Genomic DNA, 55709 nt, shown 5'->3' on the forward strand with positions numbered 1-55709 from the left:
ACCTGTCCCATGCCGCCTTTTCTCTCGACGTCAGCTAGGAGCTGATCATCGTCATGCCGTTTGTTGGATCTCTGTGGCTGGAGCGCTTGCGCGAGCCCGGCCCGATGGCACGTGGGAGCGCGGGATGAGCCCGATGCGGCGCCTGGTGGCGCTCGACCTGGGCACCGCGCGTACTCGATCGTTGAGCGGGCACGCCATCGCCGACCGGCCGTCGGCGATCATGAGGCGAGCTTCCGGCGTGGCGGATGTGGTGCGGCCCATCCGGCACGGCATGGTGGCCGACCCCGGCGCCTGCGTCCGGCTGGTGCGCCTGGTGTTGCAGGACACCCGGCTCTACGACGGCCGGCCGCCGGCGCGAGTCCTGGCCGGGGTGCCGATCGCGGCGTCGCCGGGCGATCGCCGGGCCGTCCACGCCGCGGTATCCGAGATCGCCGGGTGCGAGGTGACGCTGGTGGAGGAGCCGCTGGCCGCCGCCGTCGGGGTCGGCCTGGACGTCCTCGATCCCCAGCCCTGCCTGGTGCTGGACGTCGGGGCGGGCATCGTCGAGGTCGCGGCCATCGGTGCCGGGGCCGCCGTCGACGCGGCCTCCCTCCAGCTCGGCGCCACCACCGCCGAGGGGCTGCCGCCGTACGCGCTGGAAAGCGTCGTCGAGATGACGGCGGGCCTGCTACGCCGCCTGCCGGCCGCGTCGCGCTCCCGGGGCCTGGTGGTCACCGGCGGCGGCGCTCATCAGGAGCTGCTGCTGAGCCGCCTGCGCACCGCGCTGCGGCTGCGGATCAGCGTGGCACCCCAGCCGCAGCACGCCACCATCCGCGGCCTGATGCGCCTGTGCCTGCAGCCGGCCCTGGCCGAAGGCCTCGGCCTGCGCGCCCGCTGACGTATTCCGTTCGCAGAAAGGACCTTCCATCATGACCGACAACCACGAGACCTCACACCTCAGCAGCGTGCAGCTCCAGTCGCTGCGCCAGGACCTGCAGCAGCAGCTGGAGCAGCGCAGGCGGCACCTGGACGGGCTGCGGGTGCAGGAGCAGGAAGGCAGCGGCGCCGACGGCACGTGGCAGGAGCTGGTCATCTCGATCACCGCCGCCGAGCGCGCCGTCGCCGAGCTGTCCCAGGCCTACGACAGGCTGGTGGCCGGCACCTACGGCCGCTGCGCGCGCTGCCAGGCGGCCATCCCGTTCGAACGGCTCAAGGTCCGGCCGCTGGCCCGCAACTGCATCGACTGCCAGCGGCGGCACGAGGCCGCCTGACACCGCGGAAGGGAGCGGGGCAGCCCGCTCCCTTCCGCCGACCCGGAGTTGAACATGATCACATTGGACCGCCTGGTGAACGTGCTCGGCGGGTACGGCGTGCGGCTGTGCGGCAACCCCGAGGCGCGCTCGGCCTGGCTGCGCAGCGTCGCGATGCCCGATGCCACCGACCGCCACGCCGCCGGCGACCTGCTCCTGGCCGTCGGCACCACCTCGATCGCCGAGGCCGTGCAGTGGGCCGCCGCGTCCCGAGCCACAGCGGTCCTGGTCCGCCCCGCCGAAAGCGGCGCGGACGTCGAGCGGGACGCCGCCGCGCTCGGCGACCGGCACGGGGTGGCCGTCCTGCTGGCCGACCCCGCCGTCTCGTGGAGCCAGCTCGCCGGCGTGGTGTACGGGCTGGTGCTGGAGAGCCGTGAGACCGCCTCCGGACGCGGCCCGACCGACCTGTTCGCCCTGGCCGACAGCCTGGCCGACGTCATCGGCGGGGCGGTGACCATCGAGGACCGGCACTCGCGGGTGCTGGCCTACTCCCGTTCCCAGCAGGCAGGCGACCCGGCCCGGTTGGAGACCATCCTCGCCCGGCGCGTTCCCGACCGGCTGCGCGAGCTGTTCCAGGAGCAGGGGGTGTTCGCCCGGCTGGCTGCGACGGACGAGCCGGTGTTCGTCCCCGCCGATGCCGGGCACGGCCTGACCGGGCGGATGGCCGTGGCGGCGCGGGCCGGCCGCGAACTGCTCGGTTGGGTGTGGGTGACCTGCGAGCGCCCGCTGACCGGCGCCCATCTCCGCGCGCTGGCGGACGGCGCCCGCACCGTCGCGCTGCACCTGCTGCGTTCCCGGGCCAGCGCCGACCTGGAGCGGCAGGTGGAGTCGGACCTGGTCATCCGGCTGCTGGAGGGCAGCTCCGACGCCGAGACGGTGATCAGCCGGCTGGGCCTGGCGCCGCAGCCGATGCGGGTCATCGCCGTCCGCGCGCACACCGCCGATCGGCACGCCGCGCTGCTGCTGGCCTTCGAGCAGGCGACCACCGGATTCGGCTGGTCCAGGCCCGGCCGCAGCGCGCTGCTCGGCGACACGCTCTACACCATCATGCCGGCCGAGCAGGCCGACGCGGCCCGGCAGTGGATCATCGCCCTCCACCGCGAACTGCCCGCTCAGATGCACGTCGCGGCCGGGATCAGCGCACCCGCCGAGGTCGCGGAGCTGCCCGCCGCCCGCCAGGAAGCCGACGAGTGCCTGGCGCTGCACGAGAGCGCCAGGCCCGGCGCCGTCCCGCCCGCCTACGACGAGTCCTGGGACGACATTCTGCTGCGGCGGCTGCGCGCGGCGGCGCGTACCGGCCGGACTCCGGCCCGCGGGCCGGTGAGCACGCTGCTGCGGCACGACACCCGTCACGGTACGGGCTTCGTGGCCACGCTGCGGGCCTGGCTGATGAGCCAGGGCGACCTGGGCCTGGCCGCCGAGCAGCTTGGAGTCCATCCCAACACCGTGCGCAACCGGCTGCGCAAGATGGACGAGCTCGTTCCCCTGGACCTGAACGACGGTCGCAAGCGCCTCGCCATGATCATCATGTTGGCCGCCGTCGAGGACGAGCCCCGTCACTGACACGTTGTACCGGATCGACAACGGCGGCGCCGCGATTGTCGCCCGCCCACAATGCCGCAGGTCGCCGCCAGGGCCATGCTGACTGGGACACCCCGTCATTCGTCCCGTTGGAGGTTGGGCATGGTCGGCAACTGGCCGAGATCGGTGATCGTGGTGGGCGCGGGCATCGTGGGCCTGTCGACCGCCTGGTTCCTGCAGGAACGCGGCGTCCAGGTCGACGTGGTGGACCGCGGGGGAGTGGCGGCCGGCGCCTCCTGGGGCAACGCCGGATGGATCGCCCCCGGCCTGGCCATCCCGCTGAACGAGCCCGCCGTCCTGCGCTACGGCCTGCGCTCGCTGCTGAACCCGGCCGCGCCGCTGCACGTGCCCGCGAGCCTCGACCCGGGCCTGTGGCGGTTCCTGGCCGGGTTCGCCGCCAACAGCCACTGGCGGTCCTGGACCCGCGCCGCGCGGGCCAACGTGCCGCTCAACGACGAATGCATCGAGGCCTACGAGGTGCTCGCCGCCGACGGCGTGTCCGCCCCGGTCGTCGCGGCGCCGATCACGGCCGCGTTCCGTACGCCACGCCAGGCCCAGGGGCTGCTGCGCGAGCTGCGCAGGCTCCAGGCGGTCGGGCAGCGGGTCGATCACACCGTGCTGGACGGCGACCGGCTCAGCGAGCACGTCCCGCTCGCCGGCGACGCGCTCAGGGCAGGGGTACGGATCGACGGCCAGCGCTACGTCGACCCGGGCGCCTTCGTGCACGCTCTGGGCAAGGCCGTCATGCGACGTGGCGCGACCGTGTACGCGGTCGAGGTCGACGAGGTGCGTACCGATGACAGGAAGGTGGTCGTCCGCACGGCCAAGGGCACCGTCCTGTCCGCCGACGCGGTGGTGCTCGCCACCGGCGCGTGGCTGCCCCGGCTGGCCCGGGAGTGGGGCGTGCGCGTCCCGGTGCGGGCGGGCCGCGGTTACTCCTTCACCGTGCCGGTCGACCATCCCGTCCCCGGTCCCGTCTACCTGCCCGACGTACGTGTGGCGTGCACGCCGTACCAGGGCCGGCTGCGGGTGGCGGGCACCATGGAGTTCCGGGACCCGGACGCCCCGCAGGTGCCCGCCCGGCTGGAGGCCATCATCGCCTCCGCCCGTCCGCTGCTGCGGGGTGTGCGCTGGGAGGAGCGGACCGACCTCTGGGTGGGGCCCCGCCCCGTCACTTCGGACGGACGGCCGCTCATCGGCGCGACGGTGGCTCCCACCGTCTACGTGGCGGGCGGGCACGGCATGTGGGGCATGGCCCACGGCCCGATCACGGGACGGCTGCTGGCCGAACAGATCACCACCGGCAAGCAGCCCGCCGCCCTGGCCGAATTCGACCCCCTCCGCTGACCCACGGCAGCGCCGCCGAGCCTGACGGAGACGTTCCCCAGGAGCCGCGTGAGACAGCTATTGCATAGGAAGCTTTCCTATTTAATACTGCGATCAACGCAGCGTATCGCGGCGCGCGATGCTCCATCGCGCTCCTGCTGCACGTGACGCCCTGTCTCACCGGCTCGGCGACTTACTGCCCGGAGGTCCTCGTGGTTCGTCGTGTCCCTGCCCTCCTCACCGTCATGCTCGCCGCGCTCGGCGCGCTGTCCATCTCCGCCGCGCCGGCGCAGGCGGCAGACGTGGAGGTGACCTACAGCCCGATCTCGCTCGGCGACTACTGCTCCGCCAGGGTCAATTCCTCCTCCACCATCGGCTTCTACAACGGCGGCCTGAGCTGCTACCGCTGGAGCAGCGGCGGCTCCGGCATGACCTACACCGGCAGCGGAAGCGCCTCCGCCGCGTGCGCATACTTCAACCCCACCTACACCTACCTCGGCTCTGCCCAGGGCGCCAGCCAGGCGCTGATCTGCAGGTACTCGGTCTGACCTAAGCCGATGCCGCCGCGCGGGCGAGGTCCGTCCGCGCGGTCGTCGCCGCAGCGAGGGCTTTCGTCGTGCACGGCCAGGACGTCCATCGTCGTCCCCGTCGCCGCTGAAGGTCGCGCCGCTGAAAGGGTGAGTCGTCAGGAGGTGCGAGCGTCGTAGTTCTCGCGGTTTGCGAGGACCTCGGCCATGTGCGTCTGCGCCCAGTTTCTGAGCCCGCGCGTCATGTGGTGGAGCGAGAGGCCGAGGTCGGTCAGCTCGTAGGAGACGGTGACAGGGACGGTTGGCGTCACGGTACGGGTGAGCAGACCATCGTGTTCCAGCGACCGTAGCGTCTGGGTCAGCATCTTCTGGCTGACCCCGGCCAGAAGCCGAGAGATCTCGGAGTAACGCATCGCCTTCGGAGCGTCCGCGTGTGCCGCACCGGGCCGGCGAGGGCTGTTGTCGCCGCCCAGCGCGCACAGGATCAGGACGACCCACTTGTCCGAGATCCGGTCGAGCAGCTGCCGGCTGGGGCACTCTGCCAGGAACGCGTTGTACTCCACCTTGGCCTGAGTCCTCTTCTGGGCCGCCTTCATCGTCGTCACTGATCGCACCTCTCACCGATGGGTGGGTTACGCACTCCAAAGTGCCTACTTCCTGACAGGAGGTTTCTCTCCAATGCTGATGCAGGGAGGCAGAAGGCGCCACCCCCAAGTGCACGACGAAAGGCAACAAGATGAGCACGCTCTCCCTCTCTCTTCCCGGCGGCACTTGGACTCTGAGTGACCTGAGTGTCACCCGGTTCGGCTACGGCGCCCTGCAACTGGCCGGCCCGTGGGTCATGGGGCCGCCCGCCGATCGCGACGGTGCCCTGGCCGTTCTGCGCGAAGCGGTCGACCTCGGTATCACTCACATCGACACCAGCGACGCCTACGGGCCGCGCGTCACCAACGAGTTGATCCGCGAGGCACTGCACCCCTATCCCGAGTCGCTGCACATCGTGACCAAGGTGGGCGCGACCCGCGACGAACAGGGTGGCTGGCCTCCGGCCCGGCGACCCGAAGATCTGCGCCGCCAGGTCCACGACAACCTCAAGTCCCTCGGGCTCGACGTGCTCGACCTGGTCAACCTCCGGCTCGGCAACGCCGCAGGTCCCCAGTCCGGCTCGCTCGCCGAGGCGTTCGAGACGCTCGTCGAACTCCAGCGGCAGGGCCTGATCCGCCACCTCGGGGTCAGCAACGCCACCGGGGAGCAGGTCACCGAGGCACAGAGCATCGCGCCGATCGTGTGCGTGCAGAACATGTACAACCTCGCCCACCGCCACGACGACAAGCTCATCGACCGGCTCGCCACCGACGGCGTCGCGTACGTGCCCTTCTTCCCCCTCGGGGGCTTCACCCCGCTTCAGTCCTCGGCGCTCTCGGCGGTCGCCGCTCGACTGGAGGCGACACCGATGTCCGTCGCACTGGCCTGGCTGCTGCAGCGATCACCGAACATCCTGCTCATCCCCGGCACGTCATCCACGGCACACCTGCGCGAGAACATCGCCGGCGCGGGACTCTCCCTCTCTCATGAGGACTTGACCGAGCTGGACGACATCAGCCGCTGAATGCCCCAGAGCTGAACGGCCCACAAGCCACGACCGAAGCCACGATTCAAGTTCCGGCCCCGGTCGCCTTCGCGCGACCGGGGCCGAAGCAGGACGATTCGCCCTCGCCTGGATGACTTCAGATCATCAACCGTCGGGGAGCGGCGGTGGCAGGCGTCCTGAGCGCGTTGAGCCGGATCATCACGCTCGGCCGGACACTGAACAAGTGAGCCAAACCGGCGGCTTGGATTGCGAAGAGCCGTTTTGCCCTAACCGCCACTGCGCGATATGTGATCAAGCCGGAAGCGCGCATTTCAGTAATGCACACCTGTCTTGTCTGCCACATTTGGGCGGGGGGACGGCGCGCCCTTCTGGCCCGCTGGGGACGTATTCCGGCTGCTCATCCCCTCAGCGCTAAGCGTTACGGGATAACCCGAATTTATTTGGGTTACATTATGCATCCTTGACAGCACTCAATGTCAAAGATCATGGTGGAGGCATTCGCCCGGCGGCCTTCAAGTCGTGATTGAGGTCTGGGCACGGTCTGTTTTCGTCGGATACGACAGGGGGAATTTCTGCATGTCAGAATTCATCAACGTCCTCATCGCCATCGACGCGGAAACCATTCTCGGAAGGTTCGGCAAGAACACCGATCCGAACGGCCCGACATCGATCCCCGACAGCAGCAACCTGATCTACATGACCACCCGGCAGAACCAACTCGGCGGCGCTCCGGGCAGCGAGTTGACAATCAACGCCTCGCCTATGGACATCATCAGGTGGCGCGAGACGACACTATCCCTGAACTCCGAGTACACCGGCATCCTCTACAGGTTCAACACCCTGGCCGGACAGGACCTGATCAGCACCCCCGTACCAAGGTCGGTGATGCTCAGCGAGCCGCAGCCGAACAGCCAGGACCCGCTGAATCCCACCACCCAGAGAATCAACAGCTATTACTGGGAGTGCGAGGTCCTGGACACGGGGACGGTCACCTACAACTTCAGCTTCATGATTCTCAACCACAAGGGTGAGAAGCAGGGTTACTACTGCTGGGACCCCTTCATCAATATTCAGCCCTAGGGGCCGGCGCACACCGGCTCGTACGCTCTGCCCGGCACGTACAGGCCCCATTCCTGCCGGGTGAGCGCCCGCTGGGCCAAGGCGCAGGCGTTCTCCACGCTCACGGCGGGCAAAGCCACGTTCCAGAGCCGGATCGTCTTGTCGTAGCCGGTGCTCACCAGCGTGCGACCGTCGGGGGTGAAGGCCACTGCGGAGACGTCCTCGCGATGGCCGGTCAGCGGGCGGCCGAGCTGCCGCCCGGTGGCGACGTCCCAGAGCCGGATCGTCCGGTCGCGGCCGGCGCTGGCGAGCAGCCGGGCATCGGGGGAGAAGGCCACCATCCAGACCGTGTCGGTGTGTCCGACCAGTGGCTGCCCGAGTTGTCGTCCGGTGGTCACGTCCCACAGCCGGATCGTCCGGTCGGCGCTCGCGCTGACGAGGAGGCGGCCGTCCGGGCTGAAGGCGACGTGCTCGACGGCGCCGGTGTGGCCGCGCAGCGGGGTGGCCTTGTCGCTGCGTGTGCGCGGATCGAAGAGCCTGATGGTCCCGTCGTCCATGCCGATGGCGAGTGTGGCGTCCTTGGCGGCGAAGGCCAGGGACGAGGCTTGGACGCCGGTCACCGGCGTGCCCGTCTGCCGGTGCGCGCGCACGTCCCAGAACCGTAAGGTGTCGTCGAATCCGGTGCTGGCGAGCGTCGCGCCGTCGGGGCTGAACGCCAGCGCCAGCACCCAGTTGTCGAGGTGCGCGGCATGGCCGAGCAGCGGTTCCCCGATCTTGCGCCGCGTGGCGACGTCCCACAGCAGGATCGCCCCGTTGCTCTGTCCGGTGGCGAGCACTTTGCCATCGGGGCTGAAGGCGACCGGGCCGTGCTCGCCCATCTCACCGGCCGACAGGGGCCCGCCAAGCCGGTCGCGCGCGGCCAGGTTCCACAGGAAGGCGCCGGGCACGCTCGACGTGGCCAGCGTGCTCCCGTCGGGGCTGAGCGCCATGCCGTAGACGGTGCCCGTGCCCCGCTTGGTGACAGGTCTGCCGGCCTGCCGGCCGCGCAGGAGGTCCCACACGCGGACGGTGCCGTCCACACCGGCGCTCGCCAGCCGCGTCCCGTCCGGGGAGAACGTCACGTCCTGGGGCGTGCCGGTGTGGCCCACGAGGGGCGTCCCCACCTGCTCGCGGGTGAGGGTGTCGTACAGGACGACAGTGCCGCCGCCACCGTCGGCGGCCAGGAGCGTGCCGTCCGGGCTGACGGCCAGAGCGGCGCCGGGCCCCTTGAGCGGGGCGCCGATCCGCGCGTGGGTGGCGGTGTCCCACCAGCGCACGGTGTCGTCGCTGTCGACGCTCAGCAGTCTGGTTCCGTCGGGGGTGAAGGCCACCTTCCACGCCTCGATGTTCCCCGTACGGGTCACCGGGCTGGGCCTGATCTCGCGGTGCCGGGCCACGTCCCAGAACAGCACCTGCCCGCGCGTGCCGGCAGTGGCGAGCGTCCTGCCGTCCGGGCTGAAGGTGACGTCCTCGGCCTGGTCGGCCCCGAAGCCCCCGATCCGCCGGCGGGTGGCGACGTCCCACAGGTACAGCGTGCCGTCCCCTCCTGCGGCGGCGAGCGTGGCGCCGTCCCGGCTGATGGCCAGAGCCTCGAAGGGCGTGGTGGTGCCATCGGTGAACCCGGGGACGGCGATCGGATCGCCGGAGGGGCGCCGGGTGACGACATCCCAGATCCGGATCGCGCCCCCGTCGGCCTGCTCCGTGCGGCTCGCGCCGAACAGCAGCCGGCCGTCCCGGCTGAAGGCCAGCCCCGTCGCCCATTCCCCAGGCCCGGTGGTGAAGCGCGCGGCCTGGCGGCCCGTCGCGGTGTCCCACAGCCGGACGGTGCCGTCGCGCCCCGCCGACGCCAGGAGCCTGCCGTCGGGCGCGAACGCCACCTCGTCCACCACCCCCGTGTGGCCGGTGAACACGGAGCGGGCCGGGTTGAGCAGGGCCGCGGTCATGGCCGCGCGGGCCTCCGGCGTGTCCCTCATCCTCCGGGCCGCCACCGCCAGCAGCCGCGACAGCGCCGGGTCGGTCTCGCCGAGCTCCAGGCTGCGGCCCGCCAGCTCGCGCGAGCGCGCGGCGTCTTCCTGCGCGCCGGCCTCGGCGGCGCGGTTCGCGGCGACGCCCGCCCCGACCACCGACGTCAGGAACAGGATCACCAGCGCGGCCAGACCCGCGCGGCGGAAGCGGGTGGCCCGCCTCTCCAGCCGGTCGCTCTCGCGCAGGAACACACGCTGTGCCCCGGTCAGCGCGGGACCGCGCACGGGGTCCGCCTCCCAGCGCGGGAACACCTCTCGCAGCGCCGCCAGCCGGGTACCGCGGTAGAGGAATTCCGGGTCGCGCTTCCTCGCCTCCCAGTCGGCGACTCCGTCCAGGAACTGGCGGAACAGCACGTGGTCGCCGCGGCCCTCGTCGAGCCACTTCTTGAGCTTGGGCCACTCCTCCAGCAGCGCGTCGTGGGCGATCTCCACCGCGCCGTGCGCGTCGCCGCTCCGGCCGTCACCCGGGTCGCCGCTCCGGATCAGGAGCCGGCGCTCGGTGAACGCCTCCAGCACCGCTTCGACGTCGTCCGTGCCGCCCGCCGGACGCCTGCCGACCAGCTCGTCGCGCGCAACGCGGCGGCGCACGGGCCGCCCGTCGGGTCCGATGACGGCCAGCCTCAGGAAGATCTCCCGCGCGACCTGACGCCGTTCGGCGGAAAGGCTTTCGTACACCTCGTCGGCGGCCGACTCCACGGCGTGGGCGATCCCGCCGACCTCGCCGTACGCCTGGCTCGTCAGCGTGCCGCCCGCGCACTTCTCCCAGGTGAGCAGCATCGCGTGCGACAGCAGGGGCAGCGCGCCCGTGCCGTAGGCGGCCTCGCCGGTCCGCGAGCGCAGGTCATGCAGCACGTCGTCGACCAGCGCCGGCTCGACCTGGACCCCGGCCGCCGTGGCCGGTCCCGTGATGGCGCGGCGCAGGTCGGACTCCGTCATGGGGCCCAGCGTGTACTGCCCGCCGTCCAGCGCCTCGGCCAGCACGGGATGGGCGTTGCACTCGGTGGCGAAGTCGCCGCGCACGCCCAGGACCACGAGCGCGGCCGAGCGGGCCGCCGCCACCAGGGCGGTGGCGAACGCCTCCCGTTCCTCCCGCCCGGCCAGGAGGAACACCTCCTCGAACTGGTCCACGACGAGGACGAGCCGGCCCGGGTCGCGGCGCTTCAGCCGCTCGGCCTCGGCCAGTACGGCGTGCCGCACGGTCAGGTGCGCGTCCTGAGGGTTGGCTCCCAGCGAGCGGCGCACCGCCCCGGCCTCCAGTTGACCGAGATGGCTCAGCCGGACCGCCAGTTCGTCGAGCGGGTGCTCTCCCGGCGTCATCAGTTCCTGCGGCCAGTGCTCGCTGCCGGGCGCGCCGGGCAGCAGGCCGCGGGAGATCGCGGGCCGCAGCCCGGCCCGCAGCAGCGAGGACTTGCCCGCTCCTGACGCTCCGGCCACCATGACCAGGCCCGACCCGGTCAGGCGCTCCGCCAGCCGGCCGAGCAGCCGGGCGGTGTCCCGCTCACGGCCGTGGAAGATCGGCGCGTGCTCCCGTTCGAACGGCCACAGGCCCCGGTACGGCGCCAGCCCGGCACGCCAGCGGGGACCGGGTGCCCCCTCCGGCCGCGGGGCGTCCAGGCGCCCGTTGAGCAGCGACAGCTCTTCGAGGATCCGGATCGAATGCTCGTACTGCCTGAGCATGAGATCGCGGTCGCTCCGGGCCCGCGCCTCCTCGTGGTGCCGTACCCGCAGAAGCTCCGACACCTTGCGCGACATGTCCTCCAGAAGCAGGCGGAACTCGGCGAAGTCGCCGCTCAGCTCGCCGAACGCCTCGGTGAGGCGCTCCTGGATCCGGCGGTCGCCGCTGACGAGGGCCGCCTCGATGGCGGTGCCCGCCGCGTCCACCCGGTGCAGCACCGCCGCCATCGCGCGCCGCAGCTCGGCGGCGCCCTCCCCGCCTTCCTCCAGGCTTGCGAGGAGCCGGGCGACGACCTCGGCCTCGAGCTCCTCCTGCGTGGGAGGACGGCCGGAGGTACGCCGCCGCAGCGCGTCCGCCGCCTTGATCAGCACGTCGGCGAGCACGTTGCCGCCCACCCCGCCGAGCACGTCGGCCCCGGCGGCGAGCAGGTTGCCGGACGTCAGCGGGATGAGGGCGCACGCGCACAGCGTCACCACGATCCCGTGCGGCGACAGCTTCAGCAGGCCGCCGCCCATGCGCCGCACCACGTCGGCGATCCGTTCCCGGGCCGCGCGTGCCTGCTGGGCTCCGGGCTCCTCCCCGGTCGGCTCCATGCGCGCTCCCGTCCGTCCGCGAAGGCACCCTGCCGTACCGGTTCATCGCCGACGGCGGGCTCGCCGCTACGTCCGGCACGGGCGGGCTGCAGGCGAATCCTGATCAGCCGCGTCGGCGCGCTCAGCGAGGGATGAAGCCGCGGTAGACGACGCGCCGACGCCGGAGCACCGGCCACTGCCGGTCCTTGATACCGCTCAGCGCGAGGACGGTCATCGCACCGGCGAGGAAGGTGCCCACGATGACGCTCATGACCAACATGAAGGCGATCTCCACAATAATCCCCTCGTCAACAGTTGAAATCTGAACTTGATGGCGTGAACAGCGCCCCTCCCCGCTCTATTCCGCGAGGTCTGCGACGCTGAACCTCGAGCTTGCGACGTCGAAGCTTCAGCGGCTCAAGGTGCGCTCTGATCGTGGGTCTCGCCATGATCGGTGTCCGGCGCCATGGTCTGGATACGCGCCTCCGCCACCTGCCGCATGATGCGGTGGGCCCCGCACGCCTCGGCGGTGGCGTACGCCTCTGCGGCCAGCGCCACCGCGTCGTCCCGTCGCCCCTGCGCGGCGGCGATGTAGATCAGCCCTACCTGGTTGGCGGCGACGGCGGCCGGCAGCCCGAGCTCCCGGCATAGCCGTACCGATGCCTCCAGATGCTGCCGGGCGGCGTCCAGCCGGCCCGCGGCATGGTCCGCGATCCCCAGGTGCCGGAGCGCTTCCCACTGGGTGTATCGGTCGCCTGCCGCAGTGGCCAGGTCGTACGACTGCTCAAGGAGGGGAATGGCGCGGTCGGGGTCGCTCCGTACGACCTGGTGGAAACAGCCCTCCCAGAACACCGAACCCGCCTGGCCCGCCGCATCACCCAGCGTCCGGTACAGGTGTGTCGCACGCTCGAACAGCGCCAGCTCCCGTGGGTCCTCGCGCCGGTCGTCGAGGAACCGCGCGTGCAAGATCCGTCCCCGGGCCAAAGCGAGATCGGCTTCGACCTTGTCCAGCTCCCGCTCCGCCGCGGCCGGCTCACCGACATCGCCGACGAAGACAGGGTGCTCATAGGACAGCTTGGCCTTCTCGATATGTCCCTCCATGCCTGCCCCGCTATGCCCCTCGTTGCGGTCCATGAGACCGTACGCCGGCGATCTCAACAAGCACTCAGACCCATCCAACCCTGCTCATGGCCATGTGTGCGGGGTCATTCGTCGTCTGGATCCGCCGGCGCCGCGGTCGGTGCGATCTGCAACGGTGCAGCAGCCCCGCCGGCGATCTCGCGCCCCTGATTCAGTGTGTAGTCAAGCTGCCTGGCCAGGAGCGGGAGGGTCGCCGGAGGTAGATACGCATCGGCGCCGGCGTCGAGGAGGCGTCGGACCGGGCCGTGATACTGAACTCCGAGTTCGTGGTCCTCGATTTCGGTGACGACGACGCGAGCTTTCGGGAACATCGATCGGAGCGCCGCGATCAGCTGCGGGCTGCCTGGAGGTACCAGCAGCACATCGGTTGTCGTGGGAGCCGCATGCATGTCGAGCACTACGTAGTCCGCCCCGAGCTGGGTCGACAGCGCAACCCGGGCCGCGGTCGACAGCTCCATCGCGGTGGCCACGACCGTCACGCTCTCGTAGTCGATCGGTGCTTGATCGTTGGCCTCGTCCGGCGCGTCGCGATCGACGATGGCGCCTTGGACCACGTCGATGGTGCTGGAGATTGTCGCTATCGACGCGCCGTCACGCGTGACGACCACGTTCTCGCCAGGCTCGAGGGCGTCGATGAGCGCCACGACATCTTCGGGAAGGCGGGCCACGTCGATTCGCTGCGCCGAGCGTGGGGCGCGTTTGCGGATCACCATGCCTGGGACGCGCTCACGGCTGCGTAGGCACCCTGCGTCATGAGCAGCCCCGGTCGCCTGTCGACATGGCCGCTGCCCCGGAGGCGCCGTTCAACCCGATGATCACATGAATCCCTTCAGATACCGTGACCTTGTTGGATGCCACTGAACGCTCATTGGTTCGAGCCGCGCCGGAGATTCCTTCATCGACCCGCTGGTACTCCGCACGGACAAAGATCGCGGCGTAGGGCCAACTGTCCCGTGCCACCGAAGCCGGACCGGTGTCACCGATGCCCGATGGAACCGAGCCAGGTCGCAGACGAGGACGCCGTGGTGAAGCGGATCACCTGCAAGGGAGCAAAGCGTGGGTCATCGATGCGCTGCTGTATGTCCGCTCGTCGCGCCGCGTGCTGGGACCATGCCCACCATGCGGGGTGATCTCGCCGGAACCATTCCGCCACGGTCTCGCGGTTCCCGTTGAAGATTGATTCGCGGAGAAGTGTCCTGCGCAGTGACCGCCGCAGGATCCGAGGCATGATGACCCGCCGTGGGTAGTCCAGCCATACGACGGTGTCGGCGCGTTCCCATAGCAAGTCACGGACCTCTGGGTAGCCGAACGAGTCGAAGACCCAGGCCGGTGAGTTGGCGATCTCTGCGACCTGAGCGGGAAACCGCTCGTTCACGGCCCAACCGGGACCGGCGAAGTACAGGGCGTCCATCTCGTGATAGGACACGGCGAGTTGGCTGCTCAGGGCCCGTGCCATGGTGGATTTACCCGCCCCGCTGATGCCAACTACGAGGATGCGCTGCATCCATGCAGGCTAAGCCCTGGGGACTGCGGCGGAACGCGAGGGGACATCCGTACGATCGCGACGACCGGACTTCGATGGCACACGGCCGACCGGGCCCGCAGGCGGAGACCGGCCGCCAGGCTGCCGTGCGCGCTGGGTCACGCCGATACGCGTACCAGCGGATGGAGTCTGCGGCGGGCGCCCCGCGGGACGCCCGCCGGGGCTCACACGCTCCTGGCGCCGATGCGCCTGATCCAGTGCTGGCAGTAGACGCAGGCGCCGCGGTCCTTCCAGCCCGGCGAGGTCTCCTTACCGCCCCACTTGCCTCCCGGGTGCCACACCCGGGCATGGAAGACGAAGGTGTCCCCGGGGATCTTCTCGACCGAGCTGATGCCGGCGCCGGGGCCGTTCAACCAGCGCTTGAGCGCGTCCACCTCGGCGCAGGACTCCGGCGGCCACCTCTCCGACTGCGTGATGCCGCTGACCAGTGCGGTGATGAGGGGGGTGGTCGCGTATTGGTGCATGTCCTGGCCGCTGAAACCCTCGTAGGTCACCCCGGGCGAGCCGATCACGGCCAAGCCGCAGACGACTCGTCCCACCGGTGTCTCGCTCGCTCTGCTGCTCAGCAGCCCCGCGCGGTATCGATCGCAGATGCCCGTGGCCGTGGAACGGGCCGCGTTCTCGGCGTCCCTGATCTTCCTCGCTTCGACCTCGACCCGCTGGCGCTCCCGCTCGGCGCTGTCCTTGCGGGCCTGGTCGTCGACGTAGATCTGCCACGCTCCGTTGTCGCCGTAGGCGTCCAGCCACTGCTGGAACTGGGTGATCGCGGCGCCTGGGGTCATCTCGTTCAGGCCGACCCTGCTCTCGTAGGTCGTGAGCTTGCTCCTCAGGGCGGTCATCGTGTCCAGGCTGAAGCCCGACCTCGGGGTGTGGCCGGAACAGAGGGCGCTGACCTGCACCTTTCGTTGGAAGAACCACACCTTTACGGTGTCGCGATCGGCGGTGGCGGCGGGAAGGGGGGTGAAGAACTGATAGGGCTCCATCGACCTCGTCCTCGTGCCGGACCGTTCCAAAAACGGTCGGGTCAGCAAAACGTACGCCCCGCGCGAGCGCCCGCAAATAGTGCCGCGGTAAGGGCCGCCCGCAACAGGACCTATTGAGGAGGCCGCAGGACCGGGGGCGAGGTGTCGATGCCCTGGCACCGGAAGAGCATGATCGTGAGCGGTCACGATCATGTCCAGGCGTACGGGGCTACCAGGCGGCTGCGCCGTTCAGGCCGGTGGCGAACAGGGCGCCCGAGTACTGCCCGGTAGGCGCGTCGGCGGCCAGGGTGGCGAGAGTGATCACGACCGAGACGCCGTCGTCGGCGGAGCGGAGGCCGGTGTGGTCGTTGAGGCCGGTTGCGCAATATAACACGTTCACACCTGCCGCATATCGGCGCGGGTGGTCTGGCTGGGGGCGGGGTTGGGCTCGGCGATGCCGGCGTTGTTGACCAGCACGTCCAGGTGTTCGATCTCGTTCTCGACCTGGCGTGCGGCGGCGGCGATGGAGGCGTCGTCGGTGACGTCCAAGGCCGGCGGGCGGGCGTCGATGCCGTCCGTGGTGAGGGCGGCGACGGCGTGGGCGCCGCGGCCTGCGTCTCGGGCGCCTACGAGTACGGTGAATCCGAGCCGGCCCTCAGCCGGTTGGGCAGGGCGCGGTTATGCAGGTAATGGCAGGGCCTGCCTTAACGGTCCAGGTAGTACATAGCGTGAAGCGCATGGATCCGAAACGTGAGCTGCGCGAATTCCTGATGTCGCGCCGCGCCCGCCTGACCCCGGGGAGGCGGGGGTGCTGCACTACGGGATGCGCGCACGCCGGGTGCCGGGACTGCGGCGCGACGAGGTCGCCAGGCTCGCCGGGGTGAGCGTGGACTACTACACGCGCCTTGAACGCGGGCAGGTCGCCGGGGCGTCGGACTCGGTGCTGGACGCGCTCGCCCGGGCGCTGCGGCTGGACGGCGCAGAACGGGAACACCTGACGGACCTGGCCCGCGCGATCCGGCCCGGCACGAAACGCCGAACCCGCGCGGCAGCCGCGCCCGTACGAGCGAGCCTGCTGAGCACCGCCCCGATCATCGGCGCCACCCGCCCCGAGCACCTCGCCGACGCGGTCGCCGCCCTCGACATCGACCTCACCGCTGACGAGGCCCACCTCCTGGAAACCCCGTACACGCCTCGTACCCCGTCCGGATACTGACGGCAGCCGGACCGATGGCCCCTCCGCCGGCGTCAACGGCGGGGTCGTCTTCAAGACCGTCGAGCTGCCAAGGTCCTTGGGAGGAGACGTTCCAGCTCGTGTTGCGGCTCTACGGCCGCTTGCGCTATTGATCACGGATGTCGTTGATAAGGGTGATCCGGACGGTCGTTGATCTGCTCGACAAGACGTCGCGGATGCGGCTGGGAAGGTCCTGGGACGACCCGGCGCTGGAGCAGGTCCTGCCGCAGGTGAAAGCCGGGCGACTGGAGCCCGGCCTGGAACTGATCAACCAGGCCCGCGGCGACAACGAACTGCGGGCACTCCGCGTCGAACAGCTGGCGATCGCCGGCGCCTCGCACACCGAGTCGTTGGGCCGGTTGGCTGGAGACAACGCCGACGGTCTGCTCTGGCTCGGCGCCGCGCGGATCGAGCAGGCGTGGGCGATTCGCGGTGCCTTCCGGGCCCCGTACGTGGGGGAGGAGCGCTTCGCCCGTTTCTGGGAGGTGCTGGCGAGCGCGGCCGGGCCGCTGGAGCAGGCGGCGGAGGCGCTGCCGGACGATCCTGTGCCGTGGGACCGGCTGCAGTGGCATGGGATCGGCATGCAGAGCGGCAGAGAGGAGCTCGACCGTGTCTGGAAGGAGCTGACCGCTCGTGATCCGCACCTGTACCTCGGGCATTACAGCCGCGTCCAGGCACTGTGCGCGAAATGGTACGGCTCCGACGAAGAGCTGCTCGCCTTCGTTCGGGGTGTGACGGCATCGGCGCGTGCGGGCGACCCGGTGACGGCCATGCTGCCGCTGGCGCACTTCGAGATCGTGTGGAATGAGATCGACGAGACCGAGCAATCCGCTCAGGACATCCTGGAGGCCTACTTCGGCAACTCCGACGTGGCGGACCCGCTGATCGAGGCGGCCGACAAGTGGCGTGACGGCAACCGGCCGCATCCGCGTGCCTTGGACGCCATGCACCTGTTCGGTGCCGCGTTCTACTTCGGCGGGCACCTCACCCGCGCGCAGCGCCTGCTGGCGGGTGCGGGCAGGCGCGTGCCGGCAATCCTGCCGTGGTCGGCGGCGTCTCTCATGCCAGGACGCCGCTACGCCCGGGCGCGCCGGAACCTGGGGCTTTCCTAGGCGGGCCCGGTCTTCGACGTAACCGGCCGCAGGTCGTCGTCGGCTCGTGCTGCTCATCCATGAGCCGAGCCTTGCAGTCTTGCGGGCCGTCCGTGGGGTGATCGAGCGGCAGGGCGAGGTGTCGTACCCGGCTGAGGCCCTGGCGGTCATGGTCGGCGTGACCTGAGACGTCGGAGCGCCCGGCGGGCACCTGCGAGCCCGCCGGGCGCTCACGGCGCCGGCGGTATCACCTGTAGGTGAAAGTGACCGGGTTGTGCTGGGGGAGGGTGACGGTCAGGGTGCGGGTGGCGCTGTCGTACTGGTACGCGTTCGCGGGCAGGTTGGTGGGCGGTGCCGCGTTGCGCAGGGAGAGGGTCCACTGGCGGCCGGTCGTCCTCCCGCTGATCCTCCCGCTGATTCTCACGGTGTGCCGCCCGCCCGACTCCGAGTACCGGATCCTGGTCTTGTCGTGCAGCGTGACCGAGCCTGAGGCCCCCGCCGCGATGCTGACGGTCATCCTGTCCTTGGCGGTACGGGTCGGCACGATGCCTCCGGCCCTGACGAACACGGGCATCGTGTCGAGGCCGGTGGTGATGCTCCGGGTCGTGCCGCCGCTGTAGGTCTGGCCGGTGAAGTAGTCGGTCCACTGCCCCGGCGGGAACCACACCGAGGTCGTGGCCGTGGCGCCGGGCGTGGTCACGGGGGCGACCAGGAGGTCGGGGCCGTAGAAGTACTGGGTGGCGGCCGTGGCGTAGGCGGCCTCCTCTTCGGGATATTCCAGATATGTCGGGCGGACGATCGGGACGCCGGTGGCGTTGGCCTCCTTGGCGAGCGTGTACGTGTACGGCACCAGGCTCTCCCGCAGGTTGAGGAACTTCTTGGCCGAATCCTTCGCCGCGGCCCCGTACTGCCAGGGCAGCCGGTCGCCATGGTTGCTGTGCAGGCGGTCGATCGGCTGGAAGGTGCCGAACTGGACCCACCGGGCGTACAGGTCGTCGGGCAGCTTGGTGGTCCGCCTGGTCTGCCCGTTCACGATGTAGGTCTCCGAGCCCTGCAGGCCGGTGGTGTCGTTGTGGCCGCCGATGTCGTGGCTGATGGCCGCCATGCCGGTGGCCGCCGACTCGGCCGGCGTGGAGCCGACCTCGACCCGCAGGGTGCCCCACGTGGAGGACGTGTCGCCGGTGAAGTGGAGCGTGGTGCGCTTGTCCGCCCACGGGCCGGTCGGCAGGCCGGAGCGCCCGGCGTACGAGCCGGTCTGCAGGGAACCGTACGCGCGGGACATCACGAACCCGCCGTTGGCCGCCGCGTACTGCTGGTTGATCCAGGCGTCAGGGGTCACGCCGGGCAGCGAGGACTGCGAGGCGTCGCAGCACCAGTCGAGCCACCAGAAGTCGTTGCCCTGCTGGTCCATCGTCTTGTGCAGGTCCATGTACGCCTTGAGCTGGTCGGGGTCGCCCCAGTCGAAGGTGTGGCAGTTCGGCCCCGCCGCCCCCGCGCAGCCGCCCTTGCGGAGCTTGCCCTTGGCCGTGGCCTGCGCCTGGGCGAACTGGGGGTCGTCGCCGACGATGCTGGGGTGGGTGTTGAGCGTGTTGTGCAGGCCCTGGGAGGCGGACCAGTCGAAGAAGGCCTTCGGGTCGGGGAACTTCGCGCGGTCGATCTGCCAGCCGCTCCACGTGTTCGGCGACTTGAAGTCCGTGTCGGTGACCAGGACGTCCAGCGGGACACCCTCGGAGCGGAACCTGGGCAGGATCGTGTTCTGGTAGTCGGCCGCGGTGCGGTCGATGTACTCGGAGTACCACACGCCGTACGCCCACTGGGGAAGCAGCGCGGGCGGGCCGGTCAGGGTGGCCAGGTCCGACAGGGCCCGCTTGTAGTCGCGGCCGAAGCCGAAGAAGTAGCCGTCCTGGTAGGGCCGCTGCGCGGAGCGCTGGGTGACCTTCTTCGTGGCCGGGTCGTACAGGGCCGAGGGCGTGTCGTCGAGCAGGTACCAGCCGTCCTTGTGCAGGAGGCCATCTTGGCGTAGCCCGCGTCCGTCGGGTGCGCGTCGATGCGCGGCTGCAGTCGGCCTTGCCGGTCGGGATGAGCTTGGCGACCAGCACCGTGGCACGTGGTGAGTGCGTCAGCGCCTGGTTGATCAGCTTCTTGAGCCGGGTGGGCGCGGCCGGCAGGTTGCAGTTCTGGTTCATGTCATTGGTGCCGGCGTGCAGGGGGATCACGTTCGGCTGATACCGCGGCACGGTGCAACAGGCGAAGGCCGCGATCTCGCCGATCCGCTTGCCCGGGTGACCAGGGTTGTCCTTGTCACTCATCTCGCCGGCCTTCACCGACCCGACGAAGTCGACGCTGCTCCAGCTGTCCTTCAGATAGGCGTACAACTCCAGGTACCGACGTTCTGTGTGGCGTGGGCGAAATTCTCCTTCGCCCACGCTTCTCCCGCAGGAAGCCGCCTTGGGGGTGCCCAGGGTTCCGTTGAACGCGTTCATCATGAGCGGTCCCATGATGCCGGTAACGACGCCTTGGAGGGGGTGCAGATCAGCGGATAGGTTGCGGCGCCCACCCCGCTGGCCACCATGGCCGAGATGCACAGCGACCTGATCCCGTACGTACCCCGTGGTCCAGGCGATCACCCCGGCGGCAATCGTCTTCCAGGACCAGGAGGTGGTGACCTCCCCGGCCGGCGTTGTCGGAGGTCACGTTCACCGTGCCGTCGAAATTCGGCCACTCCGAGGTATCGATGGTGGCGCCGCCTTGGTTGTCGGCGAGCGTCTGCTTGATCGCGGGGCCCAGCCCGCCGTGCTCCGTGATGTCTGCCTGCATCTCCGGCACGATGCCCCGCGGGTCAGCGGGATCCATGCCGAGGTCAGAGGCGTTGAGGGTAAGGATGAAGTCCCGGTCGGCCGCTGTCGCCGGGGGTGCCAGGCCCGGTAACGAGGTCGCCCCGATGGACATGATCAAGGCCACTTGGCCAGTCGTTCTTCGCGTCTTCACGCACGCCTCCGCATTCGCCGGGGTGATCATTTCCAGCCAACGCGAGAACGCGGTGAATCCCTCATTAACACTCGCGGGTGGTTATGAGGGTTCACGCGAGCGGCTCGGGTTCTGAGGGTGGGCGCGAAGGCCCGACCAAGGGCCGACTACTTGAAGGCGCGGTGGAGCTGGGTCATGGTCTGCTCGACGCGGCTCTTGTCGCCGACGACCACGTAGGTCTCGTAGTTGACCTTGTCGCCCTTGTCCATGGCTCCACCGGGGCTGGTGACCTGGATGGTGTTCTCGCCGAAGTGGCCGTTGTAGTCCATGGGCGGGCGGGTCATCGTGTAGTAGTAGGCCTTGCCGCTGAGAACTTCGGGCTTGATGTACATGCCGAGGCAGTAGCGGTCGTCGTCCGTGCAACGGACCATGGGGTCCTTGCTCGTGTGGGACTCCACGGGCTTGGGCGACAGGCGACCGGTGGCGGGGCTGTAGGAGAAGACCTTCGTGAAATCCGGCTGCAGGTAGGCGACGAAGACGCCGCTGAAGTGGTCATATGGTTCGTCGTCCGAGGTGATCGTGGCGGTGGCGCGGAAGACGTTCTCCAGCGCGGGCACGTCATGATCGGGGGCGAGCTCGATCTCGGTCTGCAGCCAGTACGGCGACAGTCCCATGGTGAACGGGGAGCGCTTGTCCTGGTGGTCGGCGCTGCGGCAGTTGCCCCAGCCCGGCTTCGTGTCCGCGAGGGTCACGAACATCGCGGGCCTCCCCGCCGTGCGGATGGAGCTGCCGGACCGGGCCATGGTGTAGAGCGCGCTCGTGCTGGGACCGTGGTAGGGAGGCGGCTGGTCCACGTCGTCCATGCGGGTGCCGGCCTGCGTGGGGTTGTAGCACTCGGTCGCCGCCTTACCTTCCTGCCAGGCGTGGAAGGCGTACTGGAAGGCGGCGCCGTGGCCGCCGCTGGAGATGAACTCCTTGTTGTTCACCTTGACCGACGCGATCGCGCCGGCCAGCGCCGTCGACGTCGTGACCGACAGCTTGTTGCGCTTGTCGACCAGGACGGACGCCGTGACGTCCTGGAACGTCCGGTCGTAGTTCTTCTTCGCGGCGCAGTCGGACTTGTACGTGAGCACGAAGTCGTCATAGGTGGGGCTGCTCCGTGGCGGCGCCTCGCACGAGCTCTGCGCGGCTGTCGCGGCCACTGGAGTGACCACAGCCGTCATGACCGTGACCACGGCCAGTACGGCCCCCTGTCGGATGGATCTCATGATCGGGATTAAACCGGCGCCCGGCGATGAGATGGGATCTGTTCGAGAAAAGGGTAAGTGTTTGGGTTCGCCGGTTCGACGCCATCGGTGCTCACCTGCCGCTTCCGTCGTAGCGAACGTTTTCTATGAAGAAAACTGCGTGCCGGCCAGCCGTTCGTATTCGCTGACGCACAGCGGCAGGACCGCGCCGTGCTTGGTGTTGGGCGTGATCGCGGCCGGTACGCACCGCCAAGCGTCCGTGGTGACATCGGCGATGGCGAACGGGACATATCCATGGAAGTCCGGCCCGAAGTGGTCGGCGAACATCAGCCACCCGTGCCCGAGTTCCGCCGGCGCCCAGGTCATGCCGGCGGCCTCGCCGGACATCAGGACGTGCCGCTGCTCTCCCCATTCGAGCAGGTCGTCGCTGCGCCAGATCTCGATGCGGCGGCTGCCCGAGCGAACGGCGTCGGCCCAGTCCGTCGTGTGGACCTGCTCGCCCCGCGCATCCGGACCGGATAGTACGACAGCACCCGTTGCGCCGCACCGCTCGTCGGCGCGGCGGTGACGTTCGACGAGGCCGCGGCTCTCACGCCTTCCTGAGGCGTCCCTAAACGAGTTGTATCGATACAAGCAGAGTCTCATGACGTCCAGGCCGGCCCGTCGGCGGCTGAACCGCCCTCGGCTCTGGGGCGCCGACCGGCCGATCCCTCCCTGCCGCCGGCGCAGGACCGCTATCGGCTCCCCCGACCACCGACGGCAGTGTCAAGGGTTGAGGCCGTGAAAGGATGTCGAGGTGGTGACGATACAGGACGTGGCGAAGGCCGCCGGGGTCTCGCCGATGACCGTTTCCCACGTCATCAACCACCACCCGCACGTCAAGACCGAGACGCGCGAGCGCGTGCTGCGGGCCATCAACGAGCTCGACTACCGGGTCAACGTGGCGGCGCGCAACTTGCGCACCGGGCGTACGGGGACCATCGGGCTCGCCGTCCCGGAGATCGACCGCCCGTACTACGGCCAGCTCGTTGCGAAGATCATCGCGGCGGCGGCGAAGCGGGATCTCAGGGTCGCCATCGAGCAGACCGGCGCCTCGCGCGAGGGCGAGCTCGCCGCGCTGGCCCTGTCGCGCAACCGCCTCTACGACGGCCTCATCCTCAGCACCGTCGGGCTCGGCCCGGCCGACACCGACCTGCTCAAGGTCGACTTCCCGGTGGTGATCCTGGGGGAGCGGATCTTCGACGGCCCTGTGGACCACGTCGCGATGCCCAATGTCGAGGGCGCGCGGGCCGCCACGGCGCACCTCATCGAGCGGGGCTGCCGCCGCATCGCGGTCGTCGACGGCCCGCAGCGGGGCGAAGTCGACGTCTCCAGCCTGCGCCACGACGGCTACCGCGAGGCGTTGGAAGAGGCAGGGCTACCCTTCGATCCCGAGCTGGTGGTCCCCATCGACGCGCTCACGATGGAGACGGGAGCGGCCGCCGCGCGCCGGTTGGCCGGCTCCGGGGTCGCGTTCGACGGCGTGTTCTGCGTCACCGACACGGTCGCGATGGGGACGCTGCGCGGCCTGGCCGACTGCGGGATCCGCGTCCCGCAGGACGTCAAGGTGATCGGCTTCGACAACATCGCCGAGGGCGCCTACCTCGTGCCGTCGCTGTCGTCCGTCGATCCCGACCATGCGCTCATGGCCGGCACGGCCGTCGGCTTCCTGGCCAAGCGGATCGCGGAGAACGGGAAGAACAAGCAGGTCGCGCGCGAGTTCATCAGCCGCTTCTCCGTCGTCGCCCGCGAGTCGACCGGAGGGTAGACGCGTGCGGCGTCATCGTGGTGACCATATACGGACAACGTTCTCTACACTGGTGAGGTGGCCAGACGAAGGAACGACGCGCTCGACGACCCCGAGCACCGCCAGAGCACGATCAAGGATGTGGCCGAGCTCGCCGGCGTCTCGCTGTCCACGGTCTCGCGCGTGGTGGCCGGCAACTACCCGGTGGCCCAGGCCACCCGGTCGCGGGTGGAACGGGCGATCGAGGAGCTGAACTACGTCGCCAACACCCACGCCCGCGTGCTGGGCGGCGGATCGGCCCGCACGGTCGGCTTCATCGTCAACGACGTGCGCGGCGCGGCCTTCGCCGAGGCGGTGCACGGCGTCGAGCAGGAGGCCGCGCGCCGTGGGCACATCTGCCTGGTGGCCACCACCGACGGAGATCCCGTCCGCGAGCTGGCCGCGATCCAGCTCATGCGCGAGCAGCGGGCCGCCGCGGTGTTCCTGATCGGCGGCGCCACTGACAACGCCGCCTACCGGGCCCGGATGGCCGACATCGCCCGCTCGCTCGACGCCTCCGGTTCGCGGCTGGTCCTGTGCGGCCGCCCGCCTCTGGGGGACGGGATCCCGGTAACCGTCGTCGAGTACGACAACGAGGGCGGCGCCTACGCGCTGACCAGCTTCCTCGTCGGCCGTGGCCACCGCAGGATCCTTTACGTGGGCGGGGATTCCACGTTCACCACCACCGCGGGACGGCTCTCCGGTTTCCGCCGGGCGATGGGCGACCTCGGCTGCCCCGTGGACGAGAGCCTGTTGGAGCTCGGCACGGATTTCACCCGCGCGTCGGGCTACGAGCGTGTCAGCGCCCGGCTGCGGGGGGAACGCGACTTCACCGCGGTCTTCGCCGAGACCGACGTGATCGCCGGCGGCGCGATGGCGGCCGTCTTCGACGCGGGTCTCAGCGTCCCCGAAGACGTCTCCATCGTCGGCTACGACGACATCCCCCTGGCCGCCGATCTGCGTCCCGGCCTGACCACCGTCCACGTGCCGTACGAGGAGTTGGGCCGCGCGGCCGTGCGCAGCGCCCTGGACCGGCCCGCGGGCAGGGCGGAGCAGCATCAGATGCTGGGCGCCCACGTCGTCATCCGCCGGTCCGCCGACCGGCCCTCCCCGGCGTAGACAGCGTTCCCGGCGCGAGACGCCGCCGCGTGACAGCGCTGCACCATGCCTTTCACCAAGGACACGGGCGTAATGGGAAATTTATCCGCCTGAAATCTTGCCCTAACGGTAAGGGGGTTCTACGGTCTCCGTAGACAACGCTTTCTATAGCCGCCCCCCATTCTGCGAAGGAGCGGTGCCGTGAACCGCATCCCAACGAGCGCCCTCGCCGCCGGCCTGACGATGGCCGTCGTGCTGACCGGCTGCGGCTCCCCGGAGCCCACCGCCCAGGAGCCCGCCGCCACGGCGGGCGCGGGCACCGGGCCGGTCACCCTCACCTGGTGGTCGTGGGACGAGAGCAAGTTCCTCGACCCGGTCGTGGCCAAGTTCAACGCCACCCACGACCACATCAAGCTCAAGGTGGTCAAGCAGGCCGACAATCCCGGCACCGCGGCCAACCTGCGCAACGTCGTCGCCGCGGGACAGGACGTGCCCTGCCTGGTGAAGGCCTTCGGCGAGGTGCCCGGTCTGGTCGGTGAGGGACTGCTGGCCGACATCACCGAGGTCTTCCAGCCGTACACCACGAAGGGCCTGTTCAACGAGGCATCCTTCCCGGGTGCCAAGGCGGGCGACCGCTTCTACGGCATTCCGACCGGCTTCGCGCCGTCGTTCATGATGATCAACCGGGCCGTGTACGACAAGCACGGCGTCGCGGTGCCCAAGACCTGGGACGACGTGATCGCCGCGGGCAAGGAGTTCAAGAAGCACGGCGTCTACGTGATGAACCTCGCCGGCGAGGACCCCTCCACCCTGATCAACCTGGTTCAGCAGGCCGGCGGGTCGTGGTACGCGATCGAGGGCGACAGCTGGAAGGTGGACTTCCTGTCGCCGCAGTCGCTCAAGGCCGCCGACGTCGTACAGCGGCTGGTCGACGACGGCCTGGTGGCCAACCAGACCTACCAGGACCGGCCCGCGCTGATCAGCTATTTCGACTCGGGCAAGATGGTCTCCTTGCCGACCTCGACGTGGCAGCTCGGCAACTACGAGCTCAACTACAAGAGGTCGCTGGGCGACTGGCAGCCCATCGACCTGCCCCAGTTCGCCGACGCCCCCGCGTTCGTGACCCCGGCCCACGGCGGCGCGCTGCTGGTGCCCAAGGGCTGCCCGAACATCAAGGAGGCCGTCGAGGCCGGCGTATGGATGACGACCGGCAAGGACGCCATCGACGCCTCCTACCAGCAGGACACCAGGCAGTACGCCTGGCCCGGCGCCGTTCCCGACCCGTCTCCCTGGATCGACTCGGTGGTGCCGGAGAAGCTGTTCGGCGAGCGCAAGGGCGAGGCCAAGGGCGTGATCCTCAAGGCGACGCAGTCCGGCCGGGACCCCTGGGTGGTCGGCCCGAACTTCACGGGCGTCTTCTCCGAGCTCCAGGACCAGTGGGCCAAGATCGTCACCAAGGAGATCACCGTCCGCCAGGCCCTCGAGCACATGCAGAAGTTCACCGTCGACGACCTGAAGTCGAAGAACATCAACGTGCGGGGCTGAACGTCATGGCCATCACCGCGAGCCCCAAAGCGTGGCGGCGCACCGCCGCGCTGCAGGGCGCCTCGTTCACCATCCCGTTCTTCCTCGGGTTCGTGCTGTTCAGCGTGGTGCCGATCGTGCTGGCGCTGCGGGAGAGCGTGTTCACCGAGAAGAGCTCGGGCCTCGGCTTCGGCCCGAAGACGGTCGAGTTCGCCGGGCTGGACAACTTCCTGCGCGGCATCGCCGACGCCAAGTTCTGGGCGGGCATGGGACGCGTGGGTCTCTTCGCGGCCATCAGCATCCCGCTCATCCAGATCGTGAGCGTCGTCATGGCGCTGCTCCTGGATGCCGCCTCGCGGCGCGTGGCCGCGCGCTTCCGGCTGCCGCTGCTGATCCCGTACATGATCCCCGGCATCGTGGCCACCCTGATCTGGATCTACCTCTACAGCCCCGACGTCGGCCCGCTGACCCCGTTCTTCGCCCTGCTCGGCATCGACGCCGACTTCTACAGTGGCGAGCTGATCTGGGTGTCCATCGGCAACCTCGTTGCCTGGGGAGCCATCGGCTTCAACATGCTCATCGTCTATGCCGACCTGCAGTCGGTGCCGCGCGAGATCTTCGAGAGCGCCCGCGTGGACGGCGCCTCCGAGCCGCGGATCGCCTGGTCCATCAAGGTGCCCATGATCCGCCGCTCGCTGGTGCTGACCACCGTGCTCAGCATCATCGGCACCCTGCAGATCTTCAGCGACCCCATGCTCTTCCGCTCGATGACGCCCGAGACCATCACCCGCGACTTCACGCCGATCATGGCCATCTACGACTGGGCCTTCGCGCAGGGCGACTTCAACTACGCTGCCGCCCTGTCCGTCATCCTGGCGCTCGTGGTCGGCGCGGCCTCGGCCATCTTCTACCGCCTCACCGACAAGGCACCCACCTCATGACGACCGCCACCACCGCGAAGCGCCCCGCCGCGCCGGCCCCCGCCACACCGGCCGGACGGCACACCCGGCCGCACAAGGCCAGGACCAGGGTCGCGGTCATCACCGGCCTCGTCGCCTTCACCGTCTACTCCGTGGCGCCCGTCTGGTGGCTGGTCGTCGCCGCCACCAAGAGCCAGTCCGACCTGTACACCACCAATGCGCTGTGGTTCGCCGAGTTCCGGCTCTGGGACAATCTGCGGGGCCTGTTCACCTACCAGGACGGGATCTTCCTGACCTGGATGGGCAACACGCTCCTGTACGGCCTGGCCGGCACCGCCGGCATGACCCTGGTCAGCGTGGCCTGCGGTTACGGCCTGGCGATGTACCGCTTCCGCGGGCGCGGCGTCATGATGGGCGCCATCATCGGCTCGTTCCTGGTGCCGGGCGCGCTGCTCACGATCCCGTCCTTCCTCCTCTACACGGACCTGCGCCTGATCGACACGCCGTGGGCGATCATCGTGCCGAGCTTCTTCAGCGCCTTCTCCGTCTACCTCGCCAAGGTCTACGCCGAAGGCGCCATCCCGCCCGAACTGCTCGAGGCCGCCCGCATCGACGGCGCGGGGGAGTACCGCATCTTCTTCCTGATCGGCGCCAGGCTCATGTCCACCGGCGCGGCGACGATCTTCCTGCTCGGCTTCGTCGGGTCCTGGAACTCCTTCTTCGGCCCACTGGTCTACCTGCGCGACCAGTACAAGTGGCCGGTCATGCTCGGCCTGTACTCGTGACTGAAGGTCAAGGTGGACAACTCCACCGACCTCACCGGCCTGGTCGTCGTCGGCTCGATCATCTCGCTGATCCCCATGGTCGCCCTGATGATCTCCCTGCAGCGCTATTGGCGCTCGGGGATCACGCTCGGCAGCCTCAAGTAACCACCACCACACCTGCTGAACACGGGGGACCCGTCTGTGACCTATCGCCGCCCGAAGGCCCTGCTCGCCATGCGCCAGGTGTTCGTTCCGCGGCTCTTCCCGGCCGCCGTCCGCGACCGGATCGAGCGGCACGCCGACGTCGACGATGCCTCCCGGCTACGGCACGGACGGCCTGTCGGGCGCGGCGGTGGCCCGGATGAAGCGGGTACCCCACTCCTGTACGTGCGCGGCGAACTCCGGCGGCCCCAGCACCTCGAACTCGGCGCCAACATTGCCCAGCGCCTGCGTCGGCCAATCGAGGGAGGTCGAGGTCATGGTGATCCGGCAGGTGCCGTGGCTGAGCGGTTCGATCGTGCCCCACTGGCCGATCGCCTGCCGTACCCGGGCCGCGGGGGCGTGGACGAGCGCCTGGACCGTGTACGGCGCCGGGGCCCCGCCGGCCGCCTGGACGAAGGCCGCGGCGTCCTCGGCCGGGAGCGGACGCGGCCGGAATCGCGTGCCTGTCCCGGCCGGCTCGGTCAGCCGGTCGAGGCGGAAGCTGCGCCAGTCGTGCCGGGTCAGGTCGTAGGCGGCGAGGTACCAGCGTCCGCCGAGGGCGACCAGGCGGTGCGGCTCGACCTCGCGCCGGGTGGGGGCGGAGCCTCTGGCGGTGTAGCCGAAGCGCAGCCGCTCCTGGTCGCGGCAGGCCTGGGCGACTGCGGTGAGCACCTGCGCCGCGACGACCGGCCCGGCCGGGGCGACGGAGAGGGTCATCTCCCGCAGGGCGTCCACCCTGGCCCGCAGCCGGGGCGGTAGGACCCGGATCACCTTGGTGAGCGCACGCAGCGACGCCTCCTGCATCCCGGCGATCCCGCTCTGCGCCGCGTCGCCGATACCCACCGCCAGAGCCACCGCTTCCTCGTCGTCCAGCAGCAGCGGCGGCAGGACGGCGCCGGGCGCGAGCTGGTAGCCGCCGTCGGTTCCCCGGGCCGCGCTGACCGGATAGCCGAGCTCGCGCAGCCTGTCGACGTCGCGGCGCAGGGTCCGCTCGGATACCCCGAGCCGCTCGGCCAGTTCCGTGCCGGGCCAGTGGCGGTGGGTCTGCAGCAGCGAGAGCAGTCGGAGGGTCCGTGAGCTGGTGTTCGCCATGTCGCCATCCTCGCGCGACTTCCGGTCAAAAAGTGACCGGAAGCCTGTTTAGAGTCGATTTCGAAGGCCGTACCGACCTAAGGAACAAGAAATGATCACCCGTGAGATCCAGCTGACCGCACAGGTCGCCGGCACCCCCACGCTCGACCACTTCACCGTCGCCACCACCGAGGTGGACGGCGAGGTCGTGGTGCGGACCGACCAGATCGGGCTCGCCGCGACCTACCTGGAGCTGATGCGCGCGGACTGCACCATCCCGGTACCGGCCTGGCAGCCGGGCCAGCGGGTGGGTGTGGCCGCCATCGGCACCGTCGTCCGGTCCGACAGCCCCGAGCTCGCGGTTGGCGACCTGGTCCAGTCGATGACCGGCTGGAGCGAGTACTCGGCGGGCCCGGCCGCCCAGTACACCAAGCTTGACCCCATCGCCGACCCCGGCTACTACCTCGGTCAGGGGCCGACGGCCTACTACGGGATGGCCGACGTGGCGGGCGTCGGCGAGGGCGACGTGGTGTTCGTCTCCGGCGCGGCGGGCGGGGTCGGCTCACTGGCCGGGCAGATCGCCAAGTGCCTGGGCGCGGCACGGGTGATCGGCAGCGCCGGCAGCCCGGCCAAGGTCGACTATCTGGTGAACGAGCTCGGCTACGACGCCGCGTTCGACTATCACGACGGCTCGCCGGTCGACCGGCTCCGAGAACTCGCACCCGAGGGCATTTCGGTGTTCTTCGACATCGTGGGCGGCGAGCAGTACCAGGCCGCGCTGCAGGTGGCCAGGCCCGGCGCCCGGTTCGCGCTGTGCGGCTCGCTGTCCAGCCAGCTCGGCGACGCGGCCGAGCGCTTCCCCACGCCCGACCACGTCGCGGCCCAGGCCAGGGGCATCGAGCTGCTGCCGTTCTCCTGCTACCACACCCCCGACCAGATCGCCGCCTGGCGGGAACACTTCAGCACCTGGCTGGGCGAGGGCCGCTTCGTCTACCCGCAGACGGTCATCAAGGGCGAACTCGAGGACGTGCCGCAGGCGTTCTTGTCCCTGCTCCAGGGCTCCTACCGTGGCAACGTCTCGGTGCGGCTGTCATGACGACTCTCTCGAGCAGGGCCCTGAACCGGGCCCTGCTGGACCGCCAGTTCCTGCTGGCCCGCACCGATCACACCCCGCTTGAGGTGATCGGGCGCCTGGTCGCGATGCAGGCTCAAGAGCCCAACTGGCCCTACGTCGGGCTGTGGAGCAGGATCCGCGGCTTCACCCACTCCGAGCTCACCACGCTGCTGCAGGACCGGAGGGTGGTCCGCTCCGGCCTGCTCCGCAGCACCCAGCACCTCGCCGCGGCCGACGACTTCCGCCGGCTGCGGCCGCTGCTGCAGCCCGTCCTCGACCGCACCGCCCGCTCGCCCTACTTCGCCCGCAACAGCGCGGGCCTGGACACCGCCTCACTGGTCGCCACCGGGCTTGAGCTGCTGGCGGGCGGGACGACACCGCGAAAGGAGCTGGCCCGGCGGCTGTCCGAACGCCACCCGGACCGCGACGGGCGCGTCCTCGCCGGGGAGATCGAGCTCAGGACCCCCCTCGTCCACAACCCGGCCACCGGTACGTGGGGCTCCTGGGGCACCCGGTCGGCCGTCTGCGTCACGCCCGCCGAGACCTGGCTCGGCCGGCCCATGGTTCCGGCGACCGCCAAGGAGCTCATCCGCCGCTATCTGGCAGCGTTCGGCCCAGCCGGGATCATGGACGTACAGGCCTGGTCCGGGCTGACCCGCCTCGGCGAGATCGTCTCCGGCATGCGCGCCGAACTGCGCCACTACCGCGACCCCGACGGCAGGGAACTGATCGACCTGGCCGACGCGGAACTGCCCGACCCCGACACGCCCGCCCCCGTGCGACTGCTGCCCGCCTTCGACAACGCCCTGCTCGGCCACGCCGACCGGACCCGCATCATCAGCAACGAGGACCGCAAACACGTGATGCCCGGCCAGGCACAAGTACGGCCCACCTTCCTCGTGGACGGCCACGTGCACGGAACCTGGTCTCTCGAAGGCGAAACCCTGCGCCTCACGCCATTCCGCCCTCTGACCGCGGCCGACCGGGCCGCGTTGGAGCAGGAGACGGAGCGCCTGTTGCCGTTCGTGGGAGGCAAGAACGTGTCCTTCAGCAGCCCGATCGCGACCCGGACATCCTGACGCCGGCGTTCGATCGCCGCCGGATCGTCATCCAGGAACGTACCCCTGACCATTCGCGGCAGGCCGGGCTCGCGCAGGTTACGGCTGCTGGCCGGGCGATCACCGGCACCCGACCGCCGCTCGGCAGCATCGGCGCCTCGGCGGGTCAGATCAGGCGAAGGGTCCCGTACGGTCCGGCATCGCGGCGGCCATGAGATCGCGGCCGGGCGAAGAGGCCGAGGGTGTTAGATTGTCGGGCGGTTGATGTTGATCTGACAGTAGAGGCGTGACTCACGTGGCAGGGTTTGAGATCTACTTCGACACGCTCGAAGAGTGCGCCACCAAGGCCAAGGGAGTCGCCAACCAGTTCAAGAGTGCGGCGGAGGACGGCCCCACGAGCGTCAGCACCTCCTGCTTCGGCACCCTGGAGAACGTTTCCGACAAGCTTGCCAAGGCCGTCAACGACTTCGAAAAGAAGATCGACGCCGAGATACGCCACGCGCAACAGAACCTGACCAAGGTCGAGGCGGCCATCCACCAGGTCGTCACCAACGTCCGCACGGCCGACCTCCCCGGCGTTCCCCGGACGGAGCAGGTGTGACGGACATCTGGGACCAGTACCTCAGCCCCATCCAGCGCGTCATCGACGACCTGAGCGGCGACCAGGCCCAGATCTCCAAGATCTCGGGGCAGTGGCGAACGCTGGCAGGCGACATCACCACAGAGAACGGCGTGATCAAACGCGCGGTCAACCGGGTGGACAGCGCGTGGAACGGCGCCGCCGCCGAGAGTTTCGCCAAGTACATGGCCAGATATCCCAAGTCCGGTACGGCACTGAGCGAGGCCCTGACCAGCTGCGCCGGCAAGCTGGATGCCGCCGGGAGCGCACTGGAGACGGCCAAGGGCGAGGTCCAAGCCCTCTACCGGGAGAAACGCGCCTGGCTGGACGAGCAGCGCAACGACCCCGACAGCACCACGATCTCGATGACGAGCATCCGGTCCCAGGTGTCCAACGCCCTCGATCGCGCCAAGGTGCACACGGACAAGGCCGCCGAGGCACTCGGTCAGGCCACCAGCGAGATCGGCAAATACCTCGGCGAGGTGCGGTTCTTCACCGGCATCCCCGCTCCAGGCGATCAAGACTTCGTTCCGGGCAACAAGGCCAAGATGCCCTGGATCCCCGACCCGGACTTCCGCCCGCACACCCCGAAGACGCAGCTGGCGTCCTACAACGGCAACGGCAACGGCCTGCCGCCCGGCGATGGCATCGGGAACGGCGTCAACGGGGCGGGCGGCAGTGGAGGCGGTGGAGGCGGCGGCGGTGGCGCGCCTTCGCTGGCCGTCCCGCCGAACGCCCACAACCTGGCGCCCAACCCTCGTGCCCAGGCCGTCATCGACTACGCCCTCAAGCAGATCGGCGACCCTTACGTGTGGGGAGCGACAGGACCCGGCTCCTTCGACTGCTCCGGACTGACCCTGCGCGCGTACGAGTCCGCGGGGACCGCCATCCCCCGGGTCGCGAACGACCAGTGGCTGCGCGGACCGCGCATCCCTGATGGCAATGTGCAGGCCGGAGACCTTGTCTTCTTCGACAACAACGGTGACGGCACCGCTGACCATGTGGGCATCGTGCTCGACCCCGAGAAGGGCACGATGATCCACGCGCCCAGACCGGGCTCCGAAGTCAAGATCGCCCCCTACAGCCGCCCCCCCATGGGTTTCACCCGCCCGGGAACGAGCTGACCCCGGCCACACCTGGAGCCCGGCTCGACGTGGCCGAAGAAGCCTCATCCCAGACGTCCCCGAGTTCGCATCCGACGCGAACGCCGGCAGCGCGCCACCGCGATGACAAAAGACAAGATCGCTATCTCCCCCGCCCTACCGGCCGCCCCCGCCACTGCGGGTAAATCATCCGTTTCCCGCAGAATGTCGTAGGGATGATCAAGAATGGCGTGCCATGGGATGGATCGGGATCGCGACGGGCCACGAGCTCACCGTCGAGGGGACGCGGCGGCCGGTGCTCGCCTGCCGGACGGCCGCGGGCCACGTGCTGGCCAAGGTGCCCGCCAACGTCAGGAAGGATCCGACCGCGGTACGGCTCGCCGCCCTCTGCGACCGGCTCGGCGAGCACGCGCGGGCGGTGCACGACCGGGTCGAGTCCTGGATGGTGCGGTCGCTGCCCGTCCCGGCCGCGGTGTTCGCGGCCGTGTGGGACGACCCGGTGTGGCGCGAGACGCTCACCGACCTGGTCATCGCCCCGATCATCGAGGGCACGCCCGACCTCGGCCGCTGCGCGCTCCTGCGCGAGGGCGCGTGGACGGGCGCGGACGCCTTCGCGATCCCGCACCCGCTGCTGCTCGGCGACGAGCTGCCCAACTGGCGGGGACGGAACCTCACGCAGGTTGTCGAGCAGGTACGCCGTGAGGTGTGGACGCGTCCCGCGAGCATGGACCGTACGTTCGGCGTGGTCGACACCTTCGGATACATGGACGCCCGGTACGAGAGCGGCGCCGCGTTCGAGCGCCGCGTGCACGAGCTGGGCGGGCGCATCAAGGGGGACAGGGCGCGGTTCACCGTGCACGCGCCCGAGCCGCTCGGCATCGAGATCGACCTGGACTGGAGCGGGCCGATGAGCCCGGCCTACATGGCGGGGCTGAGCTTCACCGCGGGCGGCCGGGAGATCGGCGACATCGCCTGGTCCGAGGGCATCCGCATTCTCATGGCTCTGTACGCGGACCGCACCGTGGATGAGACGGAGCCGGTGGTGGAAGCAGCCGAGGCGTACTCCCACTACTGCGACGCCCACCAAGGCGAGCCCGGCACCGTGGTGCCCTCCGGCATCACCGGCCCGACGCGCGACGTGCTGCTGCGCGCCGGGGCGGTGCTGCCGGGCACGCCCGCCGGCTCCGACGAGGACACGTGCGTCGCCGTCCGCTACGAGCACGCCGTCCTGGACGAGCCGGTCGTCGAACTCGTCCGGCGCGCGGCCGTCGACGGCGACAAGGCCGAGAAGTCGCTGTACGACCTGGATCCGGTGGCGGAGACCGGCGTCGGCACCGTGCACGCGGGCCCGCTCGGCTTCCTCGCGTCCGCCCTGCTCTGGTACCCGGCGCACCGCGCCCGCATCCTGGCCGCGCACACCGACCTGCGGGCCGCCCGCGGCCTGGCCGCGCGCAAGCCCGGCCTCGCGCGCACCGCGCTCACCCGTACCGGCGACGACCTGGAGACGCACGCGCCCGAGCTGCTGCCGCCGTTCTACGAGGAGTGCGCGCGGATCATGGCCGCCGCGGGCAGCGCCCGCTTCGCCGCCGCCTTCTTCGAGAAGGCCCGCACCGCCGAGGACGCGCACGCGCTGCCGGTCGACGAGGCCGCGCTCGTCGCGGCGCACCTCGCCGCGGGACCGGACGCCGCCGGAACGGCCACGCTCAAGAAGCACGGCAAGCGGCTCGCCGCCCGCCATCCCGCCCCCGGCGCGTACCGCTGGCACCGCGGCCTGCTCACCGAGTGGTGCGAGGAAGTCCCGGACGGCGCGGACGGCGCGCTGGCCCTGGCCGACGGCTGGGCGGCGCTGGCGAAGGCCGCCGGGCACGCGCTCGGCGGGCCCGAGGACGAACGCGCCGTACGGGCCCTGCTGGAGAGCGGGTGCATGGCGTCGGCACCGCAGGCCCTCTGGACGTTCGTCCTTCCGCTGCTCGGCCCGATGGCACGGGCGGACGCGGGCATCGGCCGCGCGCTCCTCGGCATCCTGCCGCTGCCCGCCACGGACAACCCCAAGGCGAAGAGCGCGGCAGTGTCGCTCCTCCTCGGCAACCTCGCGGGCGCGGGCCTGACCGCCCCGTTCACCACGTCCCCCGGGCCGGCGGGGGCGGCGGTGAAGGACTGGCTCGGCCGCTTCCTGAAGCTGTACGCGGGGCTCGCACTCCCCGTCGCCGGTCTCGGCGACCTCCTGCACGACGCCGGTACGCGGCTGCGCGCGGAGGGCCTCACCTGCGACGACCATGAGGCGGTGCTGGGAGCGGACGAGGACGAGGTCAACCGCTGGGAGAAGACCGCCGCCGACCTCCCGCTCCTCGATCTCCTCCTGGACCGCGGCGTCCCGCTCGCGCGGCCCCGGCTGCTGCACACGTTCAAGCTGTACGACCGGCTCGCCTCCGGAGCGGGCACCGACCTGGCCGCCGTCGCCGCCGACCCGGACTGGGCTCCGCTGCTGCGCGACGCGATCGCGGGCAACGTGACCAACCAGCTCAACGTCACCGAGCCCGCCGTCCCGAAGCAGACCGCCCCCGAGACCGTACGGGCCCTGACCGCGACACCGGGAACGGCGCAGATCGTCGCCGCCATCCTGGCCGAGCATGCCGAGCGGGTCCCGGATCAAGGGCTTCCGGACGCGCACGCCGCCCTGTGCGACGCCGAACGGTTCACCATCGCCGGAATCCCGGGCCGCCTCCTGGACAGCGTCCGGACGATCGCGACCGGGACGGACCCGGCCCGCGCCCTCGCCGCCACGCTGAGCGGCGGCGTCCTCGACGAACTGGAGTTGCCCGCCTTCGTCCCCGGCCACGTCAACACCATCACCGACTACCTGGAAGAGAGCGGCACCGACCTGCTCCTGATCGAGTCCGGCCGGCTCTGGGAGCACAAGTTCCGCGCCTCCGTCGTCACACCGGATGGAGTCGGCCCGTCCCACGGCTTCGGCACGTACGAGTCCGTCTCCAGCCGCTCCCACGAACGGGCCGAGGCGCGCGACCTCTACGACCGCTGCCTGATCGCCGTGAACGGCCGGGTGACCGTACTGGACCACGGCGGCCCGCACTGCCCGCACGGCAGCGCGCATCCCGCCGCCCGCCGCGTCGTACCGGCCGACGGCGAACGGGTCGCCTTCCCCGGTGGCGCCGAGGCCACCGTGTGGCGTGGCCAGGGCCGGATCATCGAGCTGCGGGACCCGGCCGGGCGGACCATCGGCCGCTACGTCCGCGGCTGGGGCAGGGTGCCCGAGCACGACGGCGCCGAGAACATCAGCACGGTCGAGCACCACCGCTACGCGTCCGGGACCCGCCTGGTCGCGCCTCCCGGCCGGTGGTCGGCGATGCGGCCGCGCGACCCCGAAGGATCCAGGGCGCTGCGCGCCGTCGACGAGAAGAAGGCGCAGGCCCTGATCGACGTCGCGGACGCCGCGCTCGCCGCCGACCTCATGCGGGTGCTGGACCCCGAGAGCGGGTACGCGGAGAAGGACGCCGCCCGCGACGAGCTGGCGGGACGGCTCCACCCGCTCCTGCCGGAGATCACCGACGAGTCGCTGTGGAAGGGCGTCACGTTCCTGGTGTGGACGGCCGTCGAATGCCGCGAGCGCGCGTTCGCCCTGCTGGAACGCCTGGCGCTGACCCCGCCGCCCCACCTGCGCCCGGCGCCCGCCTCCGCGGCACCCGCCGTCCCGTCCGAGAAGTCCCCCGAGCCGGACGATCCGGGGCCTGAGTCCGCGTACGAGAGGATCGTCCACTTCGCCCGCGCCGCCGTCGATGTGCCGTACGACAAGACGATCGCGAGATTCGACGCCCCCGCCGTCAAGGGGGTCGAGAACACGCTGGGCCGCCTCGGCGCCGCCGTCCTGGAGGCCGCGTGGGGCAACGGCGGCGGGCGCGCGCGACTTCTGGAACTGGCCGCCGTCCCCGAACTCCTCCGTACCGACGGCACCTGGCACGTCGCCCGGCTGCGCCCGGAGTACGACCTCGGGCAGATCCGCTCGGGCCGCGGCCCCATCATGGCCGCCGCCGTCGCCGACTACGAGCAGGTGGGGCACGGGTACGCGGTCACGGCGCTCCTCCACACCCCCGATGGCCCCGACCCGCTCCTGTTCACCCGCAACCGCGTTGTCGAGCTGCGGACCTGCCGCGGCTGGGGCGACCCGGACCGGCTCCGGCAGGCGCTCGACCTGATCGCCGAGAACGGCCCGCCGCCCGTGGACCGGGAGGCGACCGTACGGGCGTTCGCCGAGGCCACCGGCCTGTCGCCGGCCCAGTGCCTGATCCTGCTGTCCACCTCGGCCCGCACGCTCTCCTGGCCGGACGGCTGGGCACGGGGCCGCGTCGCCGCCCTCCGCAAGGGCGACGCCGCCCGCGCCCGCGAACTCGACCTGACCGAGACCGAACTGCGCATCGCCGCGCTCTCCCTGGAGGCGCTCACCACCACCGACGAGGCCGTCGAGGTCGTCGAGCTGCTCATGCCCGACGACCCCGCCGACCTCTGGCGTACGGGCCCCGACCTGGACCGGGCGGTCGCGTACTGGACGGAACGTCACCCGAGGCTCACCCCGCTCACCGCCGAGCAGTGGGTCACCCTCGCCTCCGGCGCCGAGGACGCCCTGGAGGCGCTGATCGCCCTGCTCGGCAAGCGTCCGTCCGTACCGCCGCTGGGTCACATCGCCCGCGCTGCGAGGCTCCTGGCCGACCGCCTGCCCAAGAAGGACCACCCCGCCCGTACGACCGCCGCCGCCCGCCTGCGTGACCTGCACGAACACGTCACTGGCCCGGACACGACCCTGCCCATCGCCTCCGGGGTCACCTCGGTCGCCGCCCTGGAACGAGCCGCCGGAGCGACCGCGGCCCACCTCCCGGAGAGCAGGCTCGCCATCGGCGCAGCCCTCACCCTGGAGCCCGCCGGGGACGGCTACCGCGTCCACCTCCGCCCGTCGCGCTGGCCCGACCTGGACGCGCTGGGCCCGGCCCTCCGCCGCGGCGGCGCCACCGATGTCGCCCTGGTCATGGAGGATTTGCGCTTCCTCCGTTCGTCCGAGCCGATGGAGGCCGCGGCCCGGCTGAAGTGACGTTCCCGGAGGTGCGCGGTGCGGGCCATGATGTCCAGCCGCCTTCACGGTCGGCTCAGTATTGCCTGAATCGACGGGAAGGCCGGGATCAGGCGGGTTCAGCGTCCGATCTGTCGCGAAGTCAGGGAGGAGTCGAGGATGTGGTGCGACCGGGTGGAGGGGGCCGGCAGTTCGTCGTCCGACGGCCGCAGGCTCGACAGCAGCAGCGCCAGGTAGCGGCGGAGATCTCCGCATTCGGGGTCACCCGAATGCATGGTGGCCAGCGCCATCACCAGGATGGCGGCCAGGTCGCGGACGATCAGGTCGTGGCGTACCGCGCCCTGCCGCTGGGCCCTGGCCAGCACGACGCCCAGCGGCCCCATGAACCGCACGGCGATGTCGACGGTGAACGCCCCCGACATGCGCGCCGCCCGCAGCAGCGCGCGGTGCGCCGCGAGGGTCTCGACCGAGGCGGTCAGCGCCTCGGTCAGCGCCCGTCCGGCGTCGTCGGCGTCGCAGGCGGCCAGGACCAGCGGCTCGACCTCTTCGGCGAAGTACGTCTGGAAGGCCGCCCTGATCACGCCGTCGCGGTCGCCGAACCTGCGGTAGACGGTGGCGCTGCCGATGCCGGCGGACCGGGCGATCTCCTCGAGCGACACGTCCGGGCCGTGCTCGCGCAGACTCGCGATGGCGGCCCGGACGATTTTGTCCGCGTTACGCAGCGCGTCGGCTCGCTGTCGCTGCTCGTGCACACGTGAACGCTAGCAGCCGACGCACCCTGGGTTCACCAGGCGACTTCGAAGCTGGTCAGCCCGAAGACGATGTGGAAGGAGCGGAACTCGGCGGGGGCGCCGCTCTCGCGCAGGCCGGGGAAGCGCTCGAACAGGGCGGGGAAGGCGATGCGCAGCTCCATCCTGGCCAGCGGCGCGCCGAGGCAGTGGTGCACGCCGTGGCCGAAGGCGACATGGCCCATCTCGCCGCGGGTGATGTCGAAGCGGTCGGGGTCGGAGATGTACTTCGGGTCGCGGTTGGCCGAGGGCAGCGCCAGCATCACCAGATCGCCCGCCGGGATGTGCTGTCCCGCGACCTCCACGTCGGTGGTGGTCACCTTGGCCACGCCCGAGTGCACGATGCTGAGCCAGCGCAGCAGCTCCTCCACCGTGGCGCCGATCCGCTCGGGCTCCTTCATGAGCAGTTCGAGCTGGTCGGGGTGGCGCAGCAGGGCCAGAGTGCCGAGCCCGAGCATGTTGGAGGTCGTCTCGTGGCCGGCCAGGAGCAACAGGCTGGAGATGCCGGCGAGCTCGTCGATCGACAGGTCGTCGCCGTGCTCGCGCACCAGCATGCCGAGCATGTCCTCGCCCGGCTCGGCCTTGGCACGGGCGACCAGCTCGGACATGTAGGCACGCGACTCCAGCGAGGCCGCTGTGCGCTCCTCGGGGGACCTGGAGATGTCGAGCAGCGTGTTGGTGCGCTGCTGGAAGTCCTCGCGGTGCTCGTACGGGACGCCGAGCAGCTCGCAGATCACCAGCGAGGGGATGGGCAGCGCGAAGGTCTTGATCAGGTCGACCGGCGAGCCCGCGCGCTCCATCGCGTCGAGGTGGTCGTTGACGATGTCGTGGATGCGGGGCTCCAGCCGGCGCATGCGGCGCATGGTGAACTCCGGCGTCAGCATCCTGCGCAGCCGGGAGTGCTCCGGCGGGTCGAACAGCAGCAGGTTGCCCGCCTGCATCTTCGCGACCTGCTCGGGGCTCAGGCCCTGCATGCCGGGGGCCGGGAGGTTCTGCGGGCGCCTGTTGCTGAACCGCTCGGCGTCTCCGAGGATCTCCTTGACGTCGGCGAAGCGGGTCACGAGCCAGGCTTCGAGCCCGAACGGCGTGGGCACCCGCTCGATGCCCGCGCTGTCGCGCAGTTTCGCGAGCTCGGGAACCGGATCGAACGCGGTGCGCCGCATATGCAGGGGCAGAGTCACAGGATCGCTCATGTCATCTCCTGGAGAGGCCGATGTGCCGGAAACGCCCTTCAAAAATGATAGTAGTCCATCACTTGCTCGGGGTGGGCGGCGACCGGCACGTGGCGCGTTCCCGCAGCACAGCCTTCTGGATCCTTTCCCGTGGGCTCTCATATCGTCGGATCATGGAATCCCACGAGCTCCATCTGGACCGCGCACGTGCCACGTCCTTCGGCTCGGTGGCCGAGCAGTACGACCGGTATCGCCCGGAGTCCCCGGACGAGCTGATCGACGAACTCACGGCGGGCCATCCAACCCGCGTGCTCGACGTCGGATGCGGCACCGGCAAAGTGGCCCGGACGCTGGCCGGACGAGGGCTGGCGGTGCTGGGGGTCGAGGTGGACGAGCGCATGGCGAACGTCGCACGGGGCCACGGCGTCGAGGTGGAGGTCGCCCCGTTCGAGACCTGGGATGACGCGGGGCGTCGTTTCGACCTCATGACCTGCGGCGACGCGTGGCACTGGATCGACCCCGACGCCGGCATCGCGAAGGCCGCACGGGTGCTGGCCACCGGCGGCGTCATGGCGTGGTTCTGGAACTCCTCGCAGGTCGAGGAGCCGGTGGCCGCGGCGTTCGCCCGCGTGTACGCGCAGCACGCGCCGGAGATCGTCTGGGTCTGGGGACCACGGGACACGACCCGTTCCGAACGCGTGCCGCTCTCCGGCCGCGACGCCTTCTCCCCGATCGAGGAGAAGGTCTACCGGCAGGAACGCGTTCTGACCGCCGATCAGTGGGTCGGGCTCGTCGCGACGTCGAGCGACCACCTCCGGCTCGGGGCCGAGCGGCTCGCGGCACTGCTGCGGGTGGTGCACGGCACAATCGAGTTCCTGGGCGGCCATGTACGCATTCAGCACGAAACCACCGCCCTGATCTGCCGACGGCGGCGGCGCCTTTGACCCGTTCCCCGTTTCCTTGACCTGGAGCGCGCTCCAGCTCCTAGCGTCGGTGGCACCGAGAAGGGAGCAGATCACGTGAGAACAGTGCAGCTTGGCCGTACGGGCGAGCAGGTCAGTCAGCTCGCCCTGGGATGCATGATCATGGGAACGGCGACACCGGAGGACGAAGCCGTCACGATCCTCGATCGGTACCTCGAGGCCGGAGGCAATTTCCTGGACACCGCCGACTGCTACTGCTGGTGGGAGAACCGGGGGAGCAACGGCGGCGAGAGCGAGGAGCTGCTGGGTCGCTGGCTGGCCAGGACCGGGCGGCGTGAGCAGGTGTTCCTCGCGACCAAGGGCAGCGCCGTGGTAAGCGACCTGGACGCGGTCTGGTCCGAGGGCCGGCCTGACTGGGACGCCGCCTACCGGACGTTCGTCGGGGCCGGGGCGAAGACCTTGCGCGAGGCCATCGACGGCAGTCTGCGCCGGCTCGGCACCGACCATGTCGACCTGTACTACGTGCACGTCGACGATCGCGCGACCCCCTTGGAGGAGACGCTGGAGGCGCTGGCCGGTATCGTCCAGGCCGGCAAGGCCCGCTACATCGGCTGGTCCAACGTGCGGACCTGGCGGTTGGAGCGGATCCGCCAGTTGTGCGCCCAGCACGGCTGGCCGGCGCCGGTGGCGCTCCAGCAGCAGCACTCCTACCTACGGCGCCGGGCCGGGCTCCGGCACGCGTCCATCGTGGACGACGAGCAGCTCGACTACCTGCAGGCACACGACGACCTGACCCTGGTCGCCTATTCGCCGATCCTCAAAGGCATCTACGACAGCCCCGCCAAGCGCGCAGGTCACGGGGTGATGGACCCGTACCAGGGCCCGGACGCCGAGGCCCGGCTCGCCGTCGCCGCCGAGGTGGCCGCTGAGACCGGCGTCACCCCGAACGCGCTGGTCCTCGCCTGGCTGCTGCACCAGACCTCGCCGGAGATCGTGCCGCTGATCGGGCCGCGCACGCTCCAGCAGTACGAGGCGGCGCTACCGGCGCTCGACGTCAAGCTCACAGCAGAGCAGCTTGCCCGCCTCGACGCCGCCGGAGCCTGACCGGAACCCGACGCCGGGCCCGCGCGCAGGCTGGCGGTCAGGCGGTGCGGCCCTCCAAACCGGCGATGGTGATCGTGCCGGAGGTGGCGCGCAGGCCGAAGCCGTACCGGAAGCCCTCGCGGGCCTGCGGCGTGGCCAGCGTGGCGCCGATGCCGGCCGTGCGGAGCCGATGCCACCGGCCGCCCGTGTGGGCGAAGGAGGTGATGGTGTCGCCGGACAGCACCAGCGCGAGCCGGTCGCCCGGCGCGAGCGTCAGCGGCGCGTCGCCGGGCGTGTCCAGGAAGCGGCCGCCGACCCGCACGTTGATGCCGGACTGCTTGCGGGTGTTGTTGTACCAGGCGGTCACGTAGGTGTCCCGGTCCTTGACCCAGCCGACGAACACGCTGTCCTCCGGGCTGCCGGTGCCGGCGAACGAGCCGACCGTCACCACGCTGATCGCCTCGGCCGACGACGGCCCCGCCGGGCCCGCCACCAACCCGAAGAAGGGTTGCGCGCCGCTGCCCGCGAACCGGCCGCCGCCGGCCGTGGTCGCCGGCTTGGCCTCGCCGTCGAAGGGCTGGTGCACCGTGTAGCCCGCCGAGGTGTCAGCGGCGAACGTGTCCTGGGCCTCGGCCTTCGCATAGGAGGCGGGGTCGAGCGGTGCCTCCACGTGCGCGTACGCGCTGGCGGCCCGCGCGGACCGGTCGTACGTCGCGAAGGCGCGCACCGGGTAGGCGTCCGGGCGTGGCGAGGTCCCGGGCGGCGGCGTCACCCGCCAGCGCACCGCGAACCGGCCGCCGGGCCGCACCACGGGCGTCTCCGCGTGTCCGAGCGGCTCGGCCGACCAGCCCGGCGGCACGGCAGGCGTCACCTTGACGTGCGTGGCCGGCTTGCGGCCGTCGTTGGTGAAGGTGGCGGTCACCACGGCGGGCACGCCCTGCTCGGTGACGGCCGCGTCCAGCCGGGTGTCGCCCGCGGCGGGCGACCACGCCTGCAGCTCGGTGACGCCGACGTACGCGCCGGGCGGGTTGCCGAACACCAGCCGGATCCTGGTCGTGGTCAGGGCCGGGAACGTGATCCGGTTCAGCGCCGCACCCGGCTCTCGCGGCGTGCGCGCCTGCCCCGGCACCTCCCGCCACGCCGACCCGTCCCAGAACTCCAGCCGGTACGACGCCGGCGCCCGCACCCCGCCCCCGTCGTCGTAGGCGTAGAACCGTACGTCGCTCACCTGGGTCGGCACGCCGAAGTCCACCCCGAGATGGTCCTCCGGGTTCGGGGAGCGGTAGTTGGTCCAGCGGCTGTGCGGGACGTCGTCGTAGAAGATCCGCCCGTCCACCGCGTCCCACACGTTGTCGATGCCGTTGGTGTACGACGCGAACGGTTTGGGGTAGCCGGTTCCGTACGGATTTGCGGCGTCGTTGCCGGGACGCGAGGAGCGGTCGGGCGCGACGGCGGCCGGCACCCGGGCGGTCAGCTCGCCGAGCGCGGATCGCGCGGCGGCGAGCCTGCCGTTCACGTAGACGCGCAGTCCCTTGCCCTGGCCGTACCTGGTGCCGTCGCGGTCCCACAGCACCGTCACGTTGTGCCCGTGGTACGGCACGTTCTCCAGCGCGAAGTGGTCCCACTCCGCGGGTGCCAGCGGGTTCACCACGACCTTGCCGTCTGCCTGCGGGCGCAGCCCGATCAGGCCGCTGATCACCAGGTCGTCGAAGGTGGAGTGGTTGTAGTGCTCGCTGTGCCCCCGCGCGTCGTAGATCCAGCGCGGCTCGTCGGGGTGGTGCGCCTCGGCGACGTACGGGTGGCCGTCCTTGTACTGGGTGAGCGCGTAGCCGCGCAGCACCCGGTAGTAGTCGGCGGCGGTGACGACGTCCTGGTCGCGGTCGTTGAGCAGGTTGGCCATGGCGGTGAGCGTGGTCGAGGTCGAGTACGGCCAGCTCGGGCCGTCCCAGCGGCAGCAGCCGCCGAGCGCTTCCCGCATGAAGAAGGGGCTGCGCCGCTCGGCCGTGGTCGGCCCGTACGGCGCGGCGAACCCCTGCGGGTCCAGCAGCTGCGCCCACGCCTTCTCGGTCCCGGGCTTGGCCATGCCGAACGCCCACGGCACGAACCCGATCTGCTCCCTCGTGGAGACCAGCTTCCGCTGCGGGTCCAGGTCGGCGCGGGCCTTGTGGTAGAAGAACTGCCGCTCCGGGTCCCACAGGTAGCGGTGCAGCGCGTCGCGCAGCGAGGCGGCCCGCCGCTCGAACGTCCTGGACAGGGCACCGTCACCGCGCATCCGGGCGATGGCGGCGATCGCCCTGGCGTCGCCGTACTGGTAGGCGTTGAGCGTCGGCCGGTAACCCGCGCCGCCGTGGTAGGGATCGGCCGGGTCGGTCTCGTAGGAGGAGGCGGTGTACTCCATCGCGTCCCACACCGGCACCGACCAGTACAGGCCCAGGTCCTTGTCGTACTGGCCGCCCCACTTGTCGTACTGGCGGACCAGGTCGGGCAGCAGTCTCTCGGCGAAGGACGCGTCGCCCGTGACGAGATAGCGCTGGTAGGCGGCGTCGGCCGCCCACCAGGCGTACTGGTGCGCCCAGTCGTCGGTGTCCTTGTTGAGGTACTCCTCCTTCGGCTTGGGGCTGCTGCCGGGGCCCTGCAGCCAGTACGTGAGGTAGTCGTCGATCGGGCGGGTGTCGCGCAGCCAGCGGCCCTCGTACACGTGGTGGCCGGCGGCCGCGACGATGCCGCCGAGCGGCGCGGCGTAGCCGGGGGCGTTGTGGAACTCGGTGATGATGTCGCCGGTCGCGGAGTCGGTGTAGCGGATGTGCCGCTTGTAGGTGCTCCAGCGGTAGTAGTAGACGTCCTGGATCTCCCGGTCGGGCACCTCCAGGAAGGGGATGTTCGCCTCGTACCACTCCGGCTCGGCGTATCCGGCCAGCAGCGCCCGGTGGTCGAGGAAGGCGGTGCCCGGGCCGACCTCGGGGTATACCGGCGGGGGTTTCGGAGTGGCGGCGTTCGCCGGGGTGATGGTCAGGGCGGTCGGCGCGACCAGCGCCGCGAGCATCGCGAGCGCCGCAGCCGTGCGTCTCATGGTCACCTCAAGCGTTCTCGGGGGGTGACAGTAGACCGCTCAGATCCGATCGCACACGTGGATCGAATCTGACCGATATTGACCACATATTGACCAGTCGCGAGCGAAAACGCAAGATGTGTCCGGGAATGTGCGCCGACGTGATGTGGCGTACTGCTCCCCCAATCCCGCACTCTTGCACGGCCCGGCGTGGGGTCCGCGGTTCGCTGAGGCGTATGAGGAGGCCGGCGGTGTGCTGGCCGCGACCGCGGGGGAGCGGCTGTACCGGCAGGTGCGGGACGGGCCGGCGTGCTCAGAAGAAGTGCGGTTGGTGTCGCAGCCATGAAGGGAGGCGGGGAGGGCAGAGTTGACGACACGTGCCGTGGAGGAGCGGCTGGATGCCTATGTCACCGCTCTGAGGACGCACTGGCCTGAGCCGGGGGTGGTCCAGGGTGGCTCTCTCACTTCATCTCGGCCCGGTCATCGGCTCGCCTCATCCGCGTAGCGGCTCAGGCGCTGCGCGGTTGTCTCCAGGTCGGCGGCGGCCGCGGTGCAGGCTGCGAGGTGGGCGGTGACCGATGCGTGCAGCCAAGGCGGTGCCTCGCCGTCGGCCTTCAGCCGTGCCTGGATCGCGCGCAGGCGCTCGGCGCAGGCGGCGAGGGCGCGGGCGTCTGAGCGCAGGATTTCGGCGTGGGCGGTGATCGCGGCGATGTGGGCGGGCATGGCTCCTCCGTCAGATGGGCGGTACCGGGACGGCGGCGTCACGGAGCGTCTGGCGGGTGGTGGCTGACAGGCACAGCAGGGGGCGGGCGCCGTCGAGTCCCAGTTGGCGGAGCTGGTTGGCCAGTGGGTGGGTCGACTGTGGTTCGATGAGCAGCCGAAGTGATGGCGCTGGGTGGAGCCGGGCTTGCCCGCGGGTCCGTATGGAGGATCGCAGCACGGTACCGGTGTCGCGTGTGTAGCCGACGAGGCCGGGGTCGTTCAGGGGTAGTCCCGGGCCGAGTCGTCCGCGCAGGGTGAGGATCTGGTCGGCGGTGACGTGGGCGGTGCGGGTGCTGAGCCGGAGTTCGAGGGGTGTCAGGTACGTCTGGCCGCCCCACAGTTGCGGGCCGAGGGCGCGGACGATCGTGGTGTCGACTGCGGAGCCGATGAGGAAGCTGCCGGAGTGGCGTAGGTCCGCGGCTCGCAGTAGGTCGGGCCAGGCGGTGATGCTGGGGCGTCGTCTCGGCGGGTTGGGCCACGAGCGTCGGTGGAAGGGGCCGGGTATGACGATGCCGATGTGCAGTTCTCCGTAACGGCCGGCGCTGGTGTGTCGGTTCCAGGCGGTGTGTATGGCGATCAGCGTCCGGCCTGCCACTTGTACGGCGGGGCCGAGGCCTGTGTCTTCCAGTAGGTCGGCCGTGGTTGTCGGGTGTGCGGTGAAGTATGCCGTGAGGGCGTTGCCGTCGCGGGTTCTGATGGGTAGTTCGATGGTTCCTTCGGGGGTGTCCATGGGGTGGGTGGGCACGGTGAGGAAGGGAAACTCGTCGGGGTCGGGTGGGCGGTCGAACAGGAGGTATGCCTGGGATCGTACGACTTGTCCCCGGAAGGGTGTGAGGCGTTCGTCGATGTGGTCGCGGGCTTCGGGGAGGTCGTGGGTGATGTTGGCGAGGTAGTGCTCGATGCTGTGGCAGTGGGGGAACAGGTGGGTGGAGTCGCCGTAGTCGACGACGTACCAGTCTGGGTGCAGGTCGAAGCAGGTGCCGGCGCCCTGTCCGTCGAGGGTGGGGATGATGTCGTGCTGGTTGGTGACGCTGGCTACCCAGGTGCGTGGGTCGGCGGGGTGTTTGAAGTCGATGGGTGAGCCGATGGCGACGGCGTGGGTGATGGTGTGGCGGGTGCAGAAGTCGGGGTCCTGCGCGAGGTTCATGATCGCTGCTCCGCCTGCGCTGTGCCCGATGAGTGCGAGTTCGGCGCCTGGAGGGGGTCCGTAGTCGGTGACGGCTTGGGCGAGGGCGCGGCTGTAGGGGCTGCTGGACAGGACGGCGCTGCTGAAGGCGCCGAGCAGGTCTTGGGGTGATTGGCCGTCGGGGCGTCCTGCTCGCATGCCTGGTGCGTGGAGGACGTGGCGGATGACGCCGTCGGGTCCTTGGATGCTCTGGATGAGGGCTCGTCCGGTGGTGCCGATGGTGCTGATGTTGGTCAGGAAGCCGAGTAGTGATCCGTGTGTGCACAGTTGGGCGGACTCGGTTGTGGTCAGTTCGATTCGGCGTGCGGCGCCTTCTCCGGTGTCGAGGATGGCGATGGCTTTGTTGCTGATGCCGGTGATCGGGTCGGCGGTGGCGAAGCCTTTTCCTGTTGCGATGAGCCAGGCGGTGGTGTCGTTGAGTGGGTTCTCGTCGAGTAGTGCGCGTAGTGCGAGGATTTCGCCGAAGATCGGGGCGAGTTGGCTGAGTGCGTGTACGGTGCCGCGGTCTTTGAGCAGGGCGCGTAGGGCTCGGATGGCCTCGAGGTCGCGGTCGGCGGCGGCTGCGTTGATGAGCCGGGTGAGCATGGGGTCTTCGGTCAGTTCGGGGTGGGTGAGTGCGACGGCTGCTATGCGTAGCCGGAGCGATGTGGCCAGTACGCGTATGGCCAGGCTTTCGACGCCGAGTATGGCGCCTGCTTTGGCGGTTGCGGTGGCGAGTCGGTTGCCGGTGAATGCGTACCCGAGGCCTTGTTTGTTTGTTGTGGCCTTGAGCAGCGCGCGGTAGGCGGGTTGGGCTGCGGAGGGGGCGTGGGGTAGGGCGCGTAGCAGTGCGCTGTCGGTGAGTGCGGTGGTGGTGTGTGCTGCTGCGTCCTGGACGGTGACGGCGATGTCCACGAGTTCGCGGGCCATGGTGCGCAGTCGTGCGGCGGTCGGGTCGTTCTCTGCGGTCATGATGGGGTCCGGTGGGACATGCTGACGTGGCGGGGGGTGGGGTCTTCCGGTGTGTTGCGGCGCAGGATGTCCGAGAGTGTGCGTGTGGTGGCGAGGACCCGTATGCCTTGGGGGGAGAAGGTGGCGGCGTTGAAGATTCGCGGGGCCAGCAGGGGGTTGGTGAGTGCTTGGGAGAAGGCGTCGATGGCGATGATTTTGGTGAGGAGTGGAGGCAGGATCGCGGTGGGGGATCCGGGTTCTTCGGCGAACAGGCCGACGTACAGGTCGATGTCGTTCACGTCGTGGTAGAGCTCGCGCAGTGCGCTGCTGACCCGCTGGTCGCTGGAGATCTGCTCGAAGGTGCGCACTTTGGGGAAGCGGCAGTGTTCGCGGTAGCTGTTGTAGGGGGCCAGGTCGAGTGCCCGGGAGTCGGCGATGCTGGCCACGTCGATCTCGCGTAGGACGGGGTCGGTGTTGAACAGGCTGATGCGGCCGGCCCGTTGGCGGGAGGCGTCCTCGAAGAGTTGTCCGAGGCCGGGGCCGGGGATCAGTGCGCTGCCGAAGAAGGTTTGGGTCATCGGCAGGTCGTGTCCGCCTACTGACAGGTGGGACGGGATCAGGCTGTGCCAGCGGTAGACGAGGTTGAACTCCACCGAGGCCCAGTTCTGCCGGTGCCAGGGTGCGTGGGCCAGTGTCGCCGACAGCCGGGGGTCGAGGGTGAACCGGAAGTGGTAGGGGGTGATGTGGTTGATGTATTCCTCGACGACCAGTTTGATGAGCAGCACGATGAGGATGTTGCGGGCCGTTTGGAAGAGTCGCTCGTCGTCCCAGTGCGGGTGTTCCTGTGTGAGCAGTCGCGCGATCCTGTTGTGCTCACGCAGGAACAGCACGGTGAGCATGGTGAAGCCGATCTGGCCGTTGCCGCGGTCGCTGCCGGTGGCGAACAGCGTGTCGCGTTGCGCGTCGGTGAGCTGGTCGAAGCGGATGACGCTGAGCGGGGTGAACTCCGGCTTGATCTTGCCGTTCTCGCACAGGTAGGGCGGGAACTCGCCGCCGTTGAGGAGCTGGCTCTTGAGCAGTCCGCCGTCGAATGTGCGTAGTGCGGCCGTCGCGGCCTCGTTGAGGCCGTACACCTGGTTCAGGTCGATGTGGTGGTTGGAGCTGTTCTTGCGTGGGTCGCGCGGGGTGTTGGTGTCGCCGCGCAGGAATCCGTCGGTGAACCATTGGGCGAAGTATGCGAAGAGCACGGTGGAGCGCGGGCAGGGGATCATGGATTCGCCGCGGGTGAACAGGTTGCCGGCGCTTTCGGGCGTGGGACGGTTCTCTTCGGTGGCGGGGACCGGGGGCAGGTGTCTGCCGCTGTAGGTGCGGTCGGTCAGGGAGGTCCACGAGGTGTAGTCGGCCATGGTGCTCAGGGGCTCGGGGCGTGGTGGCATCTCGCGGATGGCGTGGTCGATCAGTGAGGCGTTGATCCGGCGCCGGATCGGCCGGCTGCTCTGGAGGAGGTCCCAGATTGGCCGGCCGTTGGTCAGGGCCAGGAATCTGAGCCGGTTGGCGAGGCCATCCGTGGCGATGGTGCGTGCGCGTGATCGGCTTGCCGCCATCGTCAGCCTTCCCGCCCGTCGGTGCCGAGCTCTTCGGTGCCGGGCTCTTCGGTGCCGAGCGCGAGGGTGAAGGTGTCGGGGAAGATCCCGAGTGTCCGTTCGACGTGGCCCGCGGGTGGCGGGAGCGGGCGCACGCCGGGGCGCAGGAGCAGGCGGCGTACGGTCTCGGCGATCACTACGTCGGCGACGTGCACGCCGAGGCAGGCGTGATGGCCGGAGCCGAAGAACAGGTGATGGTGGCGGGGGCGGTCGAGGCGGAATTCGTCGGGTTCCGGCACCACGGCCGCGTCGAACATGGCGGAGGCCGGTGCCGCGAGCACGAAGGTGCCTGCGGGGATCAGCGTGCTGCGCGGGGTGCCGGCGGCCAGGACGTGGTCGCGTTCGCACAGCCGGGGAAGGAGTTTGAAGAACGGGCTGAACCGCAGTGCCTCCCAGACGTACGGGTCGAACTGTTCGGGGTCTGCGGCGGCGGCCGTGGCCTGGGCGAGTATGTGCGGGCGTAGCAGGAGTTGCTCGACCGCCTCGACCATGGCTCCTGGCGCGCTTTCCACGAAGCCCAGTGGCAGTCCGGCCATGTTGATCACGATGCGGTCGTCGGTCACGGAGGCGCCGGCGGGCAGGGAGGAGCGGGCGAGGCGGGTGAAGATGTCGTCGGGGAGGTCGCGTCCGGCTCGCAGGGTGGCCCGGTGGTCGGCGAGGCGGTTTCGCAGGTATGCGACCAGTTCGGTGCCTGCTGTGACGGAGGCGGCCTGGATCTGCGGGTCTCCGTGGAAGTTGGCGAAGCCGTCGGCGACGATGGCGCGGGTCCATCGGCCCAGGGTCTGCGGGTCGGGGCCGGGTATGCCGAAGTATCGTGCGCACACGCCGAGGGCGACGGGGCGGAACAGCCCGTTGACCGTTTCGAGGTGTCCGTCGGGCGGGGCGGCGTCGAGCAGTTCGTCGGCGAGGCGGCCGGTCAGCTCGCGGACGTCGGCCGCGTCGCGCGGGTCGAGTATGAGCTGCATCAGGCCTTTTTCGCGCCAGTTCATCGGGGTGGCGTCCCTGCCCAGCATGAACGGGGAGCCCAGTGCGGCGTCGAGGCGGGGGCCGAAGGCGCGTACCGAGAAGACCTGTTCGTGGGAGAGCACTTCGGTGACGTCGGCGAAGCGGGTGACGACCGTGAAGGCGGGGGTGGCGAAGATGGGGCGGCGCTCGCGCAGCTCGGCGAACAGGCTCCGCCAGTCGGTACGCATCCACTCCCGGACCAGGCTGAACGCGGACATCGGGTCCCGGGCCAGCGCCTCGTCGTATCTCTCGAGATGGCCGCCCGTGGTCGCCTGATCGACAGCACCCATTCCGTGGACCTTCCGCCTGATGTCGGAGCGCACAATGATGATCACGTTGTGCAATCACAATCTAGGGATGCGTCGCGCCTTTTCTTCATGACGACCGAGTGCAGTGTTTTGCTTCCTCAGGGTAATCGCTCCGTTACTGTCAGGACATTGCCGCAGTCCATGGGCCTGGCCGTTCAATTAGGAGCCTGATCGTCCTGTACCGCTCATGGGAGGAAACGTGTCGTCACCCATGCCGCAGCCGGGTACGGCGGAGACGGTGACGGTCACCACCGGCCGCCGCACCGCGTATCTGGTCGTCCTGGTCGTGCTGCCCGTGTTGCTGCTGGCCCTCGCGGTGCCGGCCGCCTGGGGGTGGGGTATCGGCCTTCGCGACCTGGTCATCGCGGTGGTGATGTATCTGGTGAGCATCTTCGGGATCGCCATCGGCTATCACCGTCTCTTCACGCACCGCGCGTTCAAGGCCAACCGGGGGCTGCGGATCGCGCTCATGCTGGCCGGTGGCATGGCCGTCGAGGGTCCTGTCACGCTGTGGGCCGCCGAGCACCGCCGCCATCACAAGTACGCCGACCGTGAAGGTGACCCGCACTCGCCGTGGCGTTACGGCGACGGCGGCCTGGCCCTGCTGCGTGGCATGCTGCACGCTCACATCGGCTGGTTCTACACGGCCCATCAGCGCTCCAGCCGGCGGCATTGGGTGCCGGACCTTCTGGCCGACCCGGATGTGCGGCGTTTCGACGCCGCCTACCCGGCGGTGGTCGTCCTGTCGTTCGCGCTCCCGGCCGCCGCGGGCGGGCTGTGGTCGATGTCATGGTCGGGCGTGTGGAGCGCGTTCCTGTGGGGTGGTTTGGTCCGCTATGCCGTGGTGCATCACGTCACCTGGTCGGTGAACTCGATCGCGCACACCTTCGGCGACCGTCCGTTCCGTACCAGGGATCGTTCGTCGAACGTGTGGTGGGTGGCGATGCTGACGCTCGGCGAAGGCTGGCACAACTGGCATCATGTGGAGCCGACGTGTGCCCGGCACGGTGTGCTCAGGGGCCAGTTCGACCCCAGTGCGCGGCTGATCCGCTGGTTCGAGCGGGCGGGCTGGGCTCACGGCGTACGCTGGCCGAACCCCGACCGCCTGACGACCCACCGCACCGACCGCAGTCCGGACCACAGCCCCGATAGCGGGGCCGACTCCCTGCGATGACGTGTCGTCGTGCCGCCTGATCCGCTCCAGGTCGAACACGTCGCACCAGATGGCGGCGACCAGTTCTTCGGCGGCTCCGCGTGGCCGGGTGTCGGCTGTGTCGCTCATCTCGCCGGCCGTCCGAGCGTCGGCTCGGCAGTGGTGTTCATGATCGGCTCCAGACGCTGTAGAGGCCGGCGGTGCCGGTGCCGGTGATGAGGAAGTCGAGGTCGGTGCTGCGCAGCCAGGTGTCGCTGAGCGCCGCCGGGTCGGCTCCCGGGCGTCCGGTGTCGGCGGCGAGCTGTGACCAGAGTCCGTCCAGCCGTTGTCCGGCGGCGGTGCAGGCGATGTCGGCCAGGTCGAGCGCGGTCGGGTTGCCGCGCTCCGCGAGGTCGGCCGCGCGGGCGAGGACCACGGAGATGCCGAGCAGTTCGGCCGCGATCCGGCCGACGAGGGCGAGGAGCCGTTGCCTGGTCAGCAGCTTGTCCAGCGGGATCTCGCTGGTTGCGGCCCGGCCTCGGGCGGTCCGCCGGGCTCGTAGAACGGCCGCAGGTTCGCCTCCGCCGACCACAGGTCGAGCACGAATTCGACGCCGCGAGCCCCCCGCAGACTGCGGGCGTCCCGGAAGCATGCAGCGCAGAGGGGATGGACAACGTCGGCATCGTCGTCGCCGAGGGGCGTTGGGCAGCGCGTCTCGACGACCAACGAGTCGACGTGGCGATGATGCGGACCCCGGACGGCCACGGCCGGATCGAGCCGGCGAAGTAGCACACACCGAAGGCGATGGGATCCCCATGGTCTTGGCCGAACATCCAACGGACCTGGCTCTGACCTGCAGTGCGTGTGTTGGGGCGGGGCGCGCCTACGAGCAGCGGCACGATCGCTGAAAAAAGTCAGGGCACGAGCCGTGGAGGATGTCGAGAATGCGATGCCGGCTCCGTCCCAGGAACACCAGCGGCCACGAACCGGCCGCGTGATGAAGGAGACCGAGCATGACGATCCAGCGGATGGACAACGTCCTCATCGTTGTCGACGACCTTGACGCCGCCATCGCGTTCTTCGTCGAACTCGGCATGGAGTTGGAGGGCAGGGCGCCGATCGAGGGGCGTTGGGCGGAGCAGGCGGAGCGTGTCATCGGGCTCAACGGGGTTCGGCAGGAGGTCGCGATGCTGCGGATCCCGGGCGGCGTCGGCGGGATCGAGCTGGCGATGTTCCACACGCCGAAGGCGATCAGCGCCGAGCCGAAGGACGCGCCGGCGAACACGCTGGGCATTCGCCGCGTCATGTTCGTCGTCGACGACATTGAGGACGTCATTGCCCGCCTGCGCCCCCACGGCGCCGAACTCGTCGGCACGCTGGAGCAGTACGAGGGCAGCTACCGGCTCTGCTACGTCCGCGGCCCCGAGGGCATCATCGTGGGCCTGGCCCAGCAACTCGGCTGACGGTCCGTCGCGGCCGACCAGGGCGATCCGGCTCGCGCACACCGGACGCATGTCCTTTCCCGCCATCAGCAATCACCCTCGATCCCGCAAGCCCGGAGAAAAGCCGGGGCGGATCAAGAAAAAGATCCTAGGAGAAATGACCGTGGAGCCGAACGAGGTAACCGAGGTTCTGAACCGGCCGCTCAGCCGGGAACTGCTGGCCCGCGACGTGACCCGCCTGGCCTATGTCGCCAAGGACGGCACACCCCGCAACCTCCCGATCATCTTTGCCTGGAACGGCTCGGAGATCGTCACAGGTGAAGATCAGCCGGAGCCGGTCGTCGTCGATGGCGCCGACAGGCTCGGGCGGGGCGTCGTCGTAGGACATCTGAGCCTCCTTGCGCTTGTCGTCGTGCTGGACCCGGTCGATGGCCTTGCGGTTGGCGGTGGTGGTCGGCCAGGCGCCCGGGTTGGGGGCAGGCCGTCGGCCGGCCACCGCTCGACGGCGGTCGTGAACGCCTCGCCCGCTGCCTCCTCGGCGACCGAAGCGCCTGGTCAGGGTGCCACCACCCGCGCCCACTCGTCGTAATGGTCCCGGATGATCACCCCTCGACGCTCACTGGAACGGCCGCACCTCGATCTTCCGATCGCAGACCTTCGACGCCTCGGCGGCGAGCTTGAGCGCCACATCCAGATCAGGGGCCTCCCACACCCAGACGCCGGCGAGGTACTCCTTCGACTCCACGAAAGGCCCGTCGCTGAACACCGCCTGCTCGCCCCGGTTGTCGATGACCGTGGCCGCGTCGGTGTCCGCGAGTCCGCCCGCGAAAACCCAGTAGCCCTCGGCGATCAGTCGTTCGTTGAACGCGCTGATGGCAGGCAGCCTGTCCGTGCTGCCGGGATTGCTCTTGTCATCGATCACGGAAACCAGGTACCGCATCTGAGGATCATCTCCTGTGGTGCCAAGACAGCGTGGTTCGGTGGTCAGGGACTTCAGACTCTTGCATACCGCGGGCGCCCGGCCGGCCGGTAGACCTGGGTCGTCACGCCCTTGGAGTCGACCCGCGACTCGACCAGGCCGAGCGCAAGATCCGGGCCGGTCTCCGGGAACAATCGCGTGCCCTGGCCGAGACCACGATCAGAGTCATCTCGTCGACCAGATCGTTCTCCAGCAGCCACCGGGTCAGGGTGCCACTGCCGTGCACCTGCAGCTCACCCCCGGGCTTGGCCTTCAGCTCACTGATGGCCGCCGCGAGGTCACCGCGGAGAACGGTCGTGTCCTCCCAACGTGGCGCGGTGAGCGTGGTCGAGGCAACGTACTTGGGGGCCTCGTTCAAGGCCACGCCGACGGGATGTGCGCGCATCCGGCCGATCGATCCCCAGGAGCCGGCGAACAACTCGTAGGTGCGCCGGCCGAACAGGAACGCCTCGGCGCGCCGGTAGGTCTGCGTGATGAACGTCCTGGTCTCATCGTCACCCGCCCCCAGGGCCCATCCGCCGCGCTCGAATCCGTTCCTGCGACCCTCCTCCGACGCGCCGCCGTTTCCCTGCACCACTCCATCGATGGTCACCTGAGTCACGGTCGTCAGCTTCATGATCGCGGTTCCTTCCACGGTCGATCGCGAAGATCCTGACCAGTGGTGGCGGGCGTCGAACGGCTCGGGCGCGTGGGCAACCTCGCGGCTCTGCTCGCGCTCCACCAGGTCGCGCTGGAGCAGTGCGCCGCCTTTGCTGACGGCGCCGGACCGGCCGAGCGCAAAACGTACCGTGCCTATGCTGCCCGCATCGCCGCCGAAGCCGACCCCGGCCGGCTGCGCAGTCCCCGCCGTCGCACATCACGGCCCCATCGCCCTGCCGCAAGTCGTGACCTGCGAAACGCTCTTGCGAGGCCGCATCCGAACGGAAAAGTCGCGGCAAGCCGCTCAACTGAGCTCCGCTGACGGGACTTTCCGAGGCTGCTATATCTGTCAAGTGGTTGCATGAAGGGGTTTTGGTGCGCGTTCGAGGAGCTTGAACAGTTGTCGGGAAAGGGCTCGTTTGAGGCA

General features: G+C 70.0%; 49 protein-coding genes and 1 pseudogene. 26 read left to right on the plus strand and 24 right to left on the minus strand.

Annotated elements, in window-relative coordinates; translation table 11 throughout:
• Positions 1–124: 124 nt before the first annotated feature.
• From ACWEPL_RS09305 to ACWEPL_RS09325, 5 genes are all read left to right on the plus strand, one after another.
• Positions 125–877, plus strand: coding sequence for a rod shape-determining protein (locus tag ACWEPL_RS09305; RefSeq protein WP_363985461.1), 753 nt, complete (start codon positions 125–127; stop codon positions 875–877).
• Positions 878–908: 31 nt separating this feature from the next.
• Positions 909–1250 carry a TraR/DksA family transcriptional regulator gene (locus ACWEPL_RS09310; protein ID WP_363985459.1) on the plus strand — a complete coding sequence of 114 codons (342 nt, stop codon included), beginning with the start codon at positions 909–911 and terminating at the stop codon, positions 1248–1250.
• Between the two features lie 54 nt (positions 1251–1304).
• Complete coding sequence (locus ACWEPL_RS09315; protein WP_452435698.1) at positions 1305–2852, plus strand: PucR family transcriptional regulator; 1548 nt, start codon at positions 1305–1307, stop codon at positions 2850–2852.
• Positions 2853–2972: 120 nt separating this feature from the next.
• Positions 2973–4217: an NAD(P)/FAD-dependent oxidoreductase gene (locus ACWEPL_RS09320; RefSeq protein ID WP_452435699.1), complete on the plus strand. Its 1245-nt coding sequence runs from the start codon at positions 2973–2975 to the stop codon at positions 4215–4217.
• Positions 4218–4408: 191 nt separating this feature from the next.
• The gene (locus tag ACWEPL_RS09325; protein WP_363985453.1) at positions 4409–4744 is read left to right on the plus strand and encodes a hypothetical protein; all 336 of its coding nucleotides are present in this window, start codon (positions 4409–4411) and stop codon (positions 4742–4744) included.
• Positions 4745–4881: 137 nt separating this feature from the next.
• Here the strand turns inward: ACWEPL_RS09325 and ACWEPL_RS09330 are convergent, their stop codons facing one another.
• A complete protein-coding gene (locus ACWEPL_RS09330; protein WP_452435741.1) occupies positions 4882–5319 on the minus strand; it encodes a winged helix-turn-helix transcriptional regulator in 438 nt (145 codons plus the stop codon).
• Positions 5320–5459: 140 nt separating this feature from the next.
• Between ACWEPL_RS09330 and ACWEPL_RS09335 the strand changes: the two genes are divergently transcribed.
• On the plus strand, positions 5460–6332 hold the full coding sequence (locus ACWEPL_RS09335) for an aldo/keto reductase family oxidoreductase (protein ID WP_452435700.1): 873 nt from the start codon (positions 5460–5462) through the stop codon (positions 6330–6332).
• 558 nt (positions 6333–6890) lie between these two features.
• Positions 6891–7394, plus strand: coding sequence for an inclusion body family protein (locus ACWEPL_RS09340; RefSeq protein ID WP_363985250.1), 504 nt, complete (start codon positions 6891–6893; stop codon positions 7392–7394).
• Here the strand turns inward: ACWEPL_RS09340 and ACWEPL_RS09345 are convergent.
• The 8 genes and pseudogenes from ACWEPL_RS09345 to ACWEPL_RS09380 all read right to left on the minus strand — a co-directional run.
• Positions 7391–11704 carry an nSTAND1 domain-containing NTPase gene (locus tag ACWEPL_RS09345; protein WP_452435701.1) on the minus strand — a complete coding sequence of 1438 codons (4314 nt, stop codon included), beginning with the start codon at positions 11702–11704 and terminating at the stop codon, positions 7391–7393. The genes ACWEPL_RS09340 and ACWEPL_RS09345 overlap by 4 nt on opposite strands.
• 121 nt (positions 11705–11825) lie before the next feature.
• A complete protein-coding gene (locus ACWEPL_RS09350; RefSeq protein WP_452435702.1) occupies positions 11826–11978 on the minus strand; it encodes a hypothetical protein in 153 nt (50 codons plus the stop codon).
• A 122-nt stretch (positions 11979–12100) separates the two neighbouring features.
• Positions 12101–12817, minus strand: a complete 717-nt coding sequence (locus ACWEPL_RS09355) for a hypothetical protein (RefSeq protein WP_452435703.1) — start codon at positions 12815–12817, stop codon at positions 12101–12103.
• A gap of 71 nt (positions 12818–12888) precedes the next feature.
• Positions 12889–13536, minus strand: coding sequence for a hypothetical protein (locus ACWEPL_RS09360; protein WP_452435704.1), 648 nt, complete (start codon positions 13534–13536; stop codon positions 12889–12891).
• 263 nt (positions 13537–13799) lie between these two features.
• The gene (locus tag ACWEPL_RS09365) at positions 13800–14327 is read right to left on the minus strand and encodes a hypothetical protein (protein ID WP_452435705.1); all 528 of its coding nucleotides are present in this window, start codon (positions 14325–14327) and stop codon (positions 13800–13802) included.
• A gap of 203 nt (positions 14328–14530) precedes the next feature.
• Positions 14531–15349, minus strand: a complete 819-nt coding sequence (locus tag ACWEPL_RS09370; protein WP_452435706.1) for a hypothetical protein — start codon at positions 15347–15349, stop codon at positions 14531–14533.
• A 208-nt stretch (positions 15350–15557) separates the two neighbouring features.
• Positions 15558–15722, minus strand: coding sequence for a hypothetical protein (locus tag ACWEPL_RS09375; RefSeq protein WP_452435707.1), 165 nt, complete (start codon positions 15720–15722; stop codon positions 15558–15560).
• Between the two features lie 2 nt (positions 15723–15724).
• Positions 15725–15964, minus strand: a pseudogene (locus tag ACWEPL_RS09380) (SDR family NAD(P)-dependent oxidoreductase); the annotation flags it as partial.
• Between the two features lie 172 nt (positions 15965–16136).
• Between ACWEPL_RS09380 and ACWEPL_RS09385 the strand changes: the two are divergent.
• Together ACWEPL_RS09385 and ACWEPL_RS09390 are read left to right on the plus strand one after the other, a co-directional pair.
• Positions 16137–16544 carry a helix-turn-helix domain-containing protein gene (locus ACWEPL_RS09385; RefSeq protein ID WP_452435708.1) on the plus strand — a complete coding sequence of 136 codons (408 nt, stop codon included), beginning with the start codon at positions 16137–16139 and terminating at the stop codon, positions 16542–16544.
• Between the two features lie 152 nt (positions 16545–16696).
• Positions 16697–17674 (plus strand): hypothetical protein, encoded by a 978-nt coding sequence (locus ACWEPL_RS09390; RefSeq protein ID WP_452435709.1) that lies wholly within the window; start codon positions 16697–16699, stop codon positions 17672–17674.
• A 226-nt stretch (positions 17675–17900) separates the two neighbouring features.
• Here the strand turns inward: ACWEPL_RS09390 and ACWEPL_RS09395 are convergent, their stop codons facing one another.
• From ACWEPL_RS09395 to ACWEPL_RS09410, 4 genes are all read right to left on the minus strand, one after another.
• Positions 17901–19760 carry a TIM-barrel domain-containing protein gene (locus tag ACWEPL_RS09395; protein WP_452435710.1) on the minus strand — a complete coding sequence of 620 codons (1860 nt, stop codon included), beginning with the start codon at positions 19758–19760 and terminating at the stop codon, positions 17901–17903.
• A 425-nt stretch (positions 19761–20185) separates the two neighbouring features.
• Positions 20186–20641 carry a hypothetical protein gene (locus ACWEPL_RS09400; protein ID WP_452435711.1) on the minus strand — a complete coding sequence of 152 codons (456 nt, stop codon included), beginning with the start codon at positions 20639–20641 and terminating at the stop codon, positions 20186–20188.
• A gap of 146 nt (positions 20642–20787) precedes the next feature.
• Positions 20788–21888: a hypothetical protein gene (locus ACWEPL_RS09405; RefSeq protein ID WP_452435712.1), complete on the minus strand. Its 1101-nt coding sequence runs from the start codon at positions 21886–21888 to the stop codon at positions 20788–20790.
• Positions 21889–22011: 123 nt separating this feature from the next.
• Positions 22012–22500, minus strand: coding sequence for a hypothetical protein (locus tag ACWEPL_RS09410; protein ID WP_452435713.1), 489 nt, complete (start codon positions 22498–22500; stop codon positions 22012–22014).
• A 163-nt stretch (positions 22501–22663) separates the two neighbouring features.
• On the opposite strand from ACWEPL_RS09410, the gene ACWEPL_RS09415 reads away from it, so the two are divergent.
• From ACWEPL_RS09415 to ACWEPL_RS09440, 6 genes are all read left to right on the plus strand, one after another.
• Entirely contained in the window at positions 22664–23674 is a 1011-nt protein-coding gene (locus ACWEPL_RS09415; RefSeq protein WP_452435714.1) for a LacI family DNA-binding transcriptional regulator, read from the plus strand.
• A 57-nt stretch (positions 23675–23731) separates the two neighbouring features.
• The gene (locus tag ACWEPL_RS09420; protein WP_363985222.1) at positions 23732–24811 is read left to right on the plus strand and encodes a LacI family DNA-binding transcriptional regulator; all 1080 of its coding nucleotides are present in this window, start codon (positions 23732–23734) and stop codon (positions 24809–24811) included.
• A 180-nt stretch (positions 24812–24991) separates the two neighbouring features.
• Complete coding sequence (locus tag ACWEPL_RS09425) at positions 24992–26335, plus strand: ABC transporter substrate-binding protein (RefSeq protein ID WP_452435715.1); 1344 nt, start codon at positions 24992–24994, stop codon at positions 26333–26335.
• A 5-nt stretch (positions 26336–26340) separates the two neighbouring features.
• Positions 26341–27255, plus strand: a complete 915-nt coding sequence (locus tag ACWEPL_RS09430; RefSeq protein WP_452435716.1) for a carbohydrate ABC transporter permease — start codon at positions 26341–26343, stop codon at positions 27253–27255.
• A complete protein-coding gene (locus ACWEPL_RS09435; RefSeq protein WP_452435717.1) occupies positions 27252–28019 on the plus strand; it encodes a carbohydrate ABC transporter permease in 768 nt (255 codons plus the stop codon). The genes ACWEPL_RS09430 and ACWEPL_RS09435 overlap by 4 nt, the downstream gene beginning before the upstream one ends.
• Before the next feature lie 12 nt (positions 28020–28031).
• On the plus strand, positions 28032–28163 hold the full coding sequence (locus ACWEPL_RS09440) for a hypothetical protein (RefSeq protein ID WP_452435718.1): 132 nt from the start codon (positions 28032–28034) through the stop codon (positions 28161–28163).
• 156 nt (positions 28164–28319) lie between these two features.
• On the opposite strand, the gene ACWEPL_RS09445 is transcribed toward ACWEPL_RS09440, so the two are convergent.
• On the minus strand, positions 28320–29291 hold the full coding sequence (locus tag ACWEPL_RS09445) for a helix-turn-helix transcriptional regulator (protein WP_452435719.1): 972 nt from the start codon (positions 29289–29291) through the stop codon (positions 28320–28322).
• A 91-nt stretch (positions 29292–29382) separates the two neighbouring features.
• On the opposite strand from ACWEPL_RS09445, the gene ACWEPL_RS09450 reads away from it, so the two are divergent.
• The 5 genes from ACWEPL_RS09450 (at position 29383) to ACWEPL_RS09470 (ending at position 38262) form a co-directional block, all read left to right on the plus strand.
• On the plus strand, positions 29383–30366 hold the full coding sequence (locus tag ACWEPL_RS09450) for a zinc-binding dehydrogenase (protein ID WP_452435720.1): 984 nt from the start codon (positions 29383–29385) through the stop codon (positions 30364–30366).
• Entirely contained in the window at positions 30363–31463 is a 1101-nt protein-coding gene (locus ACWEPL_RS09455) for a winged helix DNA-binding domain-containing protein (RefSeq protein WP_452435721.1), read from the plus strand. Before ACWEPL_RS09450 ends, ACWEPL_RS09455 begins: the two co-directional genes overlap by 4 nt.
• A 274-nt stretch (positions 31464–31737) precedes the next feature.
• Positions 31738–32043, plus strand: coding sequence for a hypothetical protein (locus tag ACWEPL_RS09460; protein ID WP_363985210.1), 306 nt, complete (start codon positions 31738–31740; stop codon positions 32041–32043).
• Positions 32040–33185, plus strand: a complete 1146-nt coding sequence (locus tag ACWEPL_RS09465; RefSeq protein WP_452435722.1) for a bifunctional WXG100 family type VII secretion target/C40 family peptidase — start codon at positions 32040–32042, stop codon at positions 33183–33185. The genes ACWEPL_RS09460 and ACWEPL_RS09465 overlap by 4 nt, the downstream gene beginning before the upstream one ends.
• Before the next feature lie 214 nt (positions 33186–33399).
• On the plus strand, positions 33400–38262 hold the full coding sequence (locus tag ACWEPL_RS09470; protein ID WP_452435723.1) for a DUF4132 domain-containing protein: 4863 nt from the start codon (positions 33400–33402) through the stop codon (positions 38260–38262).
• Between the two features lie 98 nt (positions 38263–38360).
• On the opposite strand, the gene ACWEPL_RS09475 is transcribed toward ACWEPL_RS09470, so the two are convergent.
• Positions 38361–38993 carry a TetR/AcrR family transcriptional regulator gene (locus ACWEPL_RS09475; protein ID WP_452435724.1) on the minus strand — a complete coding sequence of 211 codons (633 nt, stop codon included), beginning with the start codon at positions 38991–38993 and terminating at the stop codon, positions 38361–38363.
• 32 nt (positions 38994–39025) lie between these two features.
• Positions 39026–40222: a cytochrome P450 gene (locus ACWEPL_RS09480; protein ID WP_350730796.1), complete on the minus strand. Its 1197-nt coding sequence runs from the start codon at positions 40220–40222 to the stop codon at positions 39026–39028.
• Positions 40223–40374: 152 nt separating this feature from the next.
• Here ACWEPL_RS09480 and ACWEPL_RS09485 point away from each other — a divergent pair, with 152 nt between their 5' ends.
• Positions 40375–41145 (plus strand): class I SAM-dependent methyltransferase, encoded by a 771-nt coding sequence (locus tag ACWEPL_RS09485; RefSeq protein WP_452435725.1) that lies wholly within the window; start codon positions 40375–40377, stop codon positions 41143–41145.
• 75 nt (positions 41146–41220) lie between these two features.
• Entirely contained in the window at positions 41221–42228 is a 1008-nt protein-coding gene (locus ACWEPL_RS09490) for an aldo/keto reductase (RefSeq protein ID WP_452435726.1), read from the plus strand.
• Between the two features lie 37 nt (positions 42229–42265).
• Here ACWEPL_RS09490 and ACWEPL_RS09495 read toward each other — a convergent pair whose 3' ends face one another.
• The 5 genes from ACWEPL_RS09495 to ACWEPL_RS09515 all read right to left on the minus strand — a co-directional run bounded on the left by ACWEPL_RS09495 (position 42266) and on the right by ACWEPL_RS09515 (position 51072).
• A complete protein-coding gene (locus ACWEPL_RS09495) occupies positions 42266–45277 on the minus strand; it encodes an MGH1-like glycoside hydrolase domain-containing protein (protein WP_452435727.1) in 3012 nt (1003 codons plus the stop codon).
• 459 nt (positions 45278–45736) lie between these two features.
• Positions 45737–45979, minus strand: a complete 243-nt coding sequence (locus ACWEPL_RS09500; protein ID WP_452435728.1) for a hypothetical protein — start codon at positions 45977–45979, stop codon at positions 45737–45739.
• A 10-nt stretch (positions 45980–45989) separates the two neighbouring features.
• Complete coding sequence (locus tag ACWEPL_RS09505; protein WP_452435729.1) at positions 45990–48113, minus strand: hypothetical protein; 2124 nt, start codon at positions 48111–48113, stop codon at positions 45990–45992.
• A 38-nt stretch (positions 48114–48151) separates the two neighbouring features.
• Positions 48152–49738, minus strand: a complete 1587-nt coding sequence (locus ACWEPL_RS09510) for a peroxidase family protein (protein ID WP_452435730.1) — start codon at positions 49736–49738, stop codon at positions 48152–48154.
• Positions 49739–49740: 2 nt separating this feature from the next.
• Positions 49741–51072, minus strand: coding sequence for a cytochrome P450 (locus tag ACWEPL_RS09515; RefSeq protein WP_452435731.1), 1332 nt, complete (start codon positions 51070–51072; stop codon positions 49741–49743).
• 217 nt (positions 51073–51289) lie between these two features.
• On the opposite strand from ACWEPL_RS09515, the gene ACWEPL_RS09520 reads away from it, so the two are divergent.
• On the plus strand, positions 51290–52264 hold the full coding sequence (locus ACWEPL_RS09520; protein WP_452435732.1) for an acyl-CoA desaturase: 975 nt from the start codon (positions 51290–51292) through the stop codon (positions 52262–52264).
• 145 nt (positions 52265–52409) lie between these two features.
• Here the strand turns inward: ACWEPL_RS09520 and ACWEPL_RS09525 are convergent, their stop codons facing one another.
• Positions 52410–52814: a hypothetical protein gene (locus ACWEPL_RS09525; protein ID WP_452435733.1), complete on the minus strand. Its 405-nt coding sequence runs from the start codon at positions 52812–52814 to the stop codon at positions 52410–52412.
• Positions 52815–52888: 74 nt separating this feature from the next.
• Between ACWEPL_RS09525 and ACWEPL_RS09530 the strand changes: the two genes are divergently transcribed.
• The 3 genes from ACWEPL_RS09530 (at position 52889) to ACWEPL_RS09540 (ending at position 54253) form a co-directional block, all read left to right on the plus strand.
• Positions 52889–53011 carry a hypothetical protein gene (locus ACWEPL_RS09530; RefSeq protein ID WP_452435734.1) on the plus strand — a complete coding sequence of 41 codons (123 nt, stop codon included), beginning with the start codon at positions 52889–52891 and terminating at the stop codon, positions 53009–53011.
• 224 nt (positions 53012–53235) lie between these two features.
• Positions 53236–53685, plus strand: a complete 450-nt coding sequence (locus ACWEPL_RS09535; protein WP_452435735.1) for a VOC family protein — start codon at positions 53236–53238, stop codon at positions 53683–53685.
• Between the two features lie 49 nt (positions 53686–53734).
• On the plus strand, positions 53735–54253 hold the full coding sequence (locus ACWEPL_RS09540) for a hypothetical protein (RefSeq protein ID WP_452435736.1): 519 nt from the start codon (positions 53735–53737) through the stop codon (positions 54251–54253).
• 27 nt (positions 54254–54280) lie between these two features.
• Here the strand turns inward: ACWEPL_RS09540 and ACWEPL_RS09545 are convergent, their stop codons facing one another.
• Together ACWEPL_RS09545 and ACWEPL_RS09550 are read right to left on the minus strand one after the other, a co-directional pair.
• Entirely contained in the window at positions 54281–54604 is a 324-nt protein-coding gene (locus ACWEPL_RS09545; RefSeq protein ID WP_350730763.1) for a YciI family protein, read from the minus strand.
• A gap of 103 nt (positions 54605–54707) precedes the next feature.
• Positions 54708–55259 carry a dihydrofolate reductase family protein gene (locus tag ACWEPL_RS09550; RefSeq protein ID WP_452435737.1) on the minus strand — a complete coding sequence of 184 codons (552 nt, stop codon included), beginning with the start codon at positions 55257–55259 and terminating at the stop codon, positions 54708–54710.
• Positions 55260–55709 lie beyond the last annotated feature (450 nt).

The organism is Nonomuraea sp. NPDC004186 (assembly GCF_053603495.1).

Excerpts from the sequence above, each read along its gene's own strand:
- ACWEPL_RS09305 (WP_363985461.1), top strand. The coding sequence starts at position 125 with ATGAGCCCGATGCGGCGCCTGGTGGCGCTCGACCTGGGCACCGCGCGT.
- ACWEPL_RS09310 (WP_363985459.1), top strand. The coding sequence starts at position 909 with ATGACCGACAACCACGAGACCTCACACCTCAGCAGCGTGCAGCTCCAG.
- ACWEPL_RS09315 (WP_452435698.1), top strand. The coding sequence starts at position 1,305 with ATGATCACATTGGACCGCCTGGTGAACGTGCTCGGCGGGTACGGCGTG.
- ACWEPL_RS09320 (WP_452435699.1), top strand. The coding sequence starts at position 2,973 with ATGGTCGGCAACTGGCCGAGATCGGTGATCGTGGTGGGCGCGGGCATC.
- ACWEPL_RS09330 (WP_452435741.1), bottom strand. The coding sequence starts at position 5,319 with ATGAAGGCGGCCCAGAAGAGGACTCAGGCCAAGGTGGAGTACAACGCG.
- ACWEPL_RS09335 (WP_452435700.1), top strand. The coding sequence starts at position 5,460 with ATGAGCACGCTCTCCCTCTCTCTTCCCGGCGGCACTTGGACTCTGAGT.
- ACWEPL_RS09340 (WP_363985250.1), top strand. The coding sequence starts at position 6,891 with ATGTCAGAATTCATCAACGTCCTCATCGCCATCGACGCGGAAACCATT.
- ACWEPL_RS09345 (WP_452435701.1), bottom strand. The coding sequence starts at position 11,704 with ATGGAGCCGACCGGGGAGGAGCCCGGAGCCCAGCAGGCACGCGCGGCC.
- ACWEPL_RS09355 (WP_452435703.1), bottom strand. The coding sequence starts at position 12,817 with ATGGACCGCAACGAGGGGCATAGCGGGGCAGGCATGGAGGGACATATC.
- ACWEPL_RS09360 (WP_452435704.1), bottom strand. The coding sequence starts at position 13,536 with ATGGTGATCCGCAAACGCGCCCCACGCTCGGCGCAGCGAATCGACGTG.
- ACWEPL_RS09365 (WP_452435705.1), bottom strand. The coding sequence starts at position 14,327 with ATGCAGCGCATCCTCGTAGTTGGCATCAGCGGGGCGGGTAAATCCACC.
- ACWEPL_RS09370 (WP_452435706.1), bottom strand. The coding sequence starts at position 15,349 with ATGGAGCCCTATCAGTTCTTCACCCCCCTTCCCGCCGCCACCGCCGAT.
- ACWEPL_RS09405 (WP_452435712.1), bottom strand. The coding sequence starts at position 21,888 with ATGAGATCCATCCGACAGGGGGCCGTACTGGCCGTGGTCACGGTCATG.
- ACWEPL_RS09430 (WP_452435716.1), top strand. The coding sequence starts at position 26,341 with ATGGCCATCACCGCGAGCCCCAAAGCGTGGCGGCGCACCGCCGCGCTG.
- ACWEPL_RS09435 (WP_452435717.1), top strand. The coding sequence starts at position 27,252 with ATGACGACCGCCACCACCGCGAAGCGCCCCGCCGCGCCGGCCCCCGCC.
- ACWEPL_RS09445 (WP_452435719.1), bottom strand. The coding sequence starts at position 29,291 with ATGGCGAACACCAGCTCACGGACCCTCCGACTGCTCTCGCTGCTGCAG.
- ACWEPL_RS09450 (WP_452435720.1), top strand. The coding sequence starts at position 29,383 with ATGATCACCCGTGAGATCCAGCTGACCGCACAGGTCGCCGGCACCCCC.
- ACWEPL_RS09455 (WP_452435721.1), top strand. The coding sequence starts at position 30,363 with ATGACGACTCTCTCGAGCAGGGCCCTGAACCGGGCCCTGCTGGACCGC.
- ACWEPL_RS09470 (WP_452435723.1), top strand. The coding sequence starts at position 33,400 with ATGGGATGGATCGGGATCGCGACGGGCCACGAGCTCACCGTCGAGGGG.
- ACWEPL_RS09480 (WP_350730796.1), bottom strand. The coding sequence starts at position 40,222 with ATGAGCGATCCTGTGACTCTGCCCCTGCATATGCGGCGCACCGCGTTC.
- ACWEPL_RS09485 (WP_452435725.1), top strand. The coding sequence starts at position 40,375 with ATGGAATCCCACGAGCTCCATCTGGACCGCGCACGTGCCACGTCCTTC.
- ACWEPL_RS09495 (WP_452435727.1), bottom strand. The coding sequence starts at position 45,277 with ATGAGACGCACGGCTGCGGCGCTCGCGATGCTCGCGGCGCTGGTCGCG.
- ACWEPL_RS09500 (WP_452435728.1), bottom strand. The coding sequence starts at position 45,979 with ATGCCCGCCCACATCGCCGCGATCACCGCCCACGCCGAAATCCTGCGC.
- ACWEPL_RS09505 (WP_452435729.1), bottom strand. The coding sequence starts at position 48,113 with ATGGCCCGCGAACTCGTGGACATCGCCGTCACCGTCCAGGACGCAGCA.
- ACWEPL_RS09510 (WP_452435730.1), bottom strand. The coding sequence starts at position 49,738 with ATGGCGGCAAGCCGATCACGCGCACGCACCATCGCCACGGATGGCCTC.
- ACWEPL_RS09515 (WP_452435731.1), bottom strand. The coding sequence starts at position 51,072 with ATGGGTGCTGTCGATCAGGCGACCACGGGCGGCCATCTCGAGAGATAC.
- ACWEPL_RS09530 (WP_452435734.1), top strand. The coding sequence starts at position 52,889 with ATGGACAACGTCGGCATCGTCGTCGCCGAGGGGCGTTGGGCAGCGCGT.
- ACWEPL_RS09535 (WP_452435735.1), top strand. The coding sequence starts at position 53,236 with ATGACGATCCAGCGGATGGACAACGTCCTCATCGTTGTCGACGACCTT.
- ACWEPL_RS09540 (WP_452435736.1), top strand. The coding sequence starts at position 53,735 with ATGTCCTTTCCCGCCATCAGCAATCACCCTCGATCCCGCAAGCCCGGA.
- ACWEPL_RS09545 (WP_350730763.1), bottom strand. The coding sequence starts at position 54,604 with ATGCGGTACCTGGTTTCCGTGATCGATGACAAGAGCAATCCCGGCAGC.
- ACWEPL_RS09550 (WP_452435737.1), bottom strand. The coding sequence starts at position 55,259 with ATGAAGCTGACGACCGTGACTCAGGTGACCATCGATGGAGTGGTGCAG.